General features: G+C 69.4%; 53 protein-coding genes (1 of these 53 cut by a window edge). 28 read left to right on the forward strand and 25 right to left on the reverse strand.

The window, feature by feature from the left end; all coding sequences use genetic code 11:
• Position 1: 1 nt before the first annotated feature.
• Both ACFV9G_RS07345 and ACFV9G_RS07350 read right to left on the reverse strand, forming a co-directional pair.
• Positions 2–1,303, reverse strand: coding sequence for a cytochrome P450 (locus ACFV9G_RS07345; protein ID WP_378726299.1), 1,302 nt, complete (start codon positions 1,301–1,303; stop codon positions 2–4).
• Positions 1,304–1,399: 96 nt separating this feature from the next.
• Positions 1,400–2,314, reverse strand: coding sequence for an alpha/beta hydrolase (locus ACFV9G_RS07350; RefSeq protein WP_378726301.1), 915 nt, complete (start codon positions 2,312–2,314; stop codon positions 1,400–1,402).
• A gap of 118 nt (positions 2,315–2,432) precedes the next feature.
• Between ACFV9G_RS07350 and ACFV9G_RS07355 the strand changes: the two genes are divergently transcribed.
• Both ACFV9G_RS07355 and ACFV9G_RS07360 read left to right on the forward strand, forming a co-directional pair.
• Positions 2,433–4,130 (forward strand): ABC-F family ATP-binding cassette domain-containing protein, encoded by a 1,698-nt coding sequence (locus ACFV9G_RS07355; protein WP_378726303.1) that lies wholly within the window; start codon positions 2,433–2,435, stop codon positions 4,128–4,130.
• Positions 4,127–5,149 (forward strand): GNAT family N-acetyltransferase, encoded by a 1,023-nt coding sequence (locus ACFV9G_RS07360; protein WP_378726305.1) that lies wholly within the window; start codon positions 4,127–4,129, stop codon positions 5,147–5,149. The genes ACFV9G_RS07355 and ACFV9G_RS07360 overlap by 4 nt, the downstream gene beginning before the upstream one ends.
• 115 nt (positions 5,150–5,264) lie before the next feature.
• Here ACFV9G_RS07360 and ACFV9G_RS07365 read toward each other — a convergent pair whose 3' ends face one another.
• From ACFV9G_RS07365 to ACFV9G_RS07375, 3 genes are all read right to left on the reverse strand, one after another.
• Positions 5,265–6,623, reverse strand: a complete 1,359-nt coding sequence (locus ACFV9G_RS07365; RefSeq protein WP_378726306.1) for a S1C family serine protease — start codon at positions 6,621–6,623, stop codon at positions 5,265–5,267.
• 68 nt (positions 6,624–6,691) lie between these two features.
• Entirely contained in the window at positions 6,692–7,588 is an 897-nt protein-coding gene (locus tag ACFV9G_RS07370) for a TIGR03621 family F420-dependent LLM class oxidoreductase (RefSeq protein WP_378726308.1), read from the reverse strand.
• 77 nt (positions 7,589–7,665) lie between these two features.
• On the reverse strand, positions 7,666–8,271 hold the full coding sequence (locus tag ACFV9G_RS07375; RefSeq protein ID WP_378726310.1) for a MarR family winged helix-turn-helix transcriptional regulator: 606 nt from the start codon (positions 8,269–8,271) through the stop codon (positions 7,666–7,668).
• A gap of 71 nt (positions 8,272–8,342) precedes the next feature.
• Here ACFV9G_RS07375 and ACFV9G_RS07380 point away from each other — a divergent pair, with 71 nt between their 5' ends.
• Complete coding sequence (locus ACFV9G_RS07380; RefSeq protein WP_378726312.1) at positions 8,343–9,584, forward strand: MFS transporter; 1,242 nt, start codon at positions 8,343–8,345, stop codon at positions 9,582–9,584.
• On the opposite strand, the gene ACFV9G_RS07385 is transcribed toward ACFV9G_RS07380, so the two are convergent.
• The 3 genes from ACFV9G_RS07385 to ACFV9G_RS07395 form a co-directional block, all read right to left on the reverse strand.
• Positions 9,581–10,189, reverse strand: coding sequence for an HAD family hydrolase (locus tag ACFV9G_RS07385; RefSeq protein WP_378726313.1), 609 nt, complete (start codon positions 10,187–10,189; stop codon positions 9,581–9,583). The genes ACFV9G_RS07380 and ACFV9G_RS07385 overlap by 4 nt on opposite strands.
• A 110-nt stretch (positions 10,190–10,299) precedes the next feature.
• Entirely contained in the window at positions 10,300–11,604 is a 1,305-nt protein-coding gene (locus tag ACFV9G_RS07390) for a citrate synthase (protein WP_378726315.1), read from the reverse strand.
• A 69-nt stretch (positions 11,605–11,673) separates the two neighbouring features.
• Positions 11,674–11,865 carry a hypothetical protein gene (locus tag ACFV9G_RS07395; RefSeq protein ID WP_378726317.1) on the reverse strand — a complete coding sequence of 64 codons (192 nt, stop codon included), beginning with the start codon at positions 11,863–11,865 and terminating at the stop codon, positions 11,674–11,676.
• A gap of 139 nt (positions 11,866–12,004) precedes the next feature.
• Here ACFV9G_RS07395 and ACFV9G_RS07400 point away from each other — a divergent pair, with 139 nt between their 5' ends.
• Together ACFV9G_RS07400 and ACFV9G_RS07405 are read left to right on the forward strand one after the other, a co-directional pair.
• A complete protein-coding gene (locus ACFV9G_RS07400) occupies positions 12,005–13,009 on the forward strand; it encodes an ArsR/SmtB family transcription factor (RefSeq protein ID WP_378726319.1) in 1,005 nt (334 codons plus the stop codon).
• Positions 13,010–13,109: 100 nt separating this feature from the next.
• Positions 13,110–13,568 carry a hypothetical protein gene (locus tag ACFV9G_RS07405; RefSeq protein ID WP_378726321.1) on the forward strand — a complete coding sequence of 153 codons (459 nt, stop codon included), beginning with the start codon at positions 13,110–13,112 and terminating at the stop codon, positions 13,566–13,568.
• A gap of 36 nt (positions 13,569–13,604) precedes the next feature.
• Here the strand turns inward: ACFV9G_RS07405 and ACFV9G_RS07410 are convergent, their stop codons facing one another.
• Together ACFV9G_RS07410 and ACFV9G_RS07415 are read right to left on the reverse strand one after the other, a co-directional pair.
• Positions 13,605–14,618, reverse strand: coding sequence for a helix-turn-helix domain-containing protein (locus tag ACFV9G_RS07410; RefSeq protein ID WP_378726323.1), 1,014 nt, complete (start codon positions 14,616–14,618; stop codon positions 13,605–13,607).
• Between the two features lie 15 nt (positions 14,619–14,633).
• Complete coding sequence (locus ACFV9G_RS07415; protein WP_378726325.1) at positions 14,634–15,626, reverse strand: alpha/beta hydrolase; 993 nt, start codon at positions 15,624–15,626, stop codon at positions 14,634–14,636.
• A gap of 173 nt (positions 15,627–15,799) precedes the next feature.
• On the opposite strand from ACFV9G_RS07415, the gene hrpA reads away from it, so the two are divergent.
• The 4 genes from hrpA to ACFV9G_RS07435 all read left to right on the forward strand — a co-directional run bounded on the left by hrpA (position 15,800) and on the right by ACFV9G_RS07435 (position 22,478).
• Entirely contained in the window at positions 15,800–19,699 is a 3,900-nt protein-coding gene (gene hrpA, locus ACFV9G_RS07420; protein WP_378726327.1) for an ATP-dependent RNA helicase HrpA, read from the forward strand.
• A 111-nt stretch (positions 19,700–19,810) separates the two neighbouring features.
• Entirely contained in the window at positions 19,811–20,407 is a 597-nt protein-coding gene (locus tag ACFV9G_RS07425) for a hypothetical protein (protein WP_378726329.1), read from the forward strand.
• A gap of 187 nt (positions 20,408–20,594) precedes the next feature.
• On the forward strand, positions 20,595–20,996 hold the full coding sequence (locus ACFV9G_RS07430) for a type II toxin-antitoxin system PemK/MazF family toxin (protein ID WP_378726331.1): 402 nt from the start codon (positions 20,595–20,597) through the stop codon (positions 20,994–20,996).
• Positions 20,997–21,113: 117 nt separating this feature from the next.
• Positions 21,114–22,478: an ABC transporter substrate-binding protein gene (locus ACFV9G_RS07435; protein ID WP_378726333.1), complete on the forward strand. Its 1,365-nt coding sequence runs from the start codon at positions 21,114–21,116 to the stop codon at positions 22,476–22,478.
• 272 nt (positions 22,479–22,750) lie between these two features.
• Here ACFV9G_RS07435 and ACFV9G_RS07440 read toward each other — a convergent pair whose 3' ends face one another.
• Complete coding sequence (locus ACFV9G_RS07440) at positions 22,751–24,019, reverse strand: HRDC domain-containing protein (protein ID WP_378726335.1); 1,269 nt, start codon at positions 24,017–24,019, stop codon at positions 22,751–22,753.
• On the reverse strand, positions 24,016–24,654 hold the full coding sequence (locus ACFV9G_RS07445; protein ID WP_378726337.1) for a DUF3000 domain-containing protein: 639 nt from the start codon (positions 24,652–24,654) through the stop codon (positions 24,016–24,018). Before ACFV9G_RS07445 ends, ACFV9G_RS07440 begins: the two co-directional genes overlap by 4 nt.
• Before the next feature lie 70 nt (positions 24,655–24,724).
• On the opposite strand from ACFV9G_RS07445, the gene hemE reads away from it, so the two are divergent.
• Complete coding sequence (gene hemE, locus ACFV9G_RS07450) at positions 24,725–25,774, forward strand: uroporphyrinogen decarboxylase (RefSeq protein WP_378726339.1); 1,050 nt, start codon at positions 24,725–24,727, stop codon at positions 25,772–25,774.
• On the opposite strand, the gene ACFV9G_RS07455 is transcribed toward hemE, so the two are convergent.
• A complete protein-coding gene (locus tag ACFV9G_RS07455; protein ID WP_378726341.1) occupies positions 25,753–26,667 on the reverse strand; it encodes a LysR family transcriptional regulator in 915 nt (304 codons plus the stop codon). The genes hemE and ACFV9G_RS07455 overlap by 22 nt on opposite strands.
• Before the next feature lie 159 nt (positions 26,668–26,826).
• Between ACFV9G_RS07455 and ACFV9G_RS07460 the strand changes: the two genes are divergently transcribed.
• The 9 genes from ACFV9G_RS07460 (at position 26,827) to hemG (ending at position 36,280) form a co-directional block, all read left to right on the forward strand.
• Entirely contained in the window at positions 26,827–28,068 is a 1,242-nt protein-coding gene (locus tag ACFV9G_RS07460) for an acyl-CoA dehydrogenase family protein (protein WP_378726343.1), read from the forward strand.
• 162 nt (positions 28,069–28,230) lie between these two features.
• Complete coding sequence (sfnG, locus tag ACFV9G_RS07465) at positions 28,231–29,337, forward strand: dimethylsulfone monooxygenase SfnG (RefSeq protein WP_378726345.1); 1,107 nt, start codon at positions 28,231–28,233, stop codon at positions 29,335–29,337.
• Positions 29,334–30,542 carry an SfnB family sulfur acquisition oxidoreductase gene (locus tag ACFV9G_RS07470; protein WP_378726347.1) on the forward strand — a complete coding sequence of 403 codons (1,209 nt, stop codon included), beginning with the start codon at positions 29,334–29,336 and terminating at the stop codon, positions 30,540–30,542. The genes sfnG and ACFV9G_RS07470 overlap by 4 nt, the downstream gene beginning before the upstream one ends.
• Before the next feature lie 40 nt (positions 30,543–30,582).
• The gene (locus ACFV9G_RS07475; protein ID WP_378726349.1) at positions 30,583–31,728 is read left to right on the forward strand and encodes an LLM class flavin-dependent oxidoreductase; all 1,146 of its coding nucleotides are present in this window, start codon (positions 30,583–30,585) and stop codon (positions 31,726–31,728) included.
• The gene (locus ACFV9G_RS07480; protein WP_378726351.1) at positions 31,725–32,591 is read left to right on the forward strand and encodes an ABC transporter permease; all 867 of its coding nucleotides are present in this window, start codon (positions 31,725–31,727) and stop codon (positions 32,589–32,591) included. The genes ACFV9G_RS07475 and ACFV9G_RS07480 overlap by 4 nt, the downstream gene beginning before the upstream one ends.
• Positions 32,588–33,292, forward strand: coding sequence for an ABC transporter ATP-binding protein (locus ACFV9G_RS07485; RefSeq protein ID WP_378726353.1), 705 nt, complete (start codon positions 32,588–32,590; stop codon positions 33,290–33,292). The genes ACFV9G_RS07480 and ACFV9G_RS07485 overlap by 4 nt, the downstream gene beginning before the upstream one ends.
• A 31-nt stretch (positions 33,293–33,323) precedes the next feature.
• Complete coding sequence (locus tag ACFV9G_RS07490; protein ID WP_378726355.1) at positions 33,324–34,304, forward strand: ABC transporter substrate-binding protein; 981 nt, start codon at positions 33,324–33,326, stop codon at positions 34,302–34,304.
• Between the two features lie 26 nt (positions 34,305–34,330).
• Positions 34,331–34,834 carry a flavin reductase family protein gene (locus tag ACFV9G_RS07495; protein WP_378726357.1) on the forward strand — a complete coding sequence of 168 codons (504 nt, stop codon included), beginning with the start codon at positions 34,331–34,333 and terminating at the stop codon, positions 34,832–34,834.
• A gap of 126 nt (positions 34,835–34,960) precedes the next feature.
• Positions 34,961–36,280, forward strand: coding sequence for a protoporphyrinogen oxidase (gene hemG / locus ACFV9G_RS07500; protein ID WP_378726359.1), 1,320 nt, complete (start codon positions 34,961–34,963; stop codon positions 36,278–36,280).
• Positions 36,281–36,283: 3 nt separating this feature from the next.
• On the opposite strand, the gene ACFV9G_RS07505 is transcribed toward hemG, so the two are convergent.
• From ACFV9G_RS07505 to ACFV9G_RS07525, 5 genes are all read right to left on the reverse strand, one after another.
• Positions 36,284–36,919, reverse strand: coding sequence for a protein TPRXL (locus tag ACFV9G_RS07505; RefSeq protein ID WP_378726361.1), 636 nt, complete (start codon positions 36,917–36,919; stop codon positions 36,284–36,286).
• On the reverse strand, positions 36,912–37,553 hold the full coding sequence (locus ACFV9G_RS07510; RefSeq protein ID WP_378726363.1) for a hypothetical protein: 642 nt from the start codon (positions 37,551–37,553) through the stop codon (positions 36,912–36,914). Before ACFV9G_RS07510 ends, ACFV9G_RS07505 begins: the two co-directional genes overlap by 8 nt.
• A complete protein-coding gene (locus ACFV9G_RS07515; RefSeq protein WP_378726365.1) occupies positions 37,553–38,761 on the reverse strand; it encodes a hypothetical protein in 1,209 nt (402 codons plus the stop codon). The genes ACFV9G_RS07510 and ACFV9G_RS07515 overlap by 1 nt, the downstream gene beginning before the upstream one ends.
• 16 nt (positions 38,762–38,777) lie before the next feature.
• Complete coding sequence (locus ACFV9G_RS07520) at positions 38,778–39,074, reverse strand: flagellar protein FlgN (RefSeq protein WP_378726367.1); 297 nt, start codon at positions 39,072–39,074, stop codon at positions 38,778–38,780.
• A 198-nt stretch (positions 39,075–39,272) separates the two neighbouring features.
• On the reverse strand, positions 39,273–40,193 hold the full coding sequence (locus ACFV9G_RS07525) for an alpha/beta hydrolase (RefSeq protein WP_378726369.1): 921 nt from the start codon (positions 40,191–40,193) through the stop codon (positions 39,273–39,275).
• A 58-nt stretch (positions 40,194–40,251) separates the two neighbouring features.
• On the opposite strand from ACFV9G_RS07525, the gene hemQ reads away from it, so the two are divergent.
• The 6 genes from hemQ to ACFV9G_RS07555 all read left to right on the forward strand — a co-directional run bounded on the left by hemQ (position 40,252) and on the right by ACFV9G_RS07555 (position 47,713).
• Complete coding sequence (gene hemQ, locus ACFV9G_RS07530; protein WP_091052485.1) at positions 40,252–40,971, forward strand: hydrogen peroxide-dependent heme synthase; 720 nt, start codon at positions 40,252–40,254, stop codon at positions 40,969–40,971.
• Positions 40,972–41,122: 151 nt separating this feature from the next.
• A complete protein-coding gene (locus ACFV9G_RS07535; protein ID WP_378726371.1) occupies positions 41,123–41,830 on the forward strand; it encodes a hypothetical protein in 708 nt (235 codons plus the stop codon).
• A gap of 11 nt (positions 41,831–41,841) precedes the next feature.
• A complete protein-coding gene (locus tag ACFV9G_RS07540) occupies positions 41,842–45,507 on the forward strand; it encodes an RHS repeat-associated core domain-containing protein (RefSeq protein ID WP_378726373.1) in 3,666 nt (1,221 codons plus the stop codon).
• Positions 45,507–45,974 (forward strand): hypothetical protein, encoded by a 468-nt coding sequence (locus tag ACFV9G_RS07545; protein ID WP_378726375.1) that lies wholly within the window; start codon positions 45,507–45,509, stop codon positions 45,972–45,974. Before ACFV9G_RS07540 ends, ACFV9G_RS07545 begins: the two co-directional genes overlap by 1 nt.
• 200 nt (positions 45,975–46,174) lie before the next feature.
• A complete protein-coding gene (locus ACFV9G_RS07550; RefSeq protein ID WP_378726377.1) occupies positions 46,175–47,116 on the forward strand; it encodes a pentapeptide repeat-containing protein in 942 nt (313 codons plus the stop codon).
• A 3-nt stretch (positions 47,117–47,119) separates the two neighbouring features.
• Positions 47,120–47,713 carry a hypothetical protein gene (locus tag ACFV9G_RS07555; RefSeq protein WP_378726379.1) on the forward strand — a complete coding sequence of 198 codons (594 nt, stop codon included), beginning with the start codon at positions 47,120–47,122 and terminating at the stop codon, positions 47,711–47,713.
• On the opposite strand, the gene ACFV9G_RS07560 is transcribed toward ACFV9G_RS07555, so the two are convergent.
• Positions 47,714–48,994 carry a uracil-xanthine permease family protein gene (locus tag ACFV9G_RS07560; RefSeq protein WP_378726381.1) on the reverse strand — a complete coding sequence of 427 codons (1,281 nt, stop codon included), beginning with the start codon at positions 48,992–48,994 and terminating at the stop codon, positions 47,714–47,716.
• Positions 48,995–49,097: 103 nt separating this feature from the next.
• On the opposite strand from ACFV9G_RS07560, the gene ACFV9G_RS07565 reads away from it, so the two are divergent.
• Entirely contained in the window at positions 49,098–49,862 is a 765-nt protein-coding gene (locus tag ACFV9G_RS07565; protein ID WP_378726383.1) for an LLM class F420-dependent oxidoreductase, read from the forward strand.
• Between the two features lie 148 nt (positions 49,863–50,010).
• Here the strand turns inward: ACFV9G_RS07565 and ACFV9G_RS07570 are convergent, their stop codons facing one another.
• Positions 50,011–50,901 (reverse strand): aminotransferase class IV, encoded by an 891-nt coding sequence (locus ACFV9G_RS07570; protein WP_378726385.1) that lies wholly within the window; start codon positions 50,899–50,901, stop codon positions 50,011–50,013.
• 17 nt (positions 50,902–50,918) lie between these two features.
• Positions 50,919–51,629: an HAD family hydrolase gene (locus ACFV9G_RS07575; RefSeq protein WP_378726386.1), complete on the reverse strand. Its 711-nt coding sequence runs from the start codon at positions 51,627–51,629 to the stop codon at positions 50,919–50,921.
• Between the two features lie 78 nt (positions 51,630–51,707).
• Here ACFV9G_RS07575 and ACFV9G_RS07580 point away from each other — a divergent pair, with 78 nt between their 5' ends.
• Positions 51,708–52,334, forward strand: coding sequence for a nitroreductase family protein (locus tag ACFV9G_RS07580; protein ID WP_378726388.1), 627 nt, complete (start codon positions 51,708–51,710; stop codon positions 52,332–52,334).
• A 3-nt stretch (positions 52,335–52,337) separates the two neighbouring features.
• Here ACFV9G_RS07580 and msrB read toward each other — a convergent pair whose 3' ends face one another.
• Positions 52,338–52,742: a peptide-methionine (R)-S-oxide reductase MsrB gene (gene msrB, locus ACFV9G_RS07585; RefSeq protein ID WP_378726390.1), complete on the reverse strand. Its 405-nt coding sequence runs from the start codon at positions 52,740–52,742 to the stop codon at positions 52,338–52,340.
• Between the two features lie 101 nt (positions 52,743–52,843).
• Between msrB and ACFV9G_RS07590 the strand changes: the two genes are divergently transcribed.
• Positions 52,844–53,284, forward strand: coding sequence for a cysteine dioxygenase (locus tag ACFV9G_RS07590; RefSeq protein WP_378726392.1), 441 nt, complete (start codon positions 52,844–52,846; stop codon positions 53,282–53,284).
• A gap of 21 nt (positions 53,285–53,305) precedes the next feature.
• On the opposite strand, the gene ACFV9G_RS07595 is transcribed toward ACFV9G_RS07590, so the two are convergent.
• From ACFV9G_RS07595 to ACFV9G_RS07605, 3 genes are all read right to left on the reverse strand, one after another.
• Positions 53,306–54,601 (reverse strand): GNAT family N-acetyltransferase, encoded by a 1,296-nt coding sequence (locus tag ACFV9G_RS07595; protein WP_378726394.1) that lies wholly within the window; start codon positions 54,599–54,601, stop codon positions 53,306–53,308.
• Between the two features lie 40 nt (positions 54,602–54,641).
• Complete coding sequence (locus ACFV9G_RS07600) at positions 54,642–55,544, reverse strand: DUF4349 domain-containing protein (RefSeq protein ID WP_378726396.1); 903 nt, start codon at positions 55,542–55,544, stop codon at positions 54,642–54,644.
• 124 nt (positions 55,545–55,668) lie between these two features.
• Positions 55,669–56,476: the 3' portion of a hypothetical protein gene (locus ACFV9G_RS07605; RefSeq protein ID WP_378726398.1), read on the reverse strand. The gene runs 461 nt beyond the window's last position; the window shows 808 of its 1,269 coding nt (coding positions 462–1,269); its start codon lies off the right edge, out of view — the gene reads right to left on this strand; its stop codon occupies positions 55,669–55,671.

The raw sequence follows: 56,476 nt of genomic DNA on the forward strand, positions 1-56,476 counted from the left end.
GTCAGGCGGGGACCGGGTCTTTCGCCAGCCGGACGGGGAGGCGGTCGAGGCTGTAGACGACCGAGAGGTCGCGCCAGCCGAGGTCGCCGGGGTCGTCGGTGGCCATGGCGAGGTCGGGGAATCGGCGGGCGAGGCCGGTGAGGGCGGCGCGGAGCTCCATCCGGGCGAGCTCGGCGCCGACGCAGCGGTGCATGCCGTGGCCGAAGGCGAAGTGCATGGTGTCGGCGTTGCGCAGGTCGAACTGCTCCGGCTTCGGCATCACCGCGGGGTCGCGGTTGGCGCCGGTGAGGCTGACCAGGACGACGGCGCCCTTCTTGATGGGTACGCCGAAGAGGTCGTGGTCCTCGCGGGCGAACCGCGGGAACGCGAGCTGCACCGGGCACAGGTAGCGGAGCAGCTCCTCGACGACCTTGTCGACCTCGGCGCGGTCGCCCGAGCGCAGGATCTCGTACGCCTCGGGGTTCTGCATCAGGACGTAGGCGCCCATGGAGAGCATGGAGGCGGAGGTCTCGTAGCCGCCGAGGAAGACGCCGTCGGCGAGACCGCCGAGCTCGACGTCGTCGTACTCCGCGCCCTTGTTGCGGATGATCTCGCCGATCATGCCGTCGCCGGGGTTGGCGCGCTGCTGGCGGACCTGCTCGATGAGGAACGTCCTGGTCTCGGTGGCGGCACCGAAGGCGCCCGCGCCGCCCTCGGACAGGTCGAAACGGGCCATGCCGAGCTTGTGGAACTCGTCGCGTACGTCCTCGGGCATGCCCAGCAGCTCGCAGATCACCCGGAACGGGATCTCGAAGCCGAAGTGCTGGACCAGGTCGACCTCGGGGCCGTTGGCCTCCATGTCGTCGAGGGCGTCGGTGACGATCCGGTCGATCATCTCGTTGAGACGGCCCAGGCGGCGCATGGTGAACTCCGGGGTCAGCAGCCCGCGGAGCTTGGTGTGGTCGGGCGGGTCGGTCATGCCGAGGCCACCGATGCCCTCGGCGTCGGTGCGCTTGCGGGTGCCGAGCAGGTGGCGCATGTCGTTGGAGTAGGCGTTCTTGTCGGCCAGGACGTGCTTGGACTCGGCATGACCGGTGACCAGCACGATGTCGAGACCGAGCACCGAGCCGAGCTTGGTGACCGGCGCCTGCTCGCGGCTCTCGGCGAGCATCGGGACCGGGTCGAGGCCGTCACGGCGCAGTGGGAAGGTCAGGTGCTCGGGGATCTTGCGCAGCGTGGTGATGTCGGGGATCGGCGACTCCTTGCCCCGCATCGCGAACTGCAGGGCAAGCTTGCGGACACGCTCCGTCAGGGGTCGCGTCATCAGTTTCACCTGGGCGGCAATCTGCATGCGGCCAGTCTGGACCATCCTCAATCCACGGTCATCAGGAATACCCCTGGTTTGACGGTGTGTCTTGGATCACCCGTGGAGCACGGTCCTGAACAGCGCACACGTCTCCTCGATCGCCAGCTGCGCCGCCTGCGAATGGTGGCCCATGGCGAAGAAGCCGTGGATGAGTCCGTCGCAGTGGTGGTAGGTCATCGGGACCCCCGAGCTCTCCAGCGCCTTGGCGTACGCGATGCCCTCATCGCGCAGCGGATCGAACTCCGCGGTCACCACGACCGCCGGCGCCAGACCCTCCAGGGAGCCCTTGATCGGGCTCAGTCGCGGGTCGGCGCGGTCGGCGTCGCCCACGTAGTGGTCGGAGAACCATTTCATCGTCGGCAGCTCGAGGAAGTAGCCGTGGCCGTTCTCGGCGTAGGAGGGGTAGCCGCTGGTCATGTCGGTCGCCGGGTAGATCAGCAGCTGGCCGGCGAGCTCGCGGCCCTCGTCGCGGAAGACCTGGGCGACCATGGCCGACAGGTTGCCGCCGGCACTGTCGCCGGCGACCGCGACCCGGCCGTCGCCGCCGAGCGTCGCCACGTTGTCGCTGACCCAGCGAGCGGCGGCCATCGCGTCGTCGCAGGCGGCGGGGAACGGGTGCTCGGGGGCGAGCCGGTAGTCGACCGCGACGACCACGGCGTCACAGATGGTGGAGAGGTTGCGGGCCTGGTCCTCGTGGGTGTCGAGGTCGCCGACCACCCAACCGCCGCCGTGGAACATCACGATCGTGGGCAGCGGCCCCTCGGTGGTGGGCCGGTAGATGCGTACGGCCAGGTCGCCCGCCGGCCCTGGGATCACCGAGCTCTCCACCGATCCGACTGGTGGAAGCGGGATGCCCTCGCCCAGCGCGCGGTAGAGCGCTCGTGCCGTCGGTGGGTCGAAGGACTCCAGGGGCTGCCCCTTCGAGAAGAGGGTGAGCAGGTCAGCGATCTGGCTGTCGAGCGGAGGCATGGCGACAGTCATATCGTTAATCGCCAAAATGTGTCGAGCGTCACGTTCTGCTGATGGGACCGCTCGATGAATCCGATTCCGGAATAACCATTCGACACGGGTGCCAGACTGGACGGCTGTGGGACATGTGGACGTTGCTGGAGTCAGATTCCAGCTGCCTGACGGACGAGTGCTGCTCGACGACGTCTCCTTCCGGGTGGGTGAGGGCGCGAAGGTCGCGCTGGTCGGCGCCAACGGTGCGGGGAAGACGACGCTGCTGCGGATCGTCACCGGCGAGCTGACCCCGACGGCCGGATCCGTGGTGCGCTCGGGCGGCCTCGGGGTGATGCGGCAGATGGTCGGCAAGGGCTCCTCGACCGTCGGTGAGCTGCTGCTCTCGGTGGCGCCCGCGCGGGTGCGCGAGGCGGCGGCCGCAGTGGAGGCCTGCGAGCTGGAGCTGATGTCGTCGGAGGACGAGCGGCTGCAGATGCGCTACGCGACCGCGCTGGCCGAGTACGCCGACGCCGGCGGCTACGACATCGAGGTCGTCTGGGACGTGTGCACCATGGCCGGGCTCGGGGTGCCCTACGACCGCGCCCGCTACCGCTCCCTGGACACCCTGTCCGGCGGCGAGCAGAAGCGGCTGGTGCTCGAATTTCTGCTGCGCGGCCCCGACGAGGTGCTGTTGCTCGACGAGCCGGACAACTTCCTCGACGTGCCCGGCAAGATCTGGTTGGAGCAGCGCATCCGGGAGTCTCCGAAGACGATCCTGTACGTCAGTCACGACCGTGAGCTGCTGGACAACACCGCGACCAGGGTGGTCACGGTCGAGCTCGGCGCGTCCGGCGCCGGCAACAGCGCGTGGACACATCCTGGTGGGTTCGCCTCCTACCACGAGGCCCGCAAGGACCGGTTCCTGCGGTTCGAGGAGCTGCGCCGTCGCTGGGACGAGGAGCACGCCAAGATCAAGGCGCTGGTCCTACGGCTGAAGGTCAAGTCGGAGTACAACGACGGGATGTCCAGCCAGTACCGGGCGGCCCAGACGCGGCTCCGGAAGTTCGAGGAGGCCGGGCCGCCCGTCGAGCAGCCACGAGAGCAGGCGGTGCAGATGCGGCTGCGCGGCGGGCGCACCGGCAAGCGGGCGGTGGTCTGCGAGGGGCTCGAGCTCACCGGGCTGATGAGCCCGTTCGACCTGGAGGTCTGGTACGGCGAGCGTGTTGCTGTGCTCGGCTCCAACGGCTCGGGCAAGTCCCACTTCCTGCGGCTGCTCGCCCGCGGGGGCACCGACCCGGACGTGGAGCACCGCCCGGTCGAGGACACCCCCATCGAGCCGGTCCGCCACCGTGGGAAGGCCAAGCTCGGCGCCCGCGTGCGGCCGGGCTGGTTCGTGCAGACCCATGCCCATCCGGAGCTGGTGGGGCGCACGCTGCTCGACATCCTGCACCGCGGTGAGGCCACGCCTGACGGCCGAGGGCGCGCGGGTATGGGCCGCGAGGCCGCCTCGCGGGTGCTCGACCGCTACGAGCTCGCGCACGCCGCGGAGCAGGCCTTCGAGTCGCTCTCGGGTGGACAGCAGGCGCGCTTCCAGATCCTTCTGCTGGAGCTGAGCGGCGCGACCCTGCTGCTGCTCGACGAGCCGACCGACAACCTCGACGTCCAGTCCGCCGAGGCCCTCGAAGCGGGGCTGGAGTCGTTCGACGGCACCGTCGTCGCGGTCACCCACGACCGCTGGTTCGCCCGTGGCTTCGACCGCTTCCTGGTCTACGGCGCCAACGGTGATGTCTATGAGTCGCCGGAGCCGGTCTGGGACGAGACGAGAGTGGAGAGGTCACGATGAGCGAGCTGGTGGTCGAGCGCGTCGACCCCTTCGACGACGACGCCTTCGACGCGTGGTTCGACGTGATGACCGCGTCGTGGCTGGACGTACGCGGCCCCGACGCGGATCTGTGGGCGCGTGAGGAGCAGCGCGCCGAGCTGCGGCAGCAGTCCGAGAAGACCGACCGCCGGGCCTACCTCGGCCGGGTCGGCGACGCGGCCGTGGCCGCCGCCTGGGTGGCCATGCCGATGCTCGACAACCTGCACCGGGCGACGCTCGTGGTGGCGGTCCTGCCGGCCCACCGGCGGCGGGGCCACGGCACCGGCCTGCTCGACCATGTCGAGGCGGAGGCTCGCGCCCAGGGGCGTACGTCGTTCACGGGTGAGGTCTGGTGGCCCTGGTCGCTCGGGTCCGGCGGTGAGGGATCGCCGGGGCGGGACTTCGGGATCGCGCGGGGCTACGCGCCTGCGCTGGTCGAGGTACGCCGCCTGCTGCGGCTCCCGGTGCCGGACCAGGTCCTCGACCGGCTGGCGGCGGAGGCCGCCGAGAAGCACGGCGACTACACGCTGCGTTCCTGGGTCGGCCGGGTGCCTGACGACATCGTCGAGAGCTGGGCGGTGCTCGACGCCAGCCTGGAGACCGAGGCGCCGACCGGCGACCTGGACGTCGAGGCGCTCGAGCCCGACGTGGCGAGGGTGCGCGAGACCGAGGAGCTGGTCGCGGCCCAGAAGCGGACCCTCTACCACTCGGTGGCGGTGGACGCCGACGGCCGGGTGGTGGCCTACACGGTGATCGGCTACTCGAGCCTGGACGGCAACAGCTATCAGTGGGGCACCCTGGTCGAGGGGGCACACCGGGGCCACCGGCTCGGGCTGGCGGTGAAGGTCGCCAATCTCCGACTGCTCCAGTCCGAGCGGCCGGAGGTGCCGACCCTGTCGACCTACAACGCCGAGGTCAACGCCCACATGATCCAGGTCAACGCGGCCATGGGCTTCGAGCCGGTCGAGTGGCTGTGCAGCATCCAGAAGCAGGTCTCCTGAAGCGGAACGCGCACGAGCGCCTCACACCCGTTCGGGGACGGGCATGAGGCGCTCGGCAGTTGGCACCCCGCGGCGCTGAGGTTTCCGTCGGAAGCCCCAGCGTCTTGCGGGGAGATCAGGTGGCGTCGGAGTCCAGGGTGATCTTGGCGCTCTGCTCCTTGCCGTCGCGCGACCAGGTCACCTCGACCTCGTCGCCGGGGCGGTAGGAGCGGACCGTGGCGACCAGGGAGTCGGAGCCGTTGATCTGGTGCTCGTCGACCTTGGTGATCGTGTCACCCTTCTTCAGGCCGGCCTTCTCGGCCGCGCTGTCCGCGGTGACATCCTGCACGACAGCACCGGTGACGGCGGTCTGGCCGGACTGGGCGCCGGCGCTGTCGCCGACCGAGATCCCCATCCGGGCGTGGGTGGCCTCGTCGCCCGCCTTGAGCTGGTCGATGATCGGGAGCACCTCGTCGATCGGGATCGCGAAACCGAGGCCGATGGAGCCGGCCTCCTCGCTGGAGGAGGAGTTGGACCTGATCGAGGCGTTGATGCCGACGACGTTGCCGTTCATGTCGACCAGTGCCCCGCCGGAGTTGCCGGGGTTGATCGCGGCGTCGGTCTGGATGGCCGGGTAGACGGTCGCGTTGCCGGAGGAGTCGGACCCGACGTTGACCGGGCGGTCCAGGGCGCTGACGATGCCGGTGGTGACGGTCGAGTCGAGGCCGTACGGCGACCCGATCGCGACCACGTCCTGCCCGACCACGAGGTTCTTGGACTTGCCGATCGTCGCCGGGGTGAGGCCGGAGACGTTCTCGGCCTGGATCACCGCGGTGTCGGTGAGCGGGTCGGTGCCGACCACCTTGGCCGAGGCCGAGGTGCCGTCGCTGAAGTCGACCGTGATCGAGGAGCCCTGCTGCTCCTGTCCCTGCTGCTCCTGCTGGTCCTGGTCGGGCGAGCCGGGGAAGCCGGGGTTGGTCTCCTGAGTGCTCTCGGAGGAGAGGTCGACGACGTGGTTGTTGGTCAGGATCAGGCCGTCGGAGGAGAGGATGATGCCCGAGCCCGAGCCGCTGCCGGCCTGGGTGGAGACCTCGATCTTGACCACCGAGGGCAGCACCTTGGCGGCGACCTTCTCGGCGGTGCCCTCAGGGGCGTCGCTGTCGACGACCTGGGAGCCCGTCGCCGAGCTGCCGCCGTTGCGGGCACCGTCGTCCTGGGTCGAGTAGAACAGTGCCGCGCCACCGAAGCCGGCTCCGCCGCCGAGCACGAGGGCGCCGACGAGTGCCGTGGCGGCGAGCGTGGCCCGGCGCGCCTTGGGCTTGGGGGCAGTGGCGAAGGCCGCCGGGGCCGTCGACAGGACTGCGGTCGGAGCCACCCCGGGAGGCGGCGTGGTCGGAGCGGCGGGGGGCGGAGTCGTCGCGGATGCGTCGGCGCCCGGGGGCGCCCACTGCGGCGGGGTCCCACCGGGCTGCTGCTGAGGAGTGGGTTCGGTCATGTCATTCAGTGTGCGCAACGTCGCTGTGAACCTGCTGAGACTGGGCTATGTGGTCTCGAAGAGATGCGTCAGGACCCGGCGAGGAGGCCGACGACCGGGGCGAACGCCTCCATCAGCTCGTCGCCGACCAGGACGTAGGAGACGCCCAGCCGTTCCCGGCGCTCGCGGAGCTGGTCGGCCATCTCCTCGGCGGAGCCGGTGACGACGCCGACGGCGCCCTGGGCGGCGAGAGCCGCGGGGTCGAGCCGGCCGGCCAGGTAGCGCGGAACGGTCTCGCCCACCGCCATCAGGTTCATGTTGAGCTCGGGAGCGGGGCGGTCGGCGGAGCGTACGTGGTCGACGGCCGCCAGCGCCTCCGGCTCCTCGGCGGAGAAGGGGATCCCGAGAGCGGCGATGTCGGCGTGCTCGCCCGCGATCCGCAGCATCCGTGGACCGCCGCCGGCGACCAGGATCGGCACCTGCTGGGGGTCGGTCCCGTAGGGCAGCACCGACGCCTCGACAGCCCGGTGGTGGGGTCCGTCGACGGTGACGGTCTCGCCGGCCAGGAGCCGCTTGATGATCCCGATCGACTCCACGAGCCGGTCCACGCGTACGCCGGGCGGGTCGAAGCCCAGCCCCAGCATCGCGTTCTCCCGGGCCGAGTCGGGGCGTCCGGCGCCGAGGCCGAGCTCGAAGCGGCCGCCCGAGAGCACGGAGAGCGTGGCCGACTCCTTGGCGACCTGGACGGGGTGGCGGAAGTCGTTGGCCAGGACGTACGTCCCCACGTGGAGCCTCGTGGTCACCGCCGCGGCGGCCGCCAGAGCGGGGAAGACGGCATGGCCGAAGGACACGTTGTCCGGCATGACGAGCGTGTCGTAGCCCGCGCTCTCGACGCGGTGGGCGAGGTCGCTCCAGGCAGCGCCCGTGGGCGCCTGGGCCGCGACGACGCCGAAGCGGAAGGGTCTGGTCTCAGGTGTGGTGGTCATGCCTCCAGGCTGGTCCTGGTGGGGCGTGGGCGGATCCGCTCACCGGCGTCCGTGGCGTACGCAGATCCGCGCAGCCGCTATTCGCCCTCGATCCGCAGGGTCACCTGCTTGAGCAGGGCCGCCAGGTCCGTACGCCGCTCCGGACTCAGTGTCTCCAGCAGCCTGGTCTCGGCCTCGCCGCGCAGGTCCATCGCCCGTCGCCAGATCTCGATGCCCGCCTTGGTTGCCTCGACGCTGATCTTGCGACGGTCCTCCACCGATGCCGTACGTCGCAGCCACCCGGCCTTCTCCATGCTGTCGAGCCGCCCCGTCATCCCGGCCGGACTGATGTCGAGGTCCTTGGCGAGGGCCGTGGGGGAGGCGTGACCGGGGGTGTCGCGGATCATCAGCATGTGGAGCGTCTTGTACTCGAAGTCGGCGAGCCCGACTGCGCTCGCCGCCGCCGCACGTGCGACGTTGAAGAACTTCGCGATCTCTCCGATCCGGACCGTGATCGCCTCGACCTCGTCGTCGAAGTCGATGTCGAGCCAGTGGTCGCGCCAACGGGCCACGTGCCGGTCGGCGGCGTCGTCCTGAAGCGCTTCGGGCGTGAGGACGATGCTCTCCGGACCGGCGCCGAGGGTGATTCCTGGCATGGCCGGGGAGCTGCCTGGAATGTCGGAGGAGTGGCGCATCTCGGGCATGCACAGAGCATATCTCTTCGCTGGCTGATAATTCGTTGGCGAATAGTTCGGCAGCGAAGTACCTTGTGGCCATGACCACCACGACCGAACCGCCGACCGGGCGTCGTTCGCCGCTACGGCACCGCAACTTCCGCCGGCTCGTGACCGGGACGGCGGCATCGTCGCTGGGCAACGCGATCACGCCGGTCGCGCTGGCGTTCGCGGTGCTCGACCTCGGCGGGACCGTCACCCAGCTGGGCATCGTGGAGGCCGTCTTCGCGACCTGCCAGGTGGTGACCACGCTGGCCGGGGGAGTGCTCGGCGACCGGGTCTCGCGCAAGGTGATGATGGAGGGCACGGCGGCGATCAGTGCCGTGGTGGCCGGTGCGCTGGCCGCGACGGTGATCCTCGGGATCGCGACGATCCCGTCGATCGCGGTGATGGGTGGCCTCGCGGGCATCGTCGCCGCGCTCAACCAGCCTTCCGCGATGGCGATGACCAAGGTCGTCGTGCCGGCGGAGGATCTCGGTGCTGCCGTCTCGCTCCGCTCGCTGCTCCAGACCACCGCGTCGACCATCGGCTACGCCCTCGGCGGGGTGCTCGTCGCGGCCGTCGGCCCCGGCTGGGCGATCACCGTCGACGCGCTCACCTTCGCCGTCGCCGCCGTCGCCTACGCCGGCATGCGGGTGCCTCATGAACGACCGCCCCACAAGGCGTCGATGCTCGGCGACCTCGCCGAGGGCTTCCGTGAGGTGATGCGGCACTCGTGGCTGTGGTTCCTCATCCTGCAGGCGCTGCTCTACCACCTGTTCTGGTCGGGGGCGCACAGCGTGCTCGGCCCGATCGTGGTCGGCGAGGGGATCGGCCGGGCTTCGTGGGGCTTCGCGCTGGCCGCGCTGATGGCGGGCTTCATCGTCGGCGGCCTGTTCTGCCTGAGGTTCCGTCCACGCCGGCTGCTCTCCGTCGGCGTGTTCTTCCTCGCGATGACCGGCCTCTTCCCGATCTCGATGGCGGTCTCGGACACGCTCTGGCCGATCCTGGTGGGCGCGTTCCTGCACGGCTTCGGGCTGCAGGTCTTCGACATCTTCTGGCAGATCGCGATCCAGCAGGAGATCCCCGAGGACAAGCTCTCCCGGGTCTACTCCTTCGACATCGTCGGCTCGTTCGTCGCCCGCCCGCTCGGGCTCGCGCTCGTCGGTCCGGTCGCCGTCGCGGTGGGCTTCGACACCTGGCTGCTCGTGGTCGCCGCGGTGATCTCCGGCAGCGCCCTGATGTCCATCTCGTTCGCGGGCGTACGCCGTCTCGAGCGCGCGCCCGACCAGGCCGCCGTCTAGAGCGGGAGGCCGAGCGCGACCAGGTCGCCGCGGAGCTGCTCGGCGCCGGTGAACTGGATCGCGTGCATGCCCAGCGCCGCGGCGGCGGCGACGTTGGCGGGGCTGTCGTCGATGAACACCAGCCGGTCCAACGGCATCCCGGCGCGCTCGGCGACGAGCTCGTAGATCGCCGGATCCGGCTTGGCCAGGCGCACCTCACCGGAGACGACGACATCGCCGAGCAGCTCGATCACGTCGTACGTCGCCGGAGCGTGCGGATAGAGCTCGGCCGACCAGTTGGTCAGTCCGAGCTGGGGGAACTCGACCGCGGCGAGCTCGCGGACCAGCTCATGGGTGCCGGGGACCGGCCCCAGCATGGAGAGCGGGAAGTTGTCGACGTACGCCGCTCCGGCGCTGAGCCATTCGGGCGCGTCGCCCTCGAGCGCGGCGAGTGCCTGCGCCCAGGTCCGCCCGGCGTCCTGGACGTGGTTCCACGACCGGAAGTCGTAGGACTCCAGGAACGCGCGGGCATCGGCGTCGCCGACGCCGGCCGCGATCGCCGGGAGCGGGTCCCAGCGGATCAGCACGTTCCCGAAATCCCAGACGACCCCGTCTACGTCAGCCATGTCACTCCTCTGCGCTGCCCGTCTCGAGTCGGCGCGTTTTGACCTTGCTGCTCGCTGGCGCTCGCAGGCTGCGGTCAAAGCGCGCCGACTCGAGCCTGGCTAAGCGCTCGTCACGCCCAACGGACGTCACGCGGGACGAAGGTGAGTCCGCGCTCGCCGGTGTAGATCTGCTTCGGACGGGCGATCTTCTGCTCCTTGTCCTGGACGAGCTCCAGCCACTGGGAGAGCCAGCCCGGCGTACGCCCGATGGCGAACAGCACGGTGAACATCTCCGGCGGGAACTCCAGGGCCTCGTAGATCAGGCCGGAGTAGAAGTCGACGTTCGGGTAGAGCTTGCGGGAGACGAAGTATTCGTCCTCCAGGGCGATCTTCTCCAGCTCCTGGGCGATGTCGAGGAGCGGGTTGGTGCCGGTCACCTCGAACACGTTGTAGGCCTGCTGCTTGATCAGCGTCGCGCGCGGGTCGTAGTTCTTGTAGACCCGGTGACCGAAGCCCATCAGCCGCTCGTTGCCGGCCTTGACGCCCTCGATGAAGGCGGGGATGTTCTCGACCTTGCCGATGCGGCGCAGCATCCGGAGCACGGCCTCGTTGGCGCCGCCGTGGAGGGGGCCGAAGAGGGCGCCGACGCCGGCGGCGACCGAGGAGTAGGGGTCGACCTGGGTCGAGCCGACCGAGCGTACCGCGTTGGCGGAGGCGTTCTGCTCGTGGTCCGCGTGCAGGATGAAGAGCGTGTCGAGCGCCTTGGCGATGCGCTCGTCCGGTGCGTACTTCGACTCGCTCATCTTGAAGAGCATGGAGAGGAAGTTGCCGGTGTAGGACAGGTCGTTGTCCGGGTAGACGTACGGCTTGCCCTGCGCGTGCCGGAACGCCCAGGCACCGAGCGTCGGCATCTTGGCGATCAGCCGGATGATCTGCAGGCGACGGTTGTCGGGGTCGGAGATGTTCGCGGCGTCCGGGTAGAACGTCGACATCGCACCGACCGACGCCATGAGCATGCCCATCGGGTGGGCGTCATAGCGGAAGCCCTGCATGAACTCCTTGATGTTCTCGTGCACGAACGTGTGGTAGGTGATCTCGTGCACCCACGCGTCGTACTCCTCCTTGGTCGGCAGGTCGCCGTGGACCAAGAGGTAGGAGACCTCGAGGAAGTTGGACTTCTCTGCGAGCTGCTCGATGGGATAGCCGCGATACTCGAGCACGCCCTTGTCGCCGTCGATATAAGTGACGGAGGAGCGGCACGAAGCCGTGTTGACGAAGCCGGGGTCGTAGACGGCCAGGCCGGGGCCCAGTTCTTGGGTAGCCGGGTCGTTGGCCTTGATCTTCCCCAGGTCGGCGGCGCGGATGGTGCCGTCGGTGATCGGGATGTCGTACTCCACCCCGGTGCGGTTGTCACGCACAGTTAGAGATTCGGTCACGATCAGCAACGGTAACCCTCTTGAAATCCCCTACGTAACTCGGCGTCCCACCCATTGGCCGATTTCGACTCAGAGTCGGAACCTGTCCCGTGCCGGTTTGGTGTCGCCGGAGGGCTCGTCGTCGCCGAACCGGGTCAGTGCATCGCGCAGCCGATGAAGGTCGAGAGCGGTCTGCACCGACCGCTCGTTGAGGGTGTCGTCCTCTCCGCGGAGCGCGCGCAGCGCCTCCTGGACGTCGTTCTCGCTCGGCTCCCCGGTCATGGGGAAATAATCTAGGTGGCCGCACCAAGCGGCGCGAGCGCGGGTCTGGGGTGACAGATTTCCGACAGACCGGGCGAGCAGGATGGTCGGTCGACAGTCGCGGAGTCGGCTGGAGACGCCATCATGCTCGGGGGACGCGATGCTGCGGATTCACTTCACCTATGACGACCTCGCTCGGGTCAGGATCGCCGACGGGCCCGATGCGCTCTGGGAGGTGCAGCTCAGCCTGCACGCGCTCCAGACGCGCGGGCGTGCCGTGGAGCTGACGTCCTGGCGCCGGCGGACGCTGCGCTCGCTGCCGCGAGATGTGGTGCGTCCACTCGCCGAGATCGCGCCCCCGCGTGGGATCTCGCCGGACTTCATGACGCCGTCGGGTGGCGCTCGCGGATTTGGCGAAGGCATGGAGATCGCGTTGCGTACGCCGAAGTCCGCGATCTCCGGGCAGGTCGCCGCGATGGCGGGCCAGCGCCGGCTGACCCCGTGGGTCGAAGCCGTGCGTCGCGCCGAGGCGTCGGCGCTGCGAACGCTGGGGCGGGCGGTCGCGATCTACCACGAGGGTGCGATCGCGCCGGTGTGGCCGTCGCTGTCGGCGGTGGTTCAGGCCGACCGGCAGCTGCGCGCTCAGCAGATGGCTGATGGTGGCCTCGAGGCGGTGCTGGCGGGAATTCCCGGGTGCCGCTGGCGGGCACCGGTGCTGGAGATCGAGAACTACACCGACGCCGAGGTGCACCTCGAGGGCCGCGGGCTGCTGCTCCAACCGTCCTACTTCTGCGAGCCGGATACGCCGATGAAGCTGTGCGATCCCGGGCCGGAGCCGATGCTGACCTATCCCACCGCCAAGCCAGCCACCGGGCTCACGTTCTCGAAGGATTCGGTGGGCTCGGCGCAGACCTACGGATCGCCGGAAGGGCCGGTGACCGCTTTGCTGGGACGTACGCGGGCCACGGCGCTTGCCGCGGTGCGCTCCGGGTGCTCGACCAGCGAGCTGGCCCGCCGGTGCGAGATCTCGGTCGGTTCGGCGAGCCAGCAGGCGAGCATCCTGCGAGAGGGCGGACTCATCACCACCAGGCGCGAGGGCGCCTCGGTCCGCCACGAGATCACCAGCCTCGGGGTGCAGGTGCTGAGCGGCGCGCTGGTGTCCTGATACGCCTTTCGGCCCTGGTCAAAAAGGTTTCGTCGAAGCGGTGGTCGATCGGACGCTCGGAGGGTCATTCCTCCACATGTTCATCCTGAAAGGAAAGATCATGATCAAGCGCATCATCGCCGCGGCAGCACTCACACTGGCGGCTACCAGCATCACCTCCGGAGCGATCGCGGCTGAGGGAGGCTCGGACGCGAAGGCCGGCGGCGCGACCGAGCGGGTCAGCGCAGCCGCTGTGTCGCCGACGGTCTCGCCCGCGGCCGAGAAGACGTTCCACCAGTACGGCGGGCTCCAGAACTACAACTGCCCGGCCGACCGCCTGTGCGTCGACGTGTGGGACCCGACGCAGGGCATCTACAAGGTGTTCCAGTTCTACAGGTGCCAGACGCACTCGCTCCGCGGCTTCTACTCGACCTGGAACCCGGAGATCGAGAACGACCAGACCAGCGGCACGGTCACCTACTTCGAGCGCAGCGCGGGGGACCGGTACAAGAGCTCGACCGCCAAGCACGCCGAGCGGGCCATCGACTGGGACCCGATCAACTACATCGACGTCTGCTGACCCGATACGGCCAGACGGCGAAACGGATGGGCGATCTCAGGTTCGAGGTCGCCCATCCTGCGCGATCCGCCACAGCAGCACCGCGACGGCGGCGCGCTGCCGTCCCCGCCCTTTGATGGGCGAGTAGCCGAGCTGACCGCTCAGCCAGCTCAGCCGCTCCTGCAGCGTCGAGTGGTGCACGTGGAGCATCGCGGCCGACTGTCGCAGGCTCGGCTGGTCGAGCACCGCGTGGAGGGTGTCCACGACCCAGGGATGCCCGGCGAGCAGCTCCTCCAGACGGCGTACGTCACCCACCGCCGCCGCCTCGTCGGCGCTGATCCGCTCGGCGATGACGGCAAGTGCCCCGAGGTCGTCGTAGCCGACCACCGCGGGCGCGAGACCGCCGACGTCGGCGGCCAGCCGGAGGGCCGTGGTCGCCTGCTCCAGCGCGGTCGGCAGCCGGAGCGGGTCGGGGGCGAGGGCGGTGCCTGCGCGGATGCCGTCCGGGAGGGTGGGAGTGCCGGGGAGCAGCGCGAGGACCAGGTCGCCGACGGTGCTGATCAGCGTCGCCCGCAGGTTGGCCGAGGTGCTCAGGACGAGGGTGACGGGCCCGGTCAGGCCGAGCCGGGCGACCGCGTCACGCCTGTCCGCGTCTGTCGCATCGGGGTCGCACGCGATCCGGACCAGCCCGCTGGTCGAGGGAGCGGACGAGCCGGTGCTGAGTGCCTGCAGGGCGCGGGCGGCCCGCTCGAGGATGAGCGCGTCGAGCGGGCCCTGGTCCCCGGGACGCTCCAGCCAGAGCCAGGAACCGGGCTGGCCCGGGACGGGCTCGTGGCGCCACTCGCCCGCGTCCTTGCCGGTCAGGGTCCGGCCGTCGGGGGTGAACCGCTTGGCCACGGCCCTCGCGGCGTCGTGGAGGCCGGCGGTGGAACCGGCGAGGGCTGCGGCGGCACGTACGACCGCGGCGGTCGAGGCCCGCTCGTCCACGAGGCGGTCGAAGTGGTCGATGACGCGCAGCGCACTGGCCGTGTCGTCATCGACCACCTCGAGCTTGCCGATCAGATCTCGCACCAGAACCTCCCCGGCCTACTCGAGCGCCCTGCGTACGAACTCGTCGCGGGCGGCGATCGAGGCGCGCGAGACGGCGGCGTGGCCGGCCATCATGTCGAACCCGTGGAAGCCGCCGCCCCACATGTGGAGATCGACGCTGACGCCGGCTTCGGAGAGCCGCCGCGCGTAGGTCAGCGTCTCGTCGCGGAACGTCTCCGCCGAGCCGATGTCGATGTAGGTGCGGGGGAGACCGGTGAGGTCCTCGGCGCGTGCGGGAGCGGCGTACGGGGAGACGTCGGGGCCGCCGCGACGATCGCCGAGCAGCGCGGTCCAGCCGAAGAGGTTGGCACCGCGGTCCCACACGCCCTCGTCGTCGAGCATGCGGCTGCTGTGGGTCTCGAAGCGGTCGTCGAGCATCGGGCAGATGAGGATCTGGTGGGTCAGCTTCGGGAAGGCGCGGTCGCGGGCGAGCAGGGCGGTGCCGGCCGCCAGACCACCACCCGCGCTGGCGCCCGCGATCAGGATCCGCTCGGGGTCGATGCCGAGGTCAGCCGCGTTCTTGGCGGTCCAGACCAGACCGGCGTAGCAGTCCTCCACGGGTGCGGGGTCGGGATGCTCGGGGGCGAGTCGGTATTCCACCGAGACGACCACGGCGTTGCCGTCGGCGACCTGCGGGAGGAAGGGCTCCACGCCGAGGCGGCGGTTGCCGATGATCATGCCGCCGCCGTGGGTGTGGTAGACCGCCGGTCGCGGAGGACCCTCGACGGCGGGGCTCAGGATCAGCAGGGTGATGTCGGGTGCGCCCCCGGGGCCAGGAACCTGACGTTCCTCGACCCGGACCGCGCCGCCGACGGTCAGGTCCGTCGGCTCCATGCCCGGGAAGCCTTCGTCGCTCTGCTGCCGCATCAGCGTCAGGTTCTCCGCGGTGAAGGCCGGGAGGTGCTGGCGGACCATCTCGAGCACCGGGGTCAGCTCGGCGTCGAACGGCGGTCGGGTGGGGGTGTCGGGGAAGATCTGGTCGCTGGTCATCGGGGTCACTCCTTCGTGAGCTGGGGGTTGACCCAGCCTCCCCTGGTGCCGGTGGCCACGGTACCCGGCCTGTGGCGGGAATCACATCGGCACCTCCCGCCATCCGGCGGGCCGGGCGGTGCCGGAAACCGATGTGCGGTCGAGGGGTACGCCGGGGGAGAATGGGTGACCTCATGTCCTCCGACCAGCCTGCCGCCGTCTCCGTGGCGATCACCTATCCCGCCGAGCTTCCGGTCACCCAGCGCCGCGAGGACATCGCGGCGGCCATCCGTGACCACCAGGTCGTGATCGTCGCCGGTGAGACCGGATCGGGGAAGACGACCCAGCTGCCCAAGATCTGCCTGGAGCTCGGGCGCGGCTCTGCCGGGCTGATCGGCCACACCCAGCCCCGCCGGATCGCGGCGCGGTCGGTGGCGGAGCGGATCGCCTCCGAGCTCGGCACCGAGCTGGGCGACCTGGTCGGCTACCAGGTGCGGTTCATGGACAAGTCGTCCAAGGCGTCGCGGATCAAGCTGATGACCGACGGCATCCTGCTCGCCGAGCTGCAGCGCGACCGCGACCTGCGGAAGTACGACACGATCATCATCGACGAGGCCCACGAGCGGTCGCTGAACATCGACTTCCTGCTGGGCTACCTGCGCCGGCTGCTGCCGCGACGCCCGGACCTGAAGCTGATCATCACCTCGGCGACGATCGACCCGGAGCGGTTCGCGGCCCACTTCTCGGATGTGCGCACGGGGGAACCCGCGCCGATCATCGAAGTCTCCGGTCGCACCTACCCGGTCGAGGTCCGCTATCGGCCGCTGATGGAGCTCTCCGAGGAGACTGGGCCCGAAAAAGATGGAGAGGGCGAGGTCGTCGTCCGCGACCAGACCGAGGCCATCGTCGACGCGGTCAAGGAGCTCTCGGCCGAGGGGCCGGGCGACGTCCTCGTCTTCCTGCCGGGTGAGCGAGAGATCCGCGACGCCGCCGATGCCCTGGGCGATGCGCTGGGGCTGAACCGGGGGCGGTCCGGGACGGGGCTCGTGGAGATCGTTCCCCTCTTCTCCCGGCTCTCCGCCGCCGACCAGCACCGCGTGTTCTCGCCCCACACCGGCCGCCGGATCGTGCTCGCGACCAACGTCGCCGAGACCTCGCTGACGGTCCCTGGGATCAAGTACGTCGTCGACACCGGTGTCGCGCGCATCTCTCGTTACTCCGCCCGCACCAAGGTGCAGCGGCTGCCCATCGAGCCGATCTCGCAGGCCTCGGCCAACCAGCGGTCGGGACGTACGGGGCGGGTCCAGGCGGGCATCGCGATCCGGCTCTACTCCGAGGAGGACTTCGAGGGACGGCCGGAGTTCACCGACCCCGAGATCCTGCGTACGAACCTGGCTTCGGTCATTCTCCAGATGGCGTCGTTGGGGCTGGGGGACATCGCCCGCTTCCCGTTCGTGGAGGCGCCGGACCGGCGCAACATCACCGCCGGCGTACAGCTTCTCGAGGAGCTCGGCGCGATGCGGGCGCAGCGGCTGACCAAGCTGGGCCGGCGGCTGGCCCGGCTGCCGATCGACCCGCGGCTGGCGCGGATGGTGCTCGAGGCCGAGCGGCTCGGGTGCGTACGCGACGTCATCGTCGTCGCCGCCGCGCTCTCGCTCCAGGATCCGCGCGAGCGGCCGGGGCAGGACCACCCCAAGGAGCAGGCGCAGGCCGACCAGCTGCACGCCCGGTTCAAGGACGAGACCTCCGACTTCCTCACCTGGCTCAACCTGTGGCGCTATCTGAAGCAGCAGCAGCACGAGCTCTCCTCCAGCGCGTTCCGGCGGCTGTGCAAGCGGGAGTTCCTGCACTACGTACGCGTCCGGGAATGGCAGGACCTGGAGTCGCAGCTGCGTCAGGTGTGCCGGGAGATGAAGATCGACCTCGGCAAGGGACACCGCGACGTCGTCGAGGCCGGCGCCGAGGACAGCGCCGAGGACAGCGACGGCAAGGCGGTCTACGACGCCGACGGCATCCACCAGGCGCTGCTCTCCGGGCTGCTCTCGCACATCGGGGCGCTTGAGGAGCGGGACTCCAAGGCCGACGCCGCCCGGGCTCGTGAGCGGCGGCGGCCAGGCCCGCGGGAGTACGAGGGCGCTCGCGGGGCGAAGTTCGCGATCTTCCCCGGCTCGGTGCTGCACCGGAAGAACCCGCAGTTCGTGATGTCCGCGGAACTCGTCGAGACCTCCCGGCTCTGGGCCCGGCAGAACGCCTCGATCAAGCCCGAGTGGGCCGAGAGCCTTGGTCGTGACCTGGTCAAACGCACCTACTCCGAGCCGCACTGGTCCCAGAAGCGCGCCTCGGTGATGGCGCGGGAGAAGGTGACCCTCTACGGCGTGCCGCTGGTCGCCGATCGTCCCGTCGCCTTCGGCAAGATCGATCCCGAGCTCTCCCGCGAGCTCTTCATCCGGCATGCGCTGGTCTACGGGGAGTGGCGTACGAATCACCGCTTCCTCCGCGACAACGCGAAGCTCGTCGAGGAGGCCGAGGAGCTCGAGCACCGCGCGCGGCGCCGCGACATCGTGGTCGACGAGCACGCGCTCTTCGACTTCTATGACCGCCGGCTGCCGGCCTCCATCGTCTCCGGTGCCCACTTCGACCAGTGGTGGAAGCAGGCCCGGCGGGAGACGCCGGACCTGCTCACCTTCGAGCTGTCGATGCTCACCAACGATGCCGCCGGCGAGGTGACCGAGAGCGACTTCCCCGCCTCCTGGGACGCAGGCCCCCTGACCTTCGACCTGAGCTACCACTTCGAGCCGGGCGCGACCGATGACGGGCTGACGATCGACGTACCCGTCGCCACCCTCAACCGCGTCGGCGCCGACGACTTCTCCTGGCTGGTGCCGGGGCTGCGCGAGGAGCTGGTGACCGCGCTGATCCGGTCGCTTCCCAAGCCGCTGCGGGTCAGCTTCGTGCCGGCGCCCGACAAGGCGCGCGCGTTCCTGAAGGAGACGCCGCCGGGGGAGGAGCCGCTGCTGATCGCCCTGGAGCGCTGGGCGCGCTCGACCGCGGGCGTGCACATCCCCCGCGAGGCCTGGGACTGGGCCAAGGTGCCCGAGCATCTGCGCCCGACGTACCGGGTCGTCGGCGAGGACGGTCGCGAGACGGCCCGCGGCAAGGACCTGGACGCGCTCAAGGCCCCGCTGGAGGGCGAGTTCGAGGCCGCGATCGCCGAGGTCGCCGCCTCGGCCGGCCACACCCGCACCGGCGAGACCTCCTGGGTCTTCGGGTCGATCGAGGCCACGGTGACGGAGAAGCGCGCGGGGCACGAGGTCACCGTCTTCCCGTGCCTCTCCGACGAGGGCGCGACGGTCGGTCTCGTCGTCGCCGGGTCGGCCGAGGAGGCCGAGGCACGCCATCGTCTCGGCGTCGTCCGGCTGCTGCTCCTGGCGCTGCCCGACGTCGGAAAGCAGGTCGTCGACGGGCTCTCCACGATGGAGAAGCTCGCGCTGGCCGGGTCGCCCTACCCCAGCGCCGCCGAGCTCGTCGAGGACTGCCGCGCCGCCGTCGTCCGCCAGCTGGTCGATGCCCGCCCGCTGCCGCGGACTCAGGAGGCGTACGCCGCCGTGCTGGCCGCCGCCGGCACGCCGGCCGACCTGGTCGCGGCCGTCCGGGCGGTCCTGGCCGACGTGATGCGGGCGCTCGAGGCCTATCGCGAGACCGACAAGGCGCTCTCCGGGCGGGCCGACATGTTCCAGCTCCCCGCGTTGACCGACATGAAGGACCAGCTCGCCCGGCTGGTGCACCGTGGGTTCGTCGCGGAGGCGGGCACCCAGCAGATCCGGCGGTATCCGACCTATCTGAAGGCCATCGTCGAACGCCGCCGCAAGCTCGACGCCGACCTGCGTGCCGACCGTACGACCCACGACCGCATCGCCTCGCTCCAGGACGCCTACCTGCACCAGGTCGAGGCCCTGGCCGAGGGCCGGCCGCCCGGGCCGCGGCTGCGGCAGGTGCGGTGGATGCTCGAGGAATACCGGGTCCAGCTCTGGGCCCAGCATCTCGGCACCGCCGAGAAGGTCTCCGACGCTCGGATCCGCAAGCTGCTCGGGTAGCGCGTGCGGCGTGTAACACGTCGTTCGTAGGACTGTCCGGTCGTTCCGATAGGGCGAGTAGTCCTACGAACGACGTGTTACATGCGTGCAGCGGCCGCTACGCTCGATCCGATGTCCAGAGAGTTTCATTCGCCGATGCGTCCCGGGGACGGCTTCTTCGACTCCCTCCTCGGGGGCGACGACCCTGCCCTGGTGCAGGAGGCGGCCGACGCGGCGGCGACGGCGCTCGTCCGTGGGGCGCGGGACAGCGACGACCCCGCGGTCGCCGAGCGGATCCTCCATCTGGCCGAGTCGGAGGGCATCGAGACGATCGCGGAGGTCTGGTCGAACTCGCCGGCGGAGTCGCTGGCCGGCTGCCTGTGGCGGCTCTTCCTGCTCCGCAGCTGGGTCTACGCCGACCCGGTCGGTGCCGCGCGCGAGTTCGACGCCGGCCGGGCGAAGGCCCAGGTCGCGCAGGTCGTGGCCGGTGTCGCGGAGCCTCCGGGCCCGGAGGAGCTCAAGGCGATGGTCGACGAGGTGCTGCGCGGCATCGCCGGCAGCGACTTCGCCGTGGTGCTTCTCCGCGCCGCCGCCTTCGCCCGGGTCATCGCCGCCGGGCGGGCCGCGCTGGACCCGGATGCGGCCGCCAAGGACGTACGCAACATGCTGCAGCTCTCCGAACAGCTCGAGGCCGCGGGACATGCCGAGCTGGAGCAGCGGCTGACCTGAGGTCGCCCCGCCGGTGCGGTAGCCTCCTGCTCGCTTTGATGTGGCCGAGGTTGGCCGCACCGTTACACTGGTGCCCGAACACGTCGGGCTGCGGCAGCCCCGGGTCCCAACTTCAGCCGCTTCGAGCGGCCTTGCGCCGTGAGGCGCTCCCGGTCCGGCGTGTTCTTTACTTTTCTCTGGAGCTGAGATGACTGACCAGCAGCGCGCGAGCGCCATCTCCTACGACCCCGAGATCGGCGACGGCAACGCCGATCCGGGCGAGGTCGTCTGGGGGTGGGTGCCCTACGAGGACGACGAGACCCAGGGCAAGGACCGACCGGTTCTCGTGATCGGTCAGAAGGCCGGCGTGCTCCTCTGCCTGATGCTGACCAGCAAGGACCACGATCGTGACGAGGCCCAGGAGGCCCGCTACGGTCGTCACTGGATGGATGTCGGCACCGGCGGTTGGGACCGCCAGGGCCGGCCCTCGGAGGTTCGTCTGGATCGGTTGATCCGGATGGACCCCGCCGACGTACGCCGTGAGGGCGATGCGCTGGCCAAGGAGATCTTCGATGATGTGATCAAGGCCGCACGCGATCACCTCGCCTGAGGCGGTTCTGGAGGCTCCTTCTCAGGAAGTGTCCAGGTACGTATCGTAAAGTGAATCGCTGGTAAACCGGGTCTGTGGTTCCATCACAGACCCGGTCCTGGTGTTGAGATGGAGGAAATGGTGCGGCGCACGCGGCTGGCAACGGCGCTTCTGGTGGCGGTTCTCTCGGCGTCCCTCGCCGCCTGCGGCGGTGAGCCGGCCTCGAAGCCCTCGCCGAGCGCCGCGACGAAGGCGCCGACCAAGGTGAAGCTCGTCTTCGGGGTCTCTGGCCACAAGGCGCTGGTCGACACCTACAAGCAGCTGGCCGCCGAATACACCCAAGAGGTCCCGAACGTCACCGTCGAGGTGAAGTCCTGGCCGACCGCCGACCAGCTCACCGCGGCGGTCAGCAGCGGCGAGAAGGTCGACGTGGTGCTCACCCCGCGCGCCGACGTCGCCATGTTCGCCGAGGACAAGCGGATCCAGCCTGTCGACACCCTGCTCGAGGCCCGCAACGTCGACTTCGGTGACAAGTACTCCCGCGAGGCGATGGAGGACTTCTCCGTCGAACGCCGCCTCGAGTGCATGCCCTACTCGGTCTCACCGCAGGTCGTCTACGTCAACACCGGACTGATCGACTTCGACGCCATGAAGGAGGAGGGCCTCCCGACCCCCAGCGTCCGAGCTGACGGCTCCCTGCGTGGCTGGACCCTCGAGCAGTTCAGCTCGGCGATGACCTACGCCACCGAGCACCACAAGGGTGTCCGGGGCACCTACGTGGAGCAGAACCTCTCCGCGCTGATGCCCTGGCTCGCCGGTGCCGGCGCGACCCTCTTCGACGACCCGCTGGTTCCGACGTCCACCGCGCTGGAGGACTCGGCCGGGGCCTACGAGGACCTGGTCGAGGCATTGACCCAGCCCAACGTGCTGGCCACCGCCAAGGAGCTCAACGGGCGCACCCCGTTCCAGGCCTTCAAGCAGGGTCGCCTGGTGGCGCTGGTCGGTGACCGTTCGCTGGTCTCGGACCTTCGGGCGACCGACGCGACGGAGTGGGACGTGATGCCGATGCCGGGTGGCAACGGCACCACCGGCGACTACGCCGGACTGTGCATGGGCTCGGAGACCGCCGATCCCGACGCCACCGCCGACTTCCTCACCTACCTCATCTCGACCGAGTCGGTCGTGAAGATGGTCCGCACCGGTCACTTCGTGCCGGTCAACTCCGAGGTCGGCTACGCCCCGGTCTTCACCCAGCCCGAGCGCAACCCCAAGAACGCCCGGATCTTCACCGACACCGTGCGCGACATGCAGGTCCTCCCCGAGGCCACCCAGCTCGCCCAGCTCCAGAAGGTCGCCGCCGTCGCCGTCCGAGGCTCCTTCGCGGTCGCCGAGCCCGACCAGGTCGAGGGCTACGCGGTCCAGATCGACGAGCTCTCCAAGACCGTCTTCCCCCAGCCCACGCCGCCGGCCTCCCCGTCCCCCTCCATCTCACCCAGCTCCTAGCTGCCGAGGCGTCACGTACGTCGGTCGAGAGGTCGGTCAGGCCGGCCGAGGCGTCACATCGATGGTCGAGAGGTCGGCTAGGTCGGCCGAGGCGTCACATCGATGCCAAGTCGGCCGACGTACGTGACGTCTCGGCCGTCGCGCCTGACGCTTCGGCCGTCGCGCCTGACGCTTCGGCCGTCGACCTGACGCTTCGGCCGTCGCGCCTGACGCTTCGGCCGACGTACGTGACGCCTCTGCCGACGCGCCTGACCTCTCGCCAGGACCGGGCGTCAGGGCTCGATGTCGGCGTGGAGGACGGCGTCGGTGAGGAGCGGGGCGGTGAGGGCGATCTGCCAGCCGCGGGCGCCGAAGCCGGAGAGGATCTCGATGATGCCGTCCAGCAGGGCGCCGGGGTCGCGGGTCTTCGGGGGCGTCCACATGGCACGGCGCAGGAAGTCTGGAGTGAGCAGGTTCTCGGCGGGGAGGTTGCGGGCCTCGGCGAGGGCGTTGACGGACTCACGCGCCAGCGTGAGGCGACGGGCGGCCGTGGGGTCCTTGTCGGCCCACGCACGCGGCGGGGGAGGCCCGTCGGAGCGCGGCGACCGCACCGGGAGCTCGTCCTCCTCCATCGTGATCGCGTGGTTGAGCGCCTTCACCCAGGAGGTCGCGTAGCGCTCGGCGCCACGGCCGTGGAAGCCCTTCAGCCCGAGCAGCGCGGCCTTGTCCTGCGGGAGGTCCTGCGCGGCGGCGACGATCGCGGCGTCGGGAATGATCCGGCTCGGGGTGACGTCGCGCTGCTGCGCGATCCGGTCGCGCTCGGTCCACAGCTCACGCACCGCGGCCAGGCCGCGGCGGCCGCGGACGCGGTGCATGCCGGAGGTGCGTCGCCAGGCATCGGTACGCACCGGCGCCTCGAACCCGCGCAGCCAGTCGAACTCCTGCCGTGCCCACGCGTCCTTCCCGACAGCGACGAGCTCGTCAGCCAGCGCGTCGCGCAGCTCGACGAGCACCTCGACGTCGAGAGCGGCGTACTCCAGCCAGGCATCCGGCAGCGGCCGGGTCGACCAGTCGGCCGCGGAGTGTTCCTTCAGCATGGTGAAGCCCAGCACCGTCTCGACCAGGGTGCCGAGACCGACGCGTGGATAGCCCAGCAGCCGACCGGCGAGCTCGGTGTCGAACAGGACGGAGGGGTGCAGGCCGAGGTCGCTGAGACAGGGGAGGTCCTGGGTGGCGGCGTGCAGGATCCACTCGGTGCCCTCGAGCGCGTCGACCAGCGGCTGCATCGTGGTCAGCTCGATCGGGTCGATCAGCCAGATCCCGGAGCCTTCGCGGCGCAACTGGATCAGGTAGGCGCGGTTGGAGTAGCGGTAGCCCGAGGCGCGCTCGGCATCGATCCCGACCGGCCCGGTCCCGGCGGCGATGGCCGCAGCGGCCTTGACCAGGCCCTCGTCGGTGTCGGTGACCGGAGGCAGCCCGTCGCGCAGGGTCAGCAGCGGCGCCGGAGCAGCATCTTCTGGTGTGTCCGGCCCCGTCTCGGCCTCGGTCCTGTCTTCGATCACGCGCCTCGCTGCCCTCGCCGGCTCGGCATGACGGTAACGCCCTCCGGCACCGGAGGAAGTCCCGCGGCCGTGCAGAGCAGCTCGCCCCACGCCTCGGTGTGTGGTCGGAGATCCAGATCGCCCGAGGCCGTCCCGACCGGCGTCCAGGAGGCGCGGATCTCGATCTGGGCGGTGCCGTCCTCGTCGGCCATCCCGCCGTAGGACTCGGTGGCCACGCGGGTCACGGTGCCGGCCGCGGCGACGTGCTCGGCGCCGTGGCCGGACAGCGCGTCGAGGAGCCAGGACCAGCCGACCTCGCCCAGCAGCGGGTCGCTGATGTGCTCGACGTCGATATCGGCCCGCGTGTAGGCCACCAGGCGGAACGTTCCGGGCAGTCCGTGCACCGTGCCCCAGGCGTCGTTGCCGTCGGGGTCGTGCAGCAGGATCAGCCGTCCGGTCGCCACGTCGACGTCGCCGACGGTCACATCTGCCGACAGCGCCGCGGCGTGCGGAGCGATCCGCTGCGGCGCCGGCATCTCCTCTGCCAGCACCTCGGGCCGGAAGGTCGCGGCGCGCATTCCTTCCGCGGCGGACCGGAACACGGCAGGACCGGTCTCCGGTCCCGCGGCGGGACGCGACTCTCCACGGACGACCATGTGAACAGGGTATGTCTTCTGCGCGATTCGCGATGTGCGTACACGCCGCACCGGATGGGACCATTGCCAGGTGGCCCTCGCATCCTCCCCGTTCCTGCAGGCACTCGCCGGAGAAAAGCCGAGCCGTACGCCGGTGTGGTTCATGCGCCAGGCCGGCCGCTCGCTGCCCGAATACCTGAAGGTCCGCGAGGGCATCGGCATGCTCGAGTCCTGCCAGAATGCCGAGCTGATCACCGAGATCACCCTCCAGCCCGTACGCCGCTACGGGGTCGACGCGGCCATCTTCTTCTCAGACATCGTGCTGCCCCTGAAGGCGGTCGGGGTCGACCTCGACATCAAGCCCGGTGTCGGCCCGGTGATCGCGAACCCGGTCCGCACCCTGGCCGACGTGGAGGCGATCCCGGACCTGACCCCGGAGCACGTCCCCTACATCACCGAGGCCGTCCAGAACCTGGTCGGCGAGCTCGCCGGCGTCAACGGCGGCACCCCGCTGATCGGATTCGCCGGCGCCCCGTTCACCGTGGCCTCGTACCTGGTCGAGGGTGGCCCCTCGAAGGAGTACGCCAAGACCAAGGCGCTCATGTTCGGTGCCCCCGACGTGTGGGACGCCCTGATGCGCAAGATCGCCGGGATCTCCGGCGCGTTCCTGGAGGTCCAGGTCCGCGCGGGTGCCTCAGCGGTGCAGCTCTTCGACTCCTGGGCCGGCGCGTGCACGCCCGCCGACTACGAGCGCCACGTGCTGCCCTACTCCACCCAGGTGATGACCCGGATCGGCGAGCTCGGTGTCCCGCGGATCCACTTCGGCGTCAACTCCGCCATGCTCCTTCCGCTGATGGGCAGCGCCGGTGCCGAGATCGTCGGTGTCGACTGGCGCACCCCGCTGGACTGGGCGATCACCCAGCTCGGGGACGAGTTCGGAGTCCAGGGCAACCTCGACCCCGCCCTCGTCTTCGCACCCACCGAGGTGATGCTCGAGCAGGCCGGGAAGATCCTCGAGACCGGTCGGCGCGCCACGAGCCACATCTTCAACCTCGGCCACGGCGTCATCCCGAGCACCGACCCCGACCAGCTCGCCCGGCTCACCGAGTTCGTGCAGAGCTACGAGCCGGCCGAGGGCTGAGAGCGGGCAGCCGTCTCGGCGAGCAGGTCGAGGAGGCTGCGAGCTCCCGAGGTCGTACGCGCGTTGTGCCGTCGCACCGCGGCCATCGTCACCCGGGAGCGGTCACCGGCGAGGGGACGTACGGTGATGTGCCCGGCGGTCTCGCGTGGGTCGCCGACGACGCTGTAGTCGGGCAGCAGGGTCAGTCCGAGGCCCTCGCCGACCATCATCTTGCCCATCTCGGCGCCGTCGGTGGCGTGCCAGTGGTGGGGGAGGTTGCGACCGAAGACGCGGTGGGCGAAGCGATACATCAGGTAGCCCGAGCGCATGCCGACGAACGGCTCCTCGCGGAGCTCCTCGACGGTGATCTCGTCGCGAGACGCGAGCGGGTGGTCCGCGGGCAGCACCACGATCGGCTGTCCGTGGAGAAGCACGGTGCCTTCGACCGTCGGTGGCAGGTCGTCGCCGTCGAGCAGGTTGACCAGACCGACGTCGATCGTGCCCTCGACCAGGGCGAGGTAGATGTCCTCCTGGACCATGGTGCGGACCTCGACGCTCGTGCGCGGATGCTCGTCGGCGAACCTCCGCAACGTCGGTAGCAGCACCGTCGAGGTGCCGGCGTGGACGGTGCCGACCCGCACCGAGCTGACCCCGGCGTGCTGGTCGCCGGCGGCCAGGCGGAGGCGGTCGACGGCCTCCAGGACGTCCGACATGGAGTGCAGCAGCTCCTGGCCCTCGCGGCTGATCCGGGCGCCGGCGCGGCGCCGGTCGAGCAGGGTCACTCCGAGCTCGCGCTCGAGCTTGGTGATCGCCTCGCTCAGGGCGGGCTGGGAGATGTGGAGCTGCTCGCTCGCGCGGCGCAGCGAGCCGTACTGGGTCACGGCCGCGATGTACTCCAGCTGCTCGATCCTCACGCTGTCCTCTCGTCGGTCGGTGATAGGTGGTCGGTGATCGGTCATCCCGAGCGGGTGATCGGTGATCGCTGGCGTACAGCCTGCCTCACGCGTTCCATTCTCAAGTAATTTGGTCGATTAATGACAGAAACATCCACGACGCAAGACTGAGAGGGCGCGATGACAACCGAAGCTGTACGCAACGCCGCGGAGTTCGGCGCGGCACCCACGACCCCGGAGGGCTGGGTGGACCGTGCCCGCGAGGTGGCCACCAGGCTCTCCGTGGACGCGGTCGCCCGCGACCGGGCCAACCAGGTCCCGACGTACGAGGTGAACCTGCTCAAGGAGAGTGGCCTGGTCACTCTGCTCGGCCCCGCCGAGCACGGCGGCGCCGGCCAGGACTGGACGACCGCGCTGCGCGTGATCCGCGCGGTGGCTGCCGGCGACGGCTCGATCGGGCAGCTGCTCGGCTACCACTACCTGTGGGCGTGGGCGGCGCGGCTGGTCGGCACCCCGGAGCAGATCGCCGCCGTCGAGCAGCTCTACACCGAGAACAACTTCTTCTTCGGTGGCGCGGTCAACCCGCGCGACGACGACCTGGTGATCAGGGTCGAGGGCGACGAGCTCGTCTTCACCGGTCGCAAGTCGTTCTCGACCGGCGGAAGGATCTCCGACCTGACGGTGCTCGAGGGGGTCATCGAAGGCACGGAGAAGCACGTGTTCGCGATCGTCCCGACCCAGCAGGACGCCATCGTCTTCGCCGGCGACTGGGACAACCTCGGCCAGCGGCTCACCGAGTCCGGCGCCGTCGAGATCAACGGCGTGCGGGTCCCTTGGGAGTCGGCGGCTGGCTACGTGAAGCAGGACGACGGGACGTACGAGTTCGTCCCGAGGGTCTACAACACGCTCAACGTGCCGATCATCCAGCTGGTCTTCACCAGCTTCTACCTCGGGATCGCGGAGGGCGCGCTGGCGACCGCCGCGACCTACACCCGCGACACGACCCGCGCCTGGCCCTACGCCGGTGACGTCAAGGAGACGGGGAGCGAGGAGTTCTACATCCAGGAGACGTACGGCGACCTGACCGCGAGGCTGTGGGCGGCGCAGGCGCTGGCCGAGCGGGCGGCAGGCCTGATCGAGGCGATCAACGGCCATGCCGACGAGGTCACCGAGCAGGAGCGCGGCGAGGCGGCGGTGGTGATCGCCGCGGCGAAGCAGGTCGCGATCGACGTCGGTCTCGAGATCGGCACCAAGGTCTACGACCTCACCGGCGCCCGGGCGACGTCGAACAAGGTCGGCCTGGACATCTTCTGGCGCAACATCCGCACCCACTCGCTCCACGACCCGGTCGCGCACAAGCGGGCCGAGGTGGGGCGCTATGCGCTGCTCGGGGAGATCCCCGCGCCCACCTGGTACACGTGAGCCGCCCTTCGGTGATCAGTAGGGCCTCTCGCTCTGGTGTCGCCTGATAGGCGGCACCTATCACGGGATCGGGTCTTCCGGTGGTCCACATCGGGAGATCCGGTCCCGTCGCGTGTTTAATCAGATAAGTTTAGTAGACATTCGCGATCCAAGGAGACCAGCATGACTTCACCGGCAACCGAGCCCCTGAAGTTCGCCTACTGGGTGCCCAACGTCAGCGGCGGCCTGGTGGTGAGCAAGATCGAGCAGCGCACCGACTGGAGCTACGACTACAACAAGAAGCTCGCGCAGCTGGCCGAGAACAACGGCTTCGAGTACGCCCTGTCCCAGGTGCGCTACATGGCCTCCTACGGCGCGGCCTACCAGCACGAGTCCACCTCGTTCTCTCTCGCGCTGCTGCTGGCCACCGAGCGGCTGAAGGTGATCGCCGCCGTCCACCCGGGGCTGTGGCAGCCCGGCGTACTGGCCAAGTTCCTGGCGACCGCCGATCACATCTCTGGCGGCCGTGCGGCCGTCAACGTCGTCTCCGGCTGGTTCAAGAACGAGTTCACCCAGCTCGGCGAGCCCTGGCTCGAGCACGGCGAGCGCTACCGCCGCTCGGAGGAGTTCATCCGCTACCTGCGCGAGATCTGGACGAGCGACGCGGCCGAGCTCAACGGCGACTTCTACCGGCTGCACGACTTCGACCTGAAGCCGAAGCCGCTGGCCAGCGAGGGCCGCCCGCACCCGGAGATCTTCCAGGGCGGCAACTCCTCCGACGCCAAGGCGATGGCCGGCCGTGTCTCGGACTGGTACTTCGCCAACGGCAACACCCCCGAGGGCCTCGCCGCGCAGATCGCCGACGTCAACGCGGTCGCCGAGCCGCTCGGGCGTCGGGTCAGGTTCGGGATCAACGGCTTCATCGTCGCCCGCGACACCGAGAAGGAGGCGCGCGACACCCTCAGGGAGATCATCGACAAGGCCGACCGGGAGGCCGTCGAGGGCTTCGGTTCCGCGGTCAAGCAGGCCGGGCAGTCCACGGGCGACAAGACCGGGATGTGGCAGGACTCCAGCTTCGAGGACCTGGTGCAGTACAACGACGGCTTCCGGACCGGGCTGATCGGCACGCCTGAGCAGGTCGCGCACCGGATCGTGGAGCTCAAGAGGGCCGGTGCCGACCTGATCCTCGGCGGCTTCCTGCACTACCTCGAGGACGTCGAGTACTTCGGCCGACGCGTCCTCCCGATCGTGCGCGAGCTCGAGGCCCAGCAGCTGGAGCCCGTGGCTTGAGTACGACGGAGATCGCCCGACTCGATGCCGAGACCGCGCCGCTCGTGGCGCGGCGGCTGGCCGAAGAGCTCGCGCTCGGCGACGGCGGACGCGACCGGGTCAGGGCCCTGCCCTACGACCAGGTCAAGGCGTACGCCGCCGCCGGGCTCGGTGCGCTCACCGTCCCGCTCGAGTTCGGCGGTCCGGCGCTCCCGGCCACGGCCGTGGCGGAGGTGTTTCGGCTGGTCTCGTGGGGTGATCCCAACGTCGGCCAGGTCCCGCACAGCCACTTCGTCTTCCTCAACCAGCTCCGGTTGAACGGCACCCGCGAGCAGCAGCAGCGGATCTACAGCGAGGTGCGGGCCGGGGCCCTGGTCGCCAACGCGCAGTCGGAGTTCGGGACCAAGCACGTGCGGGACATCCGCACGACCCTCACCCCTGCCCGGGAGGAGGGGGAGTGGCTGCTGAACGGCGAGAAGTTCTACTGCACCGGCTCCCTCTTCGCCGACTACCTCGCTGTGCTCGCGCGGCGTGACGTAGACGGGCCGCTGCAGGTGGCGTGGGTCCGCACGGAGACTCCCGGCGTCGAGATCATCGACGACTGGGACGCCGTCGGGCAGCGTACGACTGGTTCTGGAACAGTTCGCTTCACAAACGTTCCGGTAGCGGACGATTGGGTGACGCCGTTCGCGGTCACCTTCGAGGTGCCGACGACTTACGGCGCCTTCGCCCAGCTGCTGCACGCGGCCATCGACGCCGGGATCGCCCGGCGTGCCCTGGACGAGGCCTCCGAGTTCGTCCGCACGAAGTCCCGCCCCTACGCGGACGCCGTCGCGTTCGCGGGGGTCGAGACGGCCGCGCAGGATCCGTTGGTCGTCCACGCCTTCGGCGAGATGGAGCTGGCCGTACGCAGCGCCGAAGCGCTCCTCGCCGAGGCGGGTCGCCGCGTCGACGAGGCCGACGCGGACCTCACCGCCGAGTCGGCCGCGGAGGCGAGCCTGGCGGTGGCGGCCGCCCGCGCGTCGACCGCGAAGGTGTCGGTCGACGTCACCAGCCGACTGCTCGAGGTCTCTGGCGCCCGGGCGGCTCTGACGTCCACCAACCTCGACCGCCACTGGCGCAACGCACGCACCCACACCCTCCACGACCCGGCGGCCTGGAAGGTCCAGCACCTCGGGCGCTGGGCAGTCGACCGGACCCCGCCGCCTCGGCACGGGCAGATCTGACATCCCCACATCCCCCACACATCCCACCTGAAAGGCAGCGATGAGCACTCTGAAGTTCCACTGGTTCCTCCCGACCAACGGCGGCGACGGCCGTCACGTGATCGGCGGCGGCCACGGCGTCAGCGCGCTGGCGGCGGGCCGTCCGGCGACGGTGCCCTATCTCGGCCAGATCGCGCGCAGCGCCGAGCAGCTCGGGTTCGAGGCGGCGCTGACGCCGACCGGCGCGTGGTGCGAGGACGCCTGGGTGACGACCGCGATGCTCAGCTCGCTCTCGGAGCGGCTGAAGTTCCTGGTCGCCTTCCGGCCCGACTCGGTCTCGCCTTACCTCGCCGCACAGATGGCCGGCACCTTCCAGAACCTGTCCGGGCAGCGGCTGCTCCTCAACGTCGTCACCGGCGGTGAGGACCACGAGCAGCGGATGTACGGCGACTTCCTGGCCAAGGACGAGCGGTACGAGCGGTGCGGAGAGTTCCTGCACATCGTCCGCCGGCTCTGGGCGGGGGAGACGGTGACCTTCTCCGGGAAGCACCTCTCGGTCGAGAACGCGCGCCTGGAGCAGCGGCCCACGCCGGTCCCGGACGTCTACTTCGGCGGCTCCTCACCTGCCGCGCTGGAGGTCGCCGCTGAGCATGCCGACGTCTACCTGACCTGGGGCGAGCCGCCGGCTGCGGTGGCGGAGAAGATCGCACGAGTGAAGAAGCTGGCCGCCGACCGCGGGCGCGAGCTCCGCTTCGGGATCCGCCTGCACTCGATCGCCCGCGAGACGTCGTCGGCCGCATGGGCCGAGGCGGACCGGCTGCTGGAGAACATCTCCGACGAGGACATTGCGCGCGTCCAGGCAGGGCTCTCCCGCAGCGTCTCGGAGGGCCAGCGGCGGATGCTGGAGCTCAACCAGGGCTCGCGCGACGGGCTCGAGATCCACCCCAACCTGTGGGCGGGCGTCGGGCTGGTCCGCGGTGGTGCCGGGACGGCACTGGTCGGCTCCTACACCGAGATCGCGGATCTGGTCGAGGCCTATCACGCGGTGGGGATCACCGAGTTCGTGCTCTCGGGCTACCCGCACCTGGAGGAGTCCTACTGGTTCGGCGAGGGGGTCCTGCCCGAGCTCGCCCGCCGGGGTCTGTGGTCCCACCCGGCCCCGGTCGCCGGCCGCGGGGCCGCGGTCCCGTTCGGGGCTCCTCGATGAGCCAGGTGGCCGGTCTTGCTGCGGCCGATCCGGTCGCCGAGGAGGTCGCCGGAGCGGCACCCGTCGGGCGGAAGGTCTCGGCACGCCGGAGCGTGCTCGCGCCGCGTACGCTCAAGGTCCTGCGTTCGCTCAGCCCGGTGTTCGTGCTGGCGGTATGGCAGCTGCTCTCCTCGCTCGGGATCCTCGACGAACGCACCCTGGCTTCGCCGGTGCAGCTGGCCGGCACCGCCTGGGAGCTGATCGGCAGCGGGCAGCTGCAGGAGGCGATCGCAGTATCCGCGCGCCGCGCCGCTCTCGGCTTCGTGCTCGGGGCGCTGATCGCGTTCGTGCTCGGTGGGATCGTCGGCCTGAGCGCTCTGGGTGATGCCCTGGTCGACCCGTTGGTCCAGATGCTGCGGACACTGCCGCTGTTCGGACTGGTGCCGCTGTTCATCATCTGGTTCGGGATCAAGGAGGAGCCCAAGATCTACCTGGTCGCGCTCTTCGTGATCGTGCCGCTCTACCTCAACCTGGTCGCGGCGCTGCGCGGGGTCGACCCGGACCTCGCCGAGGTGGCCGGCGCGCTGCGGCTCACCTGGTCCGAGCGCCTGCGCCACCTGTACCTGCCGGCGGTCACGCCCGGCCTGCTGGTCGGGCTGCGTCAGGCACTCGGCATGGCCTGGATCGCGTTGATCGTGGCCGAGCAGGTCAATGCCGGCGCCGGTCTCGGCTTCCTGATCAACAACGCGCGCGACTTCTTGCAGACCGACGTGATCGTGGTCGGCCTGCTCTGCTACGCCGTGCTCGGTCTGCTCACCGACTGGGCCGTACGACTGCTCGAGCGCCGCGCGCTGCGCTGGCGTGACGAAGGGAGAGGCGCATGAGCGCCGTCGCCTCGCTGGCGGGAGTTCACCGTGCCTTCGGCGAGCACGAGGTGCTCGCCGGGATCGATCTGGAGATCCGCTCCGGGGAGTTCGTGGCCCTGCTGGGCCGCTCCGGCAGTGGCAAGTCCACCCTGCTGCGCATCGTCGGCGGCCTCGACACCGGTGCCACCGGGACGGTGGTCACCGGCACCGCCCCGGCGGTCGTCTTCCAGGACCCGCGGCTGTTCCCGTGGCGTACGGTCCTCGACAACGTCTCGCTGGGTCTGCGAGGCCCCGGTGCCGTCGCCCACGCCCGGCAGATGCTCGCCGAGGTCGGCCTGGACGGGCGCGAGAAGGCCTGGCCGCGCCAGCTCTCCGGCGGCCAGCGCCAACGGGTGGCCCTGGCCCGCGCGCTCGTGCGTGAGCCGGACCTGCTCCTCCTCGACGAGCCGTTCAGCGCCCTGGACGCGCTCACCCGGATCGCCGCCCAGGATCTCGTACGCCGCCTGGTCGACGTCCATCGCCCGGCCGTCCTCATGGTCACCCATGACGTCGAGGAGGCCCTCCTGCTCGCCGACCGGGTGATCCTCATCGACGAGGGCGCCATCGTCCATGACGAGCAGATCTCGTTGCCGCACCCGCGTCGACGCGACCACCCCGAGATCGTCGAGCGCCGAGCGGCGCTGCTGGCGCTCCTGGGCGTCGTCGACCAGGCCGCATGACCCCCACCGACAGACAGAAGGCATCCCAACCATGTCCCCACACAGCATCCTGACGCGACTTCTCGTGGCCCCCGCTGCGCTCGTCCTTCTCGGCGGTGCACTCGCCGCCTGTGGCTCGTCCGGCTCGGCCGACGAGGGCAAGCCCGTTCTTCGGGTCGGCGTCCAGAAGGACGGCATCCGCTCCGTGCTGACCCAGGCCGGTCTGCTGGAGGACCTGCCCTATGAGATCGAGTGGTCGGAGTTCACCGCCGGGCCCCCGATCATCGAAGCGGCTGCCGCCGACCAGATCGACGTGGCCTGGGTCGGCTCGGCGCCGCCGATCTTCGGAGCCGCGGCCGGCGCAGCCTTCAAGGTCATCGCCACCGTCGAGGAGCAGGACGAGAAGACCGACTCGATCCTGGTCCCGAAGGGGTCCGACATCAGGTCCTCCGCCGATCTGAAGGGCAAGAAGATCGCTGTCGGCAAGGGCACCTCCGCCCATGGCCACCTGCTGCTGGCGCTGGAGTCGGTCGGTCTGACCCTCGACGACGTCGATCCGCAGTACCTCCAGCCCGCCGAGGGGCTGGCGGCGTTCCAGGCCGGCGAGGTCGACGCCTGGTCGATCTGGGACCCGTTCGTCACTCAGGCCGTCAACGAGGACGGTGCCGTCGACATCACGGCCGACGAGGGCGGCACCACCGACCCGTACCTCGCCTTCGAGATCGCCTCGGCGGCCTCGCTGGAGGAGACCGACACCCGTGAGTCGATCGAGCACTTCGTCGGCCTGGTCAGGGACGGCTTCGAATGGGCACAGGAGAACCCCGACAAGTGGGGCGAGGGCTGGGCCTCCGAGTCGGGCCTCCCGGTCTCGACGACCAGCGAAGTGGCGGCGAAGAAGGCCTCCGTGGTCGGCCCGGTGACCGAGGAGCACATCGCCTCAGAGCAGCAGCTGGCCGATGCCTTCTTCGAGGCAGGCGAGATCCCCGAGAAGGTCGACTTCAGCACGGTCGTCGAACCCGGGCTCATCGAGTAGATGACATCACGACGAGAGGACCAGAGATGACGAACGTACCTCCCCTGACGACCAACCAGGATCTCGATCCGCAAGCCTTGAGGAAGGCGTTCGGGGTCTTTCCCACCGGTGTGGTCGCGGTCGCCGCCCTGATCGACGGCAAGCCGATCGGGCTGGCGGCCTCCTCGTTCACTTCGGTGTCCCTGGACCCGCCCCTGGTCTCCTTCTCGGTGGCCCGGACCTCGAAGACGTGGCCCGACCTGCGCCGATCGGCTCACCTGGGGGTCACCGTGCTCGCCGAGCATCACGGCGAGGTCTGCCGGCGGCTCGCCGGGCCGGTCGACTCCCGCTTCGACGGCCTCGTGGTCAGCTCGTCCCGTGACGGCGCCCTCACCCTCGACGAGGGCCTGGCACGCTTCGACTGCACCGTCTATCGCGAGGTCGAGGCCGGCGACCACATCGTCGTACTCCTCCAGCTCCACGCCGCCGACCACGGCGCCGGCCAGCCCCTGGTCTTCCACCGCTCCAACTTCGGAAAGCTGGCCAGCTGACAAGACCCTGCCGAGGCGTCAGGCAGGTCGGCCGACGCGTCACGTACGTCGGCCGAGATGGCATTCCGGTGCCAGCTCGGCCGACGGGGGTGACGCCTCGGCAATGGCGGGTGGGAGACTGCTGCTGTGCGTGTCATCGTCGTCGGAGCAGGGATCGCCGGGCTGACCGCGGCCCGCGATCTGTCCCTGAAGGGGCACCGGGTCACGGTGCTGGAGGCATCCGACCGGGTCGGAGGAAAGATCCGCGGGGAGTCCGTGGCCGGGCAGGTCGTCGATGTCGGGGCCGAGGCGATGCTCAACCGCCGGCCCGAGGGCGTCTCGCTGGCCAGGGAGATCGGCCTCGACGTCGTGCACCCCACCGACGCGAAGTCCTCGATCTGGTCGCGCGGCGCGCTGAGGCCGATCCCGCGCTCGATCATGGGCGTGCCTCTCGACCTGGCCGCGCTCGAGTCGGCCGGTCTCCTCTCCGAGGAGACCCTGGAGGTCGTACGCCGCGAACCCACGCTCCCACCTGCGAAGACGGACGAGGACATCTCGGTCGGTGACTTCATCGCGTCCCGGTTCGGGGACGAGACGGCCGATCGGCTGGCGGACCCGCTGCTCGCGGGGGTCTACGCCGGTCATGCCCGCCGGATCTCGGTGAAGGCGGCCGCCCCGCAGCTGTTCATGCTCGCTGAGAAGGGGTCGCTGCTCGAGGCCGCCGCGGCGCTGCCGAGCTCGGACGTCCCGGTCTTCGCCGGGATCGACGGCGGGATGTCGCGGTTGCCCGAGACCCTCGCCGAGGGACTGGACATCCGGCTCGACACCCCGGTCGACGCGGTCACCCGCACTCCGCAGGGCTTCTTGGTCGAGCACAGCCTGATCGAGACCGGTGGCGAGGTCGAGGCGGCCGACGCCGTCGTGGTCGCGACCCCCGCTCCGGTCGCCGCCAGGCTGCTCCGCTCGACCGCCCCGTCGGTCGCGCGCGAGCTGTCCGGGATCGAGACCGCGAGTGTCGCAGTGGTGACCTTCGCCTTTCCCGAACTCCCCGCGGAGCTGGCCGGCAGGTCCGGATTCCTCGTCCCGCCGGTCGAGGAGTGCGCGATCAAGGCCTCCACCTTCTCCTTCGCCAAGTGGGCCTGGGTGGGGGAGCGCGGCACCTACCTGCGTACCTCCATCGGACGCCACGGCGAGCCGCCCTCGGACGACGACGACCGTCTGGTCGCCGACTCCCTGGCTGCCCTGGCCGAGATCGCCGGGATCACCGAGACGCCGACCGACGTGCACGTCCAGCGCTGGACCGACGCGCTCCCGCAGTATCCCGTCGGCCACCTCGACCGGGTCGCCCGGATCCGGCAGGGACTCCGCGGTGTCCCCGGACTCGCCCTCGCCGGGGCCTCCTACGACGGCGTCGGGATCCCCGCGACGATCGCCTCGGCCCACCGAGCCGCTGCGGACATCAGCTGAACCTCAGGCCGGCATCCACCGCAGCGTCGAGACACAGACGTCGAGAGCCAGCTTCCATGCCAGGAACTTCTCGTCGGTCGCCGTCATGTCCAGCGGCCGGGCGATCGTCGCGGTCAGCTGAAGCCCCCGACGCCGCTTCGAGCCGGGGACGGGGGTCATGTAGACGATCGTCGTCGCGACCACGGGCTCGTCGCCCTCGGCGGTCTTGGTCGACTCGCGCTCGTATCTGATGAACCGCTTGTCGCCGAACAACGGCTTGGCGCCATGGTCCCGGATGATCGCGGCGACGTGGGTGTCGAGGGTCCCGCCGTTGCCGGCGTGGAACGTCGTCGCGACGATCGCGCCGGGAATGAGGGCGAGGCTGTCGGTCTCGGCGGTGGCGGCGAAGTAGGCCTTGACCTGCTGCTGCTTCATCAGCGCGTACGCCTGATCGAGCTGCGCACGCATGGAGGCGTGCAGCTCGGGCCGGTTGATGCTCATGAAGCGCTTCTTCAGTGCCGCGTCCATCGCGGCCCGGTCTGCCTCGCCCGGGGAGTGTCGTTCCCACCCGGGGAGGAGCTTCAGCTCGAACTCCGGCTCCTTGGTGCCGCCGAGCAGTTCGCGTAGCGAGGACTGCGGGGCGGGTGCTGCCTCAGACAAAGGACGAGTCCTCCCATACGTCGAACGGGTCGCTCGGCATGCCGGGGATCGGCTCTGCCGAGAACGGGGTGCCATCGGGGCGTTCGATCTCGAGCTCGGCGAGGAAGAGCGGCATGTCCGCGATGGTGAGACCGAAGATCTCGGGTGCGCCTGCCTCGACCACGACCATCACGCTGATCTCCTGCGTCGAGAAGACGAAGATGCCGGTGAGGAACTCGACGGTCTCACCGTCGACCTCTCCGGTCCTGGACGCGAGACATCTCAGTCCGGGACCGAGAGCGGCCCCGGCGTACTCATCGACGTCGAAGCCCTGCTGCCGCCACTCCTCGGGCGAGGTCGGCTCGCCGCCCCCGAGTACGACCCGCACCCGGCTGACGACGGGCGCGGGCAGTGGCCAGTGGAGCATCGAGGCCAGCGTCCCGGGGTGGAGGTCGCCGGCGAGGTGGTGCGCGAGCAGGGCACGCGCGTCGGGGTCGACCTCGTCGGTCCACTCGCCGTCCCAGGTGTCGCGGAGCGTGGCGAGCACGTCCTCGACCCACCTCTTCGCACCCGCATCGTCGAGCACGCCCGCGTTCGGGACCCAGATCCATCGCTCCGACGGCTGGGCGATCTCAGCTTGCCATGTCTCCGGCATCATGCCTCCGAGGGCTGTCTGCTCTGCTGGTCATGGGTGCGGCGCTCGTCCAGCCCTTGGCTCGTCGAGGTGGTGCCGTACCACTCGCCTGCCCACTTCCCCAGGCCGCTGAGCCCGTCGAAGCCGGCCCCGACCTTCTGGCCCCAGGTCCCTGTGCGTATCCCCCCGTAGATGGCCATCCCGGTAGCGATGTCGGAGCCGCTCATGATGCCCACGGGAATGTCCTTGGGGGGCTTGAACGGGTTGGCCATCCAAGCGGCCCTGGTCCGGGGGACCTCCCTGAAGCCGGTGGAGATGGAGAGTGCGGTCTTGAACTTGGCGCCGAACGTGACGTTCACGGGAGGCGGGTTCAGCGGCACCGCTCGCTTCAGAGCAAAGTTTCCGTAGCCTCGTCCGGCCGCGCCGGCGGTCTTCCCGCCGGAGGCGGCACCCTTCCCCAACTGGCCCCAGGCCTTGCCGATCTGGCCGAGCTTTCCGAAGGGGAGCACCGCGAGCACCGCTAGGAGCACGTCTGTCACCTCGCATTTGCCGGCGGACGCCTGGACGATCTTGCCGATCAGCACCAAGGCGCCGAGGGCGAATCCGATGACGGCGACGATGCCACCGAGGAAGAGCCCGGCGATCATGAAGACCATCGCGATGGCCTCGAGGATGTTGATCAGGAAGCCGAAGATCTCCCAGAAACCGTCCTTGATGCTGCCGGCCATCTCGTTGCCGATGCCGTTGACCGCGAGGTCATAGGCGTCTTCCCAGGTGTCGTACTCGGCATCCCAGGTCTCCGCGTCGTCCTGCCATTCGTCGTACGCGGCCTTCTTGGCCTGTCCCTCGTCATCGTCCGCTTCGCGGTCTCCCGGAAGCCCCTCATAGGTGGTCCACTTGTCGGTGCAGGAGTCGACCAACGGTCCCATCTTGGCTTGCTGTTCCCCGAGGCTTGTGCCGTACGCGGCGATCAGCGGCCCCACGGGCGTGTAGAGCTCGCTGGCCTCCCGCAACGTCTCGTAGGAGGACCCGATCTTGTCCTGGAGCTCGGCGACGGCCTTGCCCTGCATCTGGCCGTCGGCCAGCTCGCCGGTGGCGATCTGCTCGAGGACGGTTGCCGCGTCGGACATCTGGATCCCGAGCTCTTCGATCTTGTTCCCGCGAGCGACGACCACCGCCGAGTCGCCGGTGAGGGGTTGGATCTCGCGACCCTTCGGTGACTGATCCATGACTCACTCCGTCCGTCTATTTCTGCTGGAACAGGAGAGCCGTCTCGCTGTCCCAGTTCTGGAATCCCTCGACGACCCCTTTGATGTGGTCGCGCACGTCGGAGAGCTCGTCCTTGAGATCCTTGCGCTTCATGTCCCAGCGCTGTTCGAAGTCGTCGGTCTGCCCGCGCAGCTCGCCTCGGCGGAACGGGTTCCCGATGGCGCCTTCGAGCGCGTCGGAGTTCCCGACCGCATGCTCGAACTCGTCGATGATCGAATCCAGCTTCTTGACCGTCTGATCAAGGGTGTCGATCTTGATGGAGACGTCGGGCATGTCGCTACGCCTTTCCGAGGTGCGCAGGGCTCGCCGAGGAGAGGCGCGAAAGCGCTCTCAGTCACAGGCGAATGGGGGGACCGAGGTGGCGTACGACCCGAGACAACCTGGCGACGAACACCCGAGTGGAACGTTACAACACGGCTGGGCGCGGAGGGTTAACAAACTCCTAAGCGAACGTAGAAAACTGCTGATGCTTCAGCGGAGGAAGGCGATGATCCCGGCGAGAGCCTCCGGTGCGGCCGGAGCGACTCCGGGCAGCGACATGAACCCGTGGAACGCGGTGTCGTAGTCCACGAGCGAGACCGGTGTCCCGGCGGCACGGAGGGCCTCGGCGTACCGGGTGCCGTGGTCGCGGATCGGATCGTGCAGCGCGGTGATGATGTGGGCCGGCGGCAGGTCGGCGTGGGACGCGGCACGCAGGGGTGAGGCCTGCCAGGACTCGTCCCCGTAGCGCTCGCCCATGTAGAGGTGGCCGAAGGTGCTCATCTGCGTCGAGGTGAGCACCGGCCCGTTGGCGTTGGCCGCCTCGGAGGGGAACTTCTCGTACATCTCCACCGCCGGGTAGATCAGCACCTGAGCCCGCACCGCCGGTCCGCCCGCATCGCGGGCCATCAACGACACCACCGCCGCCAGGTTGCCGCCGGCGCTGTCGCCCATCACCGCGATCCGAGACGGGTCCCCGCCCAGGTCGGCGGCGTTCTTCGAGACCCATTCCAAGGCGGTCCAGGCGTCCTCGACGGCAGCCGGGAACGGATGCTCCGGCGCCAGCCGGTAGGACGGTGCGACCACGATCGACCCGGTCTCCGCGGCCACGTGCGAGGAGACCCACGCGCTCTGCTCCGGGGTCCCCAGACACCAGCCGCCGCCGTGGTAGTTGATGACGACCGGCGCGGCCTCGCCGACGCCATGAGGCGTGTAGATCGCGAAACGGCGGCCGTCGACGTACGTCTCCTTGATCTCGACGTCCGCAGGACGGCCGAAGAGGAACGAGCTGACCGGCCCGGTGCGGAGCCCCTCGCGCTGGGCGCGCAGGGCGATCATCTCCTCGGCGTTCAGCGGTGTCTTGACCAGGCGCTCCTGGAGGAAGGCGAAGATGCGGGTACGCAGCGGCAGCATGGCGCTCACGATAGAGCCCGAAAGGGCGCGGTGACCGGCGGTAGCGCAAAATGGGGGCATGACCGACCCCCAGGCCGACATCAAGTCCAACGCAGCCAAGATCAACGAGCTCAACGCGACCCTCCGCTACACGATGTGGTCGGTCTTCTCCCTCGAGGAGACCCTCGGTGACGCCGACCGCAAGGCCGAGGCGGTCGAGGTCGAGGAGCTCTTCGCCGCCTTCGCCGGCGAGGACATCGTGGTGCGTGGCACCTACGACGTGGCCGGCCTGCGCGCCGACGCCGACGTGATGTTCTGGCTGCACGCGGACTCCTCCGACAAGCTCCAGTCGGCCTATCACCGCCTGCGCCGCACCGCCTTCGGCGGCCGGCTCGTCCCGGTCTGGTCGCAGATGGCGCTGCACCGTCCCGCCGAGTTCAACCGGAGCCACCTGCCGGCTTTCCTCGCCGACGAGCGCACCCACGACTACGTCGCGGTCTACCCGTTCATCCGCTCCTACGAGTGGTATCTCCTCGATGACAAGGAGCGCCGCCGCCTCCTCGCCGAGCACGGCCAGATGGCGCGCGACTACCCCGACGTCCGGGCCAACACCGTCCCGTCCTTCGCTCTCGGTGACTACGAGTGGATGCTGGCCTTCGAGGCCGACGACCTCTCCCGCATCGTCGACCTGATGCGCCACCTCCGCGGCTCCGAGACCCGTCGTCACGTACGCGAGGAGGTGCCGTTCTATACCGGCGCCCGCGTCGAGATCGGCGACCTCCTGGACCGCCTCCCCTGATTCTCCGGAATCCGTCCGGAAATTCACTGGGCGGCTGTCTGTGTCCTCCACTAGCGTTCTTCGTCGCGATGGTTCGTGCTCGGGTTCGTACGTCGTCGACCCCGACACGGTCATGAGATCCATGTGACTGCGGGAGGGCAGAAGTGTGGGGATGACGATCCCGGGAGAGCTGGATTTCGTACTCGACCTGCTCGGGTACGAGTGGCCGAACGTCGACGAGGACGCGGTCCGCGATGCCGCGCAGCTCCTGCGTGGTCTGGAGACCGATCTGCGGGGCACTCTCGATGAGCTGGAGGTCCGCGTCAACGAGCTCGGCGACGGTGCCAAGGCACAGTCGACGAATGCGCTGATCAGGGCGTGGACGGAGAATCGTTCGTCCAACATGGATGCGGTGCTCGACACGCTCCCCGGAGTCGCATCCGGGACCGATGTCGCTGCCGACGCGATCGTCGCCCTGAAGGTGAAGGTGATCGCAGAGCTGACGATCACGGCCGCCCAGATCGCGGCGGCCGCTGCGACCGCGGTGGTGACCGCGGGACTCAGCGTGGCCGGCAACGCTGCGCTCATCGCAGTGCGGAAGAAGGCGCTCGACATCGCCACCGACATCGCGATGGAGGAGCTGATCGGTCAGCTCGCCACGATGGTGATCGATCCGCTGACCGGCACGATCGCCGAGCTCGCGATTGCGATCGCGGAGGCGCCGTTGGTGACCGACGGTGACGCGACCGCCGCGACCAAGCTCAGCTATGACGTGATGGATCAGATCGCCTCCGCGCTCAACGACTGTGGCGCCGACCAGTACGAGTTGTGCTCCACGTTCGCTGCCGAGGTGTCGGCCCTGCCCTTCTTCCAGTCCTAGGAGAGATTTCGATGGCCAGAAAGATGGATGATGTCGTCGAGGAGCTTCGTGAGGCGGCGACCAAGGCGATGGGTGATGTCGGTCGGTCGCTGAAGAAGAACGCCGACGACGTTGCTGATGGGGTCCGGAAGCATGCGGACGCGCGCAAGGACCTGGACAGCGACATGGCGAGGTCGGGGTCCGACAGGCCCGGCCGGACCGACAGTCTGCCCTCGGACAGGGGCGGCACGGACAGGGACGGGAGCCGCGACCAGCAGGGTTGTGGTGACCCGGTCGACGTGGCCACCGGTGCGGTCTTCCTACAGCAGACCGACCTGACGCTTCCGAGCGATCTCCCGATGGTCCTGAGCCGTAAGCACTCGAGCGACTGGACCTATGGTCATTGGTTCGGCCTCTCGTGGTCCTCGACGTTCGACGAGCGGATCGACGTCCACACCGATCTGGTCGGACGACGTTCAGCGGTCGTGGTGGCGGCCGACGCCCGAGCGCATGTCTTCAAGAACCTCACCGCCGGCGAGGACGCCCGGCCGGTCGCTGGCGGGGCGCTCCGGCTGCGGGCCGGCGACGACGGTGGCTACCGCCTGCTGGACACAGCGACGGGGGAGACCCGTCATTTCGACGCCCCCGTCGGCGGGACTGCCTGGCTGACCTCGATCACGAACACCTCGGGTGACTGGATCCGATTCACCCGTGACGACCACGGCACGCCCGCGGAGGTGACCCATAGCGCCGGATACCGCGTGGCGGTGGCCACCACCGGGAACCGGGTCACCGGGTTGTCGGTGACCCGTCCTGACGGCGCTGATTCCGCCGAGGTGATGAGCTACCGCTACGACAGCCGCGGTGACCTGGCCGGCGTCGTCAACGGCTCTGGCCAAGAGCTGCAGTTCACCTACGACCAGCACCGGATCACCCGCTGGATCGACCGCAACGGCACCAACTACGACTATGCGTACGACGATCGTGGCCGCTGCGTCAGCCAGGGCGGCTCGGACGGCGTCATGCGCAACACCTTCCACTACGGTGAACCCAACGCCAGCGGACTGCGTGAGACCCGCGTCACCGACTCCCGCGACCTCGCCACGGTCTTCAAGATCAACTCCCGCTACCAGATCGTCGCCTCGATCGACCCGCTCGGCGGCGCGACCAGCTCGGAGTGGAGCGAACAGAACCAGCTCCTCGCGCGCACCGACCCGCTCGGCCGTCGCACCGACTACGTCTACGACGCTGCCGGGAACTTGGTTGATGTCACCCGCCCCGACGGCAGCCAGATCGCGCTGGAGTGGGTAGACACCGTCGCCGGGCCGCGCCTGGCGCGTCAGGTTCTCCCAGACGGCTCGGTGACGGCCCTGGGTTACGACGAGGCCGGGCGTCGCACGTCGGCGACCGATGCCACCGGCGCGACCACCGAGTTCGGCTACGGACCCGACGGTCATCTGGCGTCGGTCACCGACGCGCTCGGCCGGGTCCGGGCCGTCGAGACCGATGCCGCCGGTCTGCCGCTGCGGATCGTTGAGCCGGACGGTCGCCGGGCGGAGTTCGAGCGCGACCACTTCGGCCGGGTCGCTGCGAGCACCGATGCCCTGGGTGCGCGAACCGTCTACTCCTGGACCGTCGACGGTCAGCTCGCATCGCGGCTGCTTCCCGACGGCACCTCGGAGTCCTGGAGGTACGACGCCGAGGGCAACCCGGTCTCCTACATCGACCCCGCCGGCCGAGTGACCCACACCCGGTTCACTCACTTTGACCTCCCCGCCGAGGTCATCGCTCCCGACGGCTCGACCACGCGCTACGCCTACGACCCCGAGCTGCGTCTGACCAGCGTGACCAGCCCGCAGGGCGCGGTCTGGCGCTACGACTACGACGAGGCCGGCCGTCTCGCGACCGAGACCGATTACAACGGCCGCACCCTGGCCTACGCCTACGACACGGCCGGCCAGATGGTCGAGCAGACCAACGGTGCAGGTCAGCGCCTGGTCTACGACTACGACACCCTCGGCAACGTCGTCTCCGAACGATCCGAGGGGCCAGCCGGCGACCAGACCACGACGCTGGCCTACGACCCGCTCGGCCGCCTCCTGCGAGCGACCTCTCCCGGCGTCGACCTGGCCGTCGAGCGCGACCAGCTCGGTCGCGTGCTCGCCGAGTCGGTCAACGGACGCAGAGTCGCCAAGACGTATGACGCGCTGGGCCGTCCGACGCGGCGTACGACACCCGCGGGCGTCGAGACCGAGTGGTCCTACGGTGCGGGGATCACCCCGGAACGGATGACCGTCGCCGGCCAGGAGATCGCCTTCGAGCGCGACGAGGCTGGCCGCGAGACCCGACGCACCACCGGCGACGTCGTCCTCGAGCAGACCTGGGACCTCCTCGGTCAGCCGCTGACCCAGCGCCTCGAGCGCAGCTCCGGTGCGGTGTCGATGCCGGGCGATGTGCTCCAGGAACGCACCTACGCCTACGAGTCCGCCGGCCGGCTGATCGGAGTCGAGGACCGCCTCACCGGCGCCCGCCGCTTCGAGCTCGACATCGCCGACCGGATCACCTCGGTCGAGCTCGACGGCTCCACCTCAGAGGCCTACTCCTACGACCCCCTCGGCAACATCACCCGCGCCGCGACCGCCGGCGGCGACGCTGAGCGCCGCGACTACGAAGGCACCCTGCTCACTCGTTCCGGCCGCAGCCGCTACGCCTACGACGCCCAAGGTCGTCTCGTCCGCCACTCCCGCACCCGGCTGTCGGAGAAACCCGACACCTGGCTGTACGAGTGGGACGCCAACGACCGCCTCACCGCCGTCCGCACCCCTGACGGAACCCGCTGGACCTACCTCTATGACGCCCTCGGCCGCCGCGTCGCCAAGCGCCGTCACGCCGACTCCGGTGACGTTGTCGAAGAGACTCTCTTCGCCTGGGACGGCCCCGTGCTCATCGAGCAGACCGGCGGGAGCGACGACACGCTCTCCTGGGCACATCAGGGCTACCAGCCCCTCGCCCAGGTCGAGCTCAGCCAGGACGAGGTCGATGCTCGCTTCTTCACGATCGTCACCGATCTCGCCGGGGCCCCCTCCGAGCTGATCGATTCCGATGGCAGCATCGCCTGGCACGCCCGCCGCACGATCTGGGGCTCGGCATCTGAGGATTCGGGAACTCCGCTCCGTTTCGCCGGTCAATATGCCGATTCAGAAAGTGGGCTCTACTACAACCATCATCGCTACTACGACCCAGGCACTGGTCGATATCTGAGCCAAGATCCGCTCGGCCTCGCCCCGGCACCGAATCCAAACACCTACGTCCACAACCCCACTAACTGGGTCGACCCAGCAGGTCTGCAGTCGTGTCCGAAGGATGGCCAGATCTTCCTCTGGCGCGCGGTGCAGGATGACGAGTTGAGGGACATCTTGAGCACCCGCCAGTGGAACAGCCCACAGGGGGTCAAGTACTTCGCCTTCTCGGAGCGCGGTGCGGCTGACTATGCCCGTACCGCATACAGCCGCTGGCCTGATGAGGGTGCCTACACAATGACCCGTACCTCGGTCAAGGTGTCTGACCTGCCTGCCGACGCTCAGATGGCATACACCGCTGACGTAAAGGGTGGGGGTTACGCTCTGAACAACGATGAGCTGCAACTGCTTGGCCGTCCGTCGGTCATGCCAGGTGGTATCCCGGGAGCTGGGGCTTGATGAGATTTGTTGTTGCGATTGGCATTGAGGACCACATTCAGGAGGTCTTGGATGCGGTTCGCCCCGGGTATCCATTCGAGGTGCGCGCGGGGCCGGTGAAGGTCGTTGCCGTCGACTGTGACGCTGAACTGGTTTCCTTTCCACTTGCGGCAGAACGATATGGGGCTGACCCGAAGAGGCACGTCGCCCAGGTGCTCTCCAACACTCGCAATGACGGTGCGCCGGCAATCGTGGTCGCGATACCTCCGCTCGAGGTTGACGCGACAGGCAAGCCGATGACCCTAGGAATGGACACCGAGGAATGGCTGACTTGGGCGTTGAACGGGGCGCTCGAAACCCTTCGAGATTCTGTCGGGGATCTGAATGAGGTGTCCGTGCTTCTGTACCTAGAAGCCGTTGGCATGCAGCGCAGAGCCCGTAAGGCTCTTGATGTCATCGAGTCCGTTGGCTTGTCGTGGCAGAGGTGACTACCGCCGCAGGGCACTCATTCCGTGGTAGATCGCGACCGCGGCAGTGGCGCCGGTGAGGGAGATGCCGGTGAGGGTGGCGTCGCCGATGATGAACGAAAAATTCGTTCATCCCATGAAGCACGTCGTCTGAGGTCGTATGGGCTGGGTCGAGTCGGCGCTACGGAGTCATTACGAACTAGATCAGGAACGAGTTCGACGTGAGCAGGAAGCAGGTCACTCAGCGTTGGAGGGACCAGCCAGGACTGGCTGCGGCCGCTGCGCGCTGGCTGTCGGACACTGCCGCGCCGTTGCCGGAAGGCATCGGGACGATCGAAGGTCGCGTCGATCTACGTGGTCTGCCGACGTTTCCTGCGGGTGACGTGCGCGAGCTGCGGAGCGTGCGTTGGAGCGGTCTCGACCTGACGTACGCAGATCTTTCGGGGCTGTGGTTCTTCGACGTCGTGGTCGAGGACTGCATCCTCGATCAGGCGAGCCTGAAGAACTCCCGCCTGTTGGGTGTCGAGTGCAGTCGGACGAGCCTCGTCGGTGCTGATCTGCAACAGGCCACCGTGGGCGGAGCGACGGCTGACTCGTGGCCGACGTGGATCGACGTCGACTTCAGCAAGGCCAAGCTCGGTCGTCGGATGTGGTCCGGGGTCACTATCACCAGGTGCACCTTCACCGACACCAAGATGAAGGGCACCGAGTTTTGTCGTTGCTCGATCAGCGACACGACCTTCGCCACCGACCTGAGCGAGGTGATCTTCGACGGCAAGCGCTCGGGTCTGGCGCGTGACCTGCCGTTCCCCGAGCAGGAGTCGGTCGTGATGCGGCAGTTGGACCTGTCGCAGAGCAGGCTGATGTTCACCGGCTTCCGCACGTGCACGATGGAGGGCGTGTCGTGGCCAGAGGATCCGAAGGTTCGGGTGATCTTGGACCCGGCGGACGTGGTCGAGAAGGCAGCCGGGTGGCTGGAGGCCCAAGACGGCCGCGGCAACAGTGCCGCCGCGAAGGGGATCCGTCGGCTGATGGACGAAGTGAATGTGCTGCTACCCGAGGGGACGCCGTTCGTCGTCGTCAACCTTGCCGAGTGGGAGCAACCGGCGTACGCCATCGACATGGAGGCCGCACTCTTCGGCGAGGGGCAGCGCCAGAGGTGACGCGTGGGTGACTACTTCCAGTGGATCGTGGATGTCGAGGCGACTGAGGTGCAGGCGGCGGAGGTCGCGGACAGGCTACGGCGTTGGCTGGTCGAGCGGGGTGTGATCGTCCCGGAGGAGACGCTCTGCGCGATCAGCAGTCCTGGCCATCGACCGGGGCCGAATTTCCTGGCGGCGCTTGACGAGAGCGAGGTCGACCCCAACCCCGATCACATGGACGGCGTCGAGATCCAGGTCGGGCGGAGGTTGTTCTATCCAGGGCAGGGCGAGGTGGGTCCGGCCGAATGTCCGGCGTGCGACCACACGTTCGGTGAGCTCACCTTCGAGACTTTCGACCAATGGGGCGATGACCCCCAGATCGGCGAGCTCGTGGCTGCAGCCGGCCGTTGGGTCGAGGGCGGGTCGGCGGAGGTGAGGTGCCGCGAGTGCGGTAGCAGCGCTCACCTCAACGATTGGCGCTGGGGCTACGGTGCGATGGCCGTGGGGCACGTCGGCATCACGTTCTGGAACTGGCCCCCGCTTGCCGAGGGCTTCGCGCACGCGGTGTCCAACGAGCTCGGACACCGCATGCGCGATGGGTTGCCTCAGAAGCTCTGACTAGCGCCGCAGCCGTGCGAGCGCGCTCATCCCGTGGTAGATCACGACCGCGGCGATGGTGCCCAGCGCGATGCCGGTGAAGGTGAGGTCGCCGAAGGTCAGGGTGAGGTTGCCGATGCCGATGATCAGGGCGACGGCGGCGGTGAACTGGTTGACCGGGTCGGCGAAGTCGACCCGGTTGTCCATCCAGATCCGGATGCCGATCAGGCCGATCAGGCCGTAGAGCGCGACGGTGATCCCGCCGAGCACGCCGGCAGGGACCGTGTTCAGGAGCGCCCCGAACTTCGGAGACAGCGACAGCAGGATCGCCACCACGCCGGCGACCCAGTACGCAGCGGTCGAGAAGACCCGGGTCGCGGTCATGACGCCGATGTTCTCGCCGTACGTCGTCGTCGCCGAGCCGCCGAAGCCACCGGCGATGGTGGTGGCGAGGCCGTCGGCGAACAGGGCCCGGCCGGTCTCGCGGTTGATGGAGTCGTCGCCCGCGAGGTGGGCAACGCTGCGTACGTGGCCGACGTTCTCGGCGACGAGGACGAGCACGACCGGCAGGAACATGGGCACCACCGACCAGGACACTGTCGGCGTGGAGAAGTCGGGGAGCCCGAACCAGGCGGCCTCCTGGAACGCCGAGGTGTCGATCTGGCCCATGATCAGCGCGGCGACGTAGCCGACGACGACGCCGACCAGAATGGAGAGCCGGGCGATCAGGCCCCGGAAGGCGACCGCGACGACCAGCACGGTCGCCAGGGTGATCGCGGCGACCACCACCGAGCCGTTGTCGGGCTTGGCCGGGTCGCCACCGACGACGTTGTTGGTCGCGGCGGAGGCCAGGTTGAGACCGATCAGCGCGACGATCGCACCGGTCACCACCGGCGGCATCAGCGCCTCGATCCAGCCGGTGCCGGTGACCATCACGATCACGCCGACCAGCGCCAGCAGCGCACCGGTGACCAGGATGCCGAAGAGGGCGGCGCCCATCCCGCCGCCACCCATCGCCGCGCCGATCGGCGCGATGAAGGCGAACGAGGAGCCGAGGTAGCTGGGCAGCCGGTTGCGCGTGATCAGCAGGAACAGCAGCGTGCCGAGACCGGAGAAGAACAGGGTCGTGGTCGGCGGGAAGCCGGTCAGCAGGGGCACCAGGAACGTGGCGCCGAACATCGCGACCACGTGCTGGCCGCCGAAGCCGATCGTCCGGGGCCAGCTCAACCGCTCCCCGGGCTTGACGATCGCCCCCTCGCGTACGTTCTTGCCGTCATCGTGCAGATCCCAACCGAGTCGCATCTCGCACCCTCTTCAGCTCTCGTACGGCGCGCTTCGCCGCCTGCCGAACGATAGGGCCGATTCGCGCGAGGACGGAAGCCGGACGCTCCGTAGGGTTGTTCACATGACGATCCGCATCGGAGTCCAGATCCAGCCCCAGCACGCCGACTATGCCCAGATCCGCGATGCCGCCCGCCGCGCGGAGGAGATCGGCGTCGACATCCTCTTCAACTGGGACCACTTCTACCCGCTCTACGGCGAGCCCGACGGCAAGCACTTCGAGGCCTGGACCATGCTCGCGGCCTGGGCCGAGCAGACCACGCGTGCCGAGATCGGCTGCCTGGTGACCTGCAACTCCTACCGCAACCCCGAGCTGCTCGCCGACATGGCCCGCACCGTCGACCACATCTCCGGTGGCCGGCTGGTGTTCGGGATCGGGTCGGGCTGGTTCGAGAGGGACTACACCGAGTACGGCTACGACTTCGGCACCGCCGGGTCGCGCCTCGACGCCCTCGGCGAGGCGCTGCCGCGCATCGAGAAGCGCTGGTCCGAGCTCAACCCCGCACCCGTCCGGAAGATCCCGGTCATGATCGGTGGCGGCGGGGAGAAGAAGACCCTGAAGTACGTCGCGAAGCACGCCGACATCTGGCACTCCTTCTCCGACGTCCCCACCCTCGAACGCAAGCGCGGCATCCTCGCCGAGCACTGCCGAGGCGTCGGCCGCGACGTCTCCGAGATCGAGATCTCCGTCGAGGTCGGCGACCTCGAGTCGGCCAAGGTGTTCGCCGACGCCGGCGCCACGCTGTTCACCCACGGCGTCAACGGCCCCGACTACGACCTCTCGTTCCTCGAGGAGCTCGTCGTCTGGCGGGACTCGGTCGGCGCTTGACCGTTCACCCAGGTAACTCGGTCGGTCGGTGAATGTTCACCGAGGTAACTCGGTCTGCTGTCGCTTCCTTCGCGGAGTTCCACGAAGACAGCGCGTCTTCACCGAGTTACCTCGGTCGGCATCCAGCACGCTGACCGAGTTACCTCGGTCAGCAGACGACAGTCCCGGCAGTCGCCTGCAGGTCCGCGTACGCCTTGGTGAGCTGCTGCGTCATCGGCCCGCGCTCGATCGGCCGGCCGTCGAGGGAGACCACCGGGGTGAGCCCGCCCATGGTGCCCGTGACGAAGGCCTCGTCGGCCGTGTGGGCGTCGGTGAGCGAGAAGTCACCGACGTCCACCGGCAGCCCCAGGTCGGCGGCGAGGTCGAGGACGGTGGCGCGGGTGATCCCCTCGGGGCACGCGCGGGTCGTCGAGGTGCGCAGCACCCCGTCGCGTACGTGGAAGAAGTGGGTGGCGTTGGTCTCGGCGATGAAGCCGGCATCGTCCAGCATCAGGGCGTCGTCGGCGCCCGCGTTGTTGGCCTCGACCTTGGCCAGGATCGAGGGGATCAGGTTGTTGTGGTGGATCTTCGGGTCGAGCATGTCGGCGCGCGGGCGGCGCTGGGCAGCGGTGATCAGCGTGATCCCGGAGTCGTCGTAGACCGGCGACTTGAACTCGGCCAGCACGATCAGGGTCGGACCCGACTGGTTGAGCCGCGGGTCCATGCCGGAGGTGACCTTCACCCCGCGCGAGAGCGTGAGCCGGATGTGGACGTCGTCGCGCATCCCGTTGGCCGCCAGGCACTCCCGGATCGCCTCGGTCATGAACGCGTCCGACGGGATGTCGGAGAAGGCGAGCGCCCGCGCCGAGCGCCGCAGCCGAAGCAGGTGCTCGGAGAGCTTGAAGATGCGTCCCTGGGTGAGCCGCAGGCCCTCCCAGACCCCGTCGCCACCCTGGGCGAGCGAGTCGAACGGTGAGATCCGCGCCTCCAGGCGGTGCGTCAGCTCGCCGTTGATCCAGACCTGGAGGTCGTCGTTGCGGGGGTCGTACGTCTGCAGCATCAGTCACCAATCTCGACTCAAGGAGCCATGACATAGGGGGCGAGGCGATCGTAGTAGGGCAGGCAGCGCTCCAGCAGCGGAGCCAGCCGCGCGGGCAGCGGGTCGGTGGCGCCGGGGGAGGAGGCGGCGAACCCGGTCGAGGCCCACACCCCGGAGTACCAGTGCGGGGCCCAGACGCCGTCGGAGTCCCGGCGCCCGGCCGGCCACGACAGCATCGCCTCGTCGAAGCCGATCCCCAGCGCCTCGCACAGCCCGACGAGAGCCGCCCGCGGCGAGGCCAGGATCGAGGCGGCATCGACCACCGGCCCGCCGAACTCCTCGAAGAGCGCCACCTGCTGCGGCAGCCCGAGGTCCTCGAGCGTCGGCTCCTCCCGGACCTTGGCGTACGAGGTCAGCACCCGCTCCGGGTCCCGGACCAGAAACGCGTGCGAGAGCCCGGCGAAGGCGCCGTGGTCCATCTCCGGGAGCAGGTGATGGGTCATGTGCTTCTGGTACTGCACCGGCGATTCGATCGGCCCGGACGTGATCTCACGAGCCACCACTCGCCAGTCGTTCGGCTGAGAGGCGAGCACGTCCTCACGCCCCGGATGGTCCAGGCCCGTCGCCGAGAGGTAGGCGGCGTACAGCGGCTCGTCGAGGACCGTGCAGTCGGGCCGGTTCTCGAACGAGCGCATCAACGCCGTGGAGAGGTTTCTCGGTCCCGACCACATCGCGATCCGCACAGTCACGGCGCCACGCTATCCAGGTTCGGCGACCCTGTCCGGCGAGCCGCGGAATATCGACCGTGCCGCCGGTGTCCATCCAGCATGACCGAACTCCTGCCGCTCGACCCCGACCAACTGCTCACCACCACCCGAGCCGTACGCAAGCGCCTCGACCTCGACCGCGACGTGCCGCTCGACGTCGTCCGGGAGGCGATCGAGATCGCCGTCCAGGCGCCCTCGGGCAGCAACAACCAGCGTTGGCACTGGATCGTGGTCACCGACCCCGCGCTCAAGCAGCAGGTCGGCGACCTCTACGCACGCTCGCACGCCGAGGCGTACGCCGGGCGGGAGGAGCCCGCCGACGCCGCCGGCGCCCGGCTGAGCTCCAGCTCCGTGCACCTGCGCGAGGTGATGGGGCGCGTGCCTGTGCAGGTCATCGCCGCGATCGAGCGTGACGTACCCGGCCTCCCGGAGGGCAACCAGGCCGGTCTGTGGGGCTCACTGCTCCCGGCCGCATGGAGCCTGGCCCTGGCACTGCGAGCCAGGGGGCTCGGCACGACCTGGACGACCCTCCACCTCGGCTACGAGCGTGAGGTCGCCGACGTCCTGGGCCTGCCCGAGAACGTGCACCAGGGTGTGCTCCTGCCGGTCGCCTACACCGTGGGAACCGACTTCAAGCCGGGGCCGCGGCGCGACCTCGACCCGATCATCCATGTCAACGGATGGTGAGGCTCAGGCTTGGTCTGCAGCCTCGAGCGAGATCGAGATCGAGTTGATGCAGAACCGGTCGCCGGTCGGGGTGCCGTAGCCGTCGGGGAAGACGTGGCCGAGGTGGGAGCCGCAGTTCGCGCAGCGGACCTCCACCCGGTCCATCCCGTGCGACTTGTCCTCGATGTACTCGATCGTCTCCGAGATCGGCTGGTAGAACGACGGCCAGCCGCAGCCGGAGTGGAACTTGGTGTCGGACTCGAACAGCTTGGCCTTGCAGGCCTTGCACGAGTAGACACCCTTGGTCTCGGTGTCGGTGTATTCACCCGTGAACGCCCGCTCGGTGCCCGCCTGACGCAGCACCGCGTACTCCTCGGGCGACAGCTCTGCGCGCCACTCCTCGTCGGACTTCTCCACGTTGTAACCCATGGCTCAAATGGTACGTCTGGGGTGGGAGCACAACTCCATTGGCCAAAGTCGAGTCATCTACTATACTTAAACCCACCACCAAGCTTCTGGAGGAGGCCACCTTGACCACCCTTGCCATGCAGCCCCTGCTAGACGCCATCCGCACGTACGCCGACGACGACCTGCTCGCGAGCGTGCAGGTGCCCGAGACCGGGCGCGAGTTCCACCTGCTCCACCGCGACGACAAGGTCGAGGTCTGGCTGATCGCCTGGTCGCCGGGCGCCAGCACCGGCTTCCACGACCACGGCACCGCGACCACAGCCTTCACCGTGCTCACCGGCAGCCTGGTCGAGCACAACTGGCTCGGCGGCCTGCAGATCGCCGACGTCGGCCCTGGCGACGCTCGGGCGCACGACGCCGGCCATGTCCATGACGTACGCAACGTCGGCTCGCGCCCGGCGATCAGCCTGCACGCGTACGCACCGAGGTTGGACGCGATGCACCACTACCACTTTCGCGGCGACCGGATCAGCCTGATCGGCGCCGAGCCCGGACGCGCCTGAGGGCTCAGCGGCGGGGCAGCCTCAGAAGCCGGTGATGCAGTAGGGCAGCGGGCCGCCGTCGGCCATCGCCGCCCAGGTCTCGATCGCCTCGGGCGAGCCCGTGATCCGGCCGGCGGCGGCCAGGGTGCGTACGTCGACACCGCCGAGGTAGAGGGCACCGAGGGTGTCGGCGGCCAGCGCCACGGTCGGCGCGGCATCGGTCGGGGTGACCTCCGCGACGCCGTCCCTCACCGCGACCCGCCAGGCACCCGCGGCGTGTCCGAGCGGGTCATCGACGCCGAGGACGACCTCTCCGGTGGCGTACCAGGGTCGTGCCTGCAGGGCGGCCGGCACATCGAGCACGCGCATCCACAGCATGTCGTCGAGCTCGGCGCTCTTGACCGCGAACGGCTCGGCGAGCGCCCAGTAGAGCGGGTCCTGCACCGGCGCCTTGCGCCACGCCACCCGCTCGACGAGGTCGATGTCGGCGAGGAACCGCCACAGCCGCAGGTAGGCCGCCGGGGTGAGCGCGACCAGGTCGACGACGCGCGCCATCCGCAGCCCGGAGTCGTTGCGCTCGTCGGCGGTCTTGTAGATGGCGTAGCCGTCGGGTGTCCCGGAGGCGTCCAGGTGCAGCACCGCCCGCTGCTTCGACTCGCCCTTGGAGTCGCCGTCGAAGTCGTAGCCGCTGGAGAGCCACGGCTCGTAGAACTGCGGCCGGGTGACCGAGCCGCGGGTGCGTTCCTGGAAGGTGGCGTAGATCTCGGCGACCGTCTTCCAGGCGTCGGCCGGCTCGACCAGGGTCACCCAACCGTCGTCGGTGGGAACCTCGGGGCGGTAGCGGAACTTCGCGGTCACATCCACCTCGACCTGGCGCAGATGGGTGGCCGTGCCGAAGCCGAAGCGGCCGTAGATCGACCCCTCGGAGACGGTCAGCGCCGCCAGCGGCACACCCGCGGCGACCGCGTCGGCCAGCGAGACCGTCATCAGCCTGCGCAGCAGCCCCTGGCGCCGGTGGGTCGGGGAGACGGTCACGTCGCTGATCAGCAGCGCCGGCAGGCTGGTGCCGCCGCCGACGTTGATCGGCGAGGTCCAGGACGAGAACGTCGCGACCGGGATCGTGGCCGAGGAGAACTCCGAGCTCTCCGTCCACGCGCCCAGCACGTTCACCGAGTCGTTGCGGATGTGGTCGCGCCAGACCTGGACCCCGTCGTCGTTGCCTCGGGACTGATGGAAGCCACGCCGGGTCGCTTCGTACCATCCCTTCAACATGGCCTCGTCCCCGTCCAACGGGTCGAGGCTGCGGAAGACGAGGCCGGGGTGCTCGAGCGCGCTCATGGTCAGAACGTACGCCGCCGAGCACCCCGATCTCGACCGGTTATTCCTCCGCCGGGCCGGTGGCCGGCACCGGCCCAGTCATTGGCCCGGCCATGGGCCCAGCCGCCTGCCGCCGGCGCCGGGAGAGGAGCCAGAGGGGCGCGAGGAGGAGCAGGATGACCGGCGTCCACGGGATGATGGCGCCGAGGGCGACCGCGAGGACACGAGCCGAGTCGCCCAGGGCGTCCCAGCCGGCGCTCAGCCCGGCCAGGAAGCCGGGGTCGTCGTCGGAGGATCCGCCGGGGCCGGAACGGTCGATGTTGACCGTGATGGTCGACAGCGAGGTCTGGTTCTCGAGGGCCGCCTGCTGGGCGAGCAGCGAGTTGAGGTCGGCCTCGCGGCGGGCGAGCTCGGACTCGATCGCGATGACATCCCCGATCGCCTCTGCGCGGGAGAGGAGCGTACGGATTCGCTCGATGCTCGTCCGGGCGTTCTTCACCCGCACCTCGGTGTCGACGACCTCGGTGGTGACGTCGGTGGTCGTGGTGCTGGAGTCGACCAGGGTCGCGGTGTCCTCGAGGTCGGCCATCGCGTCGTCGAACGACTTCGACGGGATCCGGAGGACCATCCGGGCGTAGCCGGGGCCGTCGTCGTCGCTGTCGCTGGTCTCCTGCTCGGTGACCTGGCCGGCATACCTGTCGGAGATCGACTGCACCTGCGTACGCGTCTTTCCGACGTCCTTCGCGCTGAGTGCGACCGAGCCGGTGGAGATGATCGACGCCTTCGTGACGGCCTGCTTCGGGGCCGCCGCGTCTGCGTCCTCCGCGGCCATCTCCGGAGCCGCCGCCTTCCCGGCTGATGAATCGGCCAGCGACTCGACCGAGCCGGAGTCGGCGGAGGACCCGCCCGATCCGTCCGACCCGCCGCATGCGCCGAGGGCGAAGATGCTGACGATGCTGATCACAAGGGCCGCACCCGAGATAGGCCTGACCTTTGCTGTTTTCATGCCCCTAGTACGCCCGGGGGCATGAAAACAGTGCGGGCGACGGCTAGTTACTTCGGGCCATCTCCTTCGGGCCGTCTCCGGATCAGCTGGTCGCCGCAGCCGCCACGAGACCGAGAGTCTGGGCCACGATGTCTGCCCGCATGTCGGCCAGCGGCTCGCCGGTGGCATCCCCGTCGAGGACAGGCACGTGGATGTGACCCTGCTTGGTGTCGGTCCCGAGCGCGTCGCGGAGCGCGGTGGTGCGGTAGGCCGACTCGTTGGACAGGTAGTCACCGCCGCCGCCGGCGACCGCCGTGGAGCCCGGCGTCGGGTCCTCCCGGGTGACCGGCTCGGTCGATCCGGCCGGGATCTCGGTGACGACGCGGTTGATGTTCACCGGGAAGGTGCCCGGCGCGGCTGCCTTCATCGCCTCCACCGGCAGCGTGGTCCGGGTCCACTGCGGCTGCGGGTCGGCGTGAGGAACGTCCTCGGGGATCGGGACGGTCTCGTTGACGCTGACCCGGTCGTTGTCGGGGAAGGTGCCGCGATGGGCGCCGTTCCAGACCTCCAGGTCGAAGCGGCCCGCGCGGCCCTGGCTGATGGTGATCGCGGTGTCCACGTCGCGCCTTCCGGGAACCAGGTGCGGCAGGAAGGCGCGCTCGACGATCCCCTGCGCGAACGGCTCCCACAGCACCGGGAACACCACGGTCTGGATCTCGACGGGACCCTTCGCCGTCTGTACGACGCGGCCGTCCATCGCCAGCGCGGTGGCCCCGGACGGGTTCGACTGGCGGATGTTGCGGTCGAGGGTGAACGGGTCGAAGCCGGAGGCCAGCACCTGTCGCGATCGGCCGGGCTCGCCGCGCCTGAAGGTGGTCGACTCGATCCCGCGCGAGCTCCGGTCGAAGGCG

The sequence above is a fragment of the Nocardioides sp. NPDC059952 genome (genome assembly GCF_042730435.1).
GTDB lineage: Bacteria > Actinomycetota > Actinomycetes > Propionibacteriales > Nocardioidaceae > Nocardioides.

Coding starts and splice junctions, on each gene's coding strand:
- ACFV9G_RS07475 (WP_378726349.1), top strand. CDS start 30,583: ATGAGCACTCTGAAGTTCCACTGGTTCCTCCCGACCAACGGCGGCGAC.
- ACFV9G_RS07535 (WP_378726371.1), top strand. CDS start 41,123: ATGACGATCCCGGGAGAGCTGGATTTCGTACTCGACCTGCTCGGGTAC.
- ACFV9G_RS07485 (WP_378726353.1), top strand. CDS start 32,588: ATGAGCGCCGTCGCCTCGCTGGCGGGAGTTCACCGTGCCTTCGGCGAG.
- ACFV9G_RS07460 (WP_378726343.1), top strand. CDS start 26,827: ATGACAACCGAAGCTGTACGCAACGCCGCGGAGTTCGGCGCGGCACCC.
- ACFV9G_RS07385 (WP_378726313.1), bottom strand. CDS start 10,189: ATGGCTGACGTAGACGGGGTCGTCTGGGATTTCGGGAACGTGCTGATC.
- ACFV9G_RS07425 (WP_378726329.1), top strand. CDS start 19,811: ATGTCCAGAGAGTTTCATTCGCCGATGCGTCCCGGGGACGGCTTCTTC.
- ACFV9G_RS07400 (WP_378726319.1), top strand. CDS start 12,005: ATGCTGCGGATTCACTTCACCTATGACGACCTCGCTCGGGTCAGGATC.
- ACFV9G_RS07540 (WP_378726373.1), top strand. CDS start 41,842: ATGGCCAGAAAGATGGATGATGTCGTCGAGGAGCTTCGTGAGGCGGCG.
- ACFV9G_RS07495 (WP_378726357.1), top strand. CDS start 34,331: ATGACGAACGTACCTCCCCTGACGACCAACCAGGATCTCGATCCGCAA.
- ACFV9G_RS07570 (WP_378726385.1), bottom strand. CDS start 50,901: ATGCTGCAGACGTACGACCCCCGCAACGACGACCTCCAGGTCTGGATC.
- ACFV9G_RS07405 (WP_378726321.1), top strand. CDS start 13,110: ATGATCAAGCGCATCATCGCCGCGGCAGCACTCACACTGGCGGCTACC.
- ACFV9G_RS07520 (WP_378726367.1), bottom strand. CDS start 39,074: ATGCCCGACGTCTCCATCAAGATCGACACCCTTGATCAGACGGTCAAG.
- ACFV9G_RS07395 (WP_378726317.1), bottom strand. CDS start 11,865: ATGACCGGGGAGCCGAGCGAGAACGACGTCCAGGAGGCGCTGCGCGCG.
- ACFV9G_RS07435 (WP_378726333.1), top strand. CDS start 21,114: ATGGTGCGGCGCACGCGGCTGGCAACGGCGCTTCTGGTGGCGGTTCTC.
- ACFV9G_RS07365 (WP_378726306.1), bottom strand. CDS start 6,623: ATGACCGAACCCACTCCTCAGCAGCAGCCCGGTGGGACCCCGCCGCAG.
- ACFV9G_RS07345 (WP_378726299.1), bottom strand. CDS start 1,303: ATGACGCGACCCCTGACGGAGCGTGTCCGCAAGCTTGCCCTGCAGTTC.
- ACFV9G_RS07350 (WP_378726301.1), bottom strand. CDS start 2,314: ATGCCTCCGCTCGACAGCCAGATCGCTGACCTGCTCACCCTCTTCTCG.
- ACFV9G_RS07490 (WP_378726355.1), top strand. CDS start 33,324: ATGTCCCCACACAGCATCCTGACGCGACTTCTCGTGGCCCCCGCTGCG.
- ACFV9G_RS07515 (WP_378726365.1), bottom strand. CDS start 38,761: ATGGATCAGTCACCGAAGGGTCGCGAGATCCAACCCCTCACCGGCGAC.
- ACFV9G_RS07510 (WP_378726363.1), bottom strand. CDS start 37,553: ATGCCGGAGACATGGCAAGCTGAGATCGCCCAGCCGTCGGAGCGATGG.
- hrpA (WP_378726327.1), top strand. CDS start 15,800: ATGTCCTCCGACCAGCCTGCCGCCGTCTCCGTGGCGATCACCTATCCC.
- ACFV9G_RS07580 (WP_378726388.1), top strand. CDS start 51,708: ATGACCGAACTCCTGCCGCTCGACCCCGACCAACTGCTCACCACCACC.
- ACFV9G_RS07480 (WP_378726351.1), top strand. CDS start 31,725: ATGAGCCAGGTGGCCGGTCTTGCTGCGGCCGATCCGGTCGCCGAGGAG.
- ACFV9G_RS07595 (WP_378726394.1), bottom strand. CDS start 54,601: ATGAGCGCGCTCGAGCACCCCGGCCTCGTCTTCCGCAGCCTCGACCCG.
- msrB (WP_378726390.1), bottom strand. CDS start 52,742: ATGGGTTACAACGTGGAGAAGTCCGACGAGGAGTGGCGCGCAGAGCTG.
- ACFV9G_RS07415 (WP_378726325.1), bottom strand. CDS start 15,626: ATGACCAGCGACCAGATCTTCCCCGACACCCCCACCCGACCGCCGTTC.
- ACFV9G_RS07565 (WP_378726383.1), top strand. CDS start 49,098: ATGACGATCCGCATCGGAGTCCAGATCCAGCCCCAGCACGCCGACTAT.
- ACFV9G_RS07545 (WP_378726375.1), top strand. CDS start 45,507: ATGAGATTTGTTGTTGCGATTGGCATTGAGGACCACATTCAGGAGGTC.
- ACFV9G_RS07380 (WP_378726312.1), top strand. CDS start 8,343: ATGACCACCACGACCGAACCGCCGACCGGGCGTCGTTCGCCGCTACGG.
- ACFV9G_RS07525 (WP_378726369.1), bottom strand. CDS start 40,193: ATGCTGCCGCTGCGTACCCGCATCTTCGCCTTCCTCCAGGAGCGCCTG.
- ACFV9G_RS07360 (WP_378726305.1), top strand. CDS start 4,127: ATGAGCGAGCTGGTGGTCGAGCGCGTCGACCCCTTCGACGACGACGCC.
- ACFV9G_RS07370 (WP_378726308.1), bottom strand. CDS start 7,588: ATGACCACCACACCTGAGACCAGACCCTTCCGCTTCGGCGTCGTCGCG.
- sfnG (WP_378726345.1), top strand. CDS start 28,231: ATGACTTCACCGGCAACCGAGCCCCTGAAGTTCGCCTACTGGGTGCCC.
- ACFV9G_RS07375 (WP_378726310.1), bottom strand. CDS start 8,271: ATGCCCGAGATGCGCCACTCCTCCGACATTCCAGGCAGCTCCCCGGCC.
- ACFV9G_RS07560 (WP_378726381.1), bottom strand. CDS start 48,994: ATGCGACTCGGTTGGGATCTGCACGATGACGGCAAGAACGTACGCGAG.
- ACFV9G_RS07430 (WP_378726331.1), top strand. CDS start 20,595: ATGACTGACCAGCAGCGCGCGAGCGCCATCTCCTACGACCCCGAGATC.
- hemQ (WP_091052485.1), top strand. CDS start 40,252: ATGACCGACCCCCAGGCCGACATCAAGTCCAACGCAGCCAAGATCAAC.
- ACFV9G_RS07445 (WP_378726337.1), bottom strand. CDS start 24,654: ATGGTCGTCCGTGGAGAGTCGCGTCCCGCCGCGGGACCGGAGACCGGT.